Below are 57,244 nucleotides of genomic sequence, written 5' to 3'. Positions count from 1 at the left end.
ATTTGCCGAAACGATCAAGTCGGATCTGTGAAGTTGTCGATCGCCTGATCGATCGAGCTGCTGTCCTGGTGCACGGCTCGCGCCCGGTCCCGCAGGGCGCGCCGGTCGGTTGCACGTGCGATGGCGCTCAGGTCGATGCGTTGCAACAGCTTCTTCGTCACCGGTCGTTTGCTGTCCCAGAATGCCAGTGCAGCAATGAGATCCGTGGCCTCCTGGCCGGTCAACAGTGCATGGGCGACCGCGCACGCCGCTGGGTCCTCGAACGGCAGGAGATAGGTGGCATCGTCGAACACCGCAGGTCTGCCGTCGTAGGGGCCGACCAGCCTGAACTGCGGAACCTTGTGGAACCCGGAGATCGCGATCTTGTACGGAGAAAACGTGTACGGTCCGACACCGAAGATGCAAAACCGGGCGCGACTTCGGTAGATCGACGACTTTCGGCCGTCGAGAGCTGTCGCGTTGTCGGTCAGGTACTTCCACAGCTTCGGCGCGCTGTCCGCCAACTGCGAGGTGTCGTCACCGGTATGCGACTGCGGCACGACCATCCACCGCGACACCTCGGTGAGCTTGCCGCGGTAGACATCGGTGCACTTGAACAGCGGAAACAGGAACTCGCTCTCGACGTCCACCGAGGCTCCGAGTTTGGTTCGTGGACCGTCGTTCTCGGTCAGTTCCATGACGGCAGACGCGTCGTGTTTGATGCCCTGCCGCCACATCAGTGAACTGATGCCATCGAACTGCTTGCTTCGCTCGTAGGCGTCGACATCCGCGACGAGCTGTCCGTCTACCACTCCGATTCTGGTGCTGGGGTGCAGTGCATCCATGCTCGGATACACCTGCGCGGTGTGGTCGGTTGCGCCGGTTCCGAGTTCGACCACGAACCAACAGGCATCCACTCCGGCGTCGAACCACTTCTTGGCGTCGATGGGGCGCAGACTCGAACCGGTGATCGGAAGGCCGTGCCGAGCGCAGTGCAACAGGATGTTTCGCGCTACCTGGGTCTTGCAGATCATCGCAACGGTGACCGGGCGATCTGCGAACTCGGTGAGCAACTTGATCCAAATGAATTCTGCGATGTCGAAATTGGAGCTTCCGGTGATCGCATCGATTCCGCGCGCGTTCTCGGTGTTCGCACGAGCCGGTCTGTTGCTGGAGCCCAGAACCGAGAGCTGAGAATTGGTCACCCATGGTGGGTTGCCGATGACGAGAGTAGGGCCGGGCGCGGATGTCCATGCGATGTCGCGTGCAAGGTCGAAATCGAAAATCGAGGCAGTGATCACTCTGCCGAATGTCGATGCTGCCGTGGCGTACTCGGGTTGCACCTCGATTCCGACACGTTCTGCATCGGGATGGCGCTCCCCGATGGCAGACAGGAAGTTCCCGACACCGCACGTGGGTTCGAGGACGCGGGTCCACGCCCTTCGAGGCAGGGTGCTCACCAACGCACGTGCCAACTCGATCGGGGTCTGGAAGTCCCCGAACTCGTTGTTGGGCATCGGTGCCTCCGGCAGTGGTGCGGACAATTGCCTTCCGTAGCGCCGGAGCGGAGCGACCCGGAGCCACGGCACCACACCGATGCCGGAGGCACTAATGTGGACTTCGATGAAGCTTTCGCGTGCGGCCCTGCTGCTGTCAACTCTGGTGTTCATCGCTGCTCTGATCTGGGTCGCCGTCACCGCGGGGGATCGAGTTCCCGCGCACTTCGACGGATCCGGTCAGGTCGATCGCATGGAGTCGAAGCTGTCCTTCCTGCTCACGATGGGCGGCATCGGATTTGCGACGATCGGGCTGTTCGCGAGCATCGGTTGGTGGTTGCCCAAGGTTCCGGCGTCCATGGTGAATCTGCCGAGTCGAAGGATGCACGAGTACTGGACTGCCGCCGAGAATCGACCGGAGCTGAACCGGAAGATGGCCGAGGATCTCGACTGGATCGGCGCGGCAACGGCATTGCTCTTCGCCTGGATCACCGGCGTTGCGGGCGCGACCACAGGCGACTCCGTCAGCGTCTGGGTTCTCGCGGTACCGACGGCGCTGTTCGTGCTGGCCATTCTGGGATACGTGGTGTTCGTCGTCAAAGGTGGCCGGTACCGCGTTCCGAAGGACTGATTCAGGGGAGTGGTTGCAGCATCGCCAGTTTGGTGCCCGACTGCACCAGATAGCTGCCATCGGCGGCGTCGACCAGCATCTCGAAGCTCATCGATTCGTCGTCAGGAAACATCATCGACGTCGACGCAGTCCACCCGGTCTCACCGGTGGTCACGTCGACCGCCGACAGATCCGTGCCGGCCGAGGTCAGCACCAGATCACCGTCGCGCCCGATGATGCTGCCGTTCAGCCCGGCCTGCCACAGATGCTCGCCGTTTCGCAGATCGAGCGCTGTGGTGCCGTTGGATGCCTGCAGCAACCCGACGTGGCCGATGACGTACTTCAGAGTGGCGTACGTGCGGGGCTCGTTGAGTTCGTCTCCGGGAAAGTCATAGGACAAGGCGTCGTCGCGCCACAGTTGCTCACCTGTGGTGCGATCGAAGGCCGTATCGCCGAGAACGATCGGGATCGACGTGTCGGTGGGCTCGTCCAGCGAAGGCTGTTGTACGACAGGACTGTCCGACCGTGCGAGGACCGTGCCGTCCAGACGGAAGGCGACCGACCCTTTCGATTCGAACTCGTACCTTCGCAATCTTGCACCGCTGCAATGGCCAGGTCGCCTGCGGTGCGTCCCACGGCTCCGAGGCAATCCTCGAGGCTGTCCGTCTTCCAGAGTTGTCGGCCGGTCGCGGCGTCGAACGTGGAGAAACCGCCCCCGACGTCGAAGGTTCCGATGTCGTCACCGACCTTCAGTGCGGTGGCGTAGTCGTCTTCCCAACCGGCCCACGCGTGCAGCGGAACCGCCCACTCTGCGCTCGGATTCTCCAGCGTTCCGCGGTGCAGCAGAACATCGTTACCCTCGAGGTCGCCCGATGTCGTGTACACGCGATCGTTTGCGACGGTGACGGCGAAAAGATCGAGATCAGTAGGGTAGTTTCGCGATTCGCCGGTAGCCGGATCGAAGGTGACGTAGCCGGGAGTCTCACCCCAGGTGGGCTGGTGGCAGACCAGCTGTCCATCGAGCGGCTCGTCGGCGCACGCCGCTAGGTCCGGGGCCGGGGTCTTCCACAGAACCGTGCCGTCCGTGGTGTCGATTCCGACCATTACTGCCTCGTCGTTGCCGGATTCCGAGGACACCACGGCCAGTGTGAGAGCTGTACCGCCGATCACGATCGAACCGAGACCCCATGCATACATGGAACCGGTGCGTGGAGAGGCGAAGGTAGCTCCTTCGAGCCCCATGTCCGCCGCGTCGACGGCCCACGCCAACCCTGGCGCTTCGTCCGAGGAGTCGGTGATCTTCTTGATGGTCGTCGATCGGTCCTGCGCAACAACGGCTACCGCAGCACCGACCGACAGCGTCGTGACGACCGCCGCAACGACCAATTTCGTCGTCTCGTTCCATCGCGTCATGGAAGGTCCAATCCTGGTGTGTTCGCCAGGTTGTCGAGCAATGCTGGATCCGCCATCGGTCGGTCCGTCGACACCGCGATCTCGAGCCCTGACGGCGTGACGACGGAGACCGAGGCCCCCGTCCCGTACTCGTTCGGTGACAGAAGCTGGGGTTCCGCCATTGTCGTCGAATCGGATTCGATGTCAGGAGTGGCCCGAGTAACGCTGATCGTAAGTTTCCCGGCAGTGCTGTTCACCGTCTGACAGAGCCCGGAACCGAATTCACTGGTGTGCAGTGCGCCGAGGGGTGGAGTCGGTGCCAGTGCTGCCACGTCGGCTCGGCGTAAGGCGTCGTTGAGCGTTCGAGTCTCATCGCGGGAGAACGACGCCGTCGGTGAGTCGTCCCAGCCGCCGTAGCAGTCGGTGACATTGCCAGGTGTTCCGTCAGGGACGGGAGCAGTGATTCTGAGCGCAGGATCGGTGGCTATTCGGACCAAGTCGTCGAGCGTCAGTGTCAACGTGTCCGGGTCGTTCCCGCCCGAGACGGAGGCAGAGACGACAGTGTTGTCCGGGGTATACGCGGTGGCCGTCCGGGAGTAGGACCGCTGACCGTTGGTTTCGCGCCACGTATCGTCGGCGTCCAGCACCGTTCCGTCCGAAAGATTCAGTCGCTCGTCCACTTGTCCTGCCACACACGGTGGTGGTTCGGCCGAGTCTGCCGGGCCGACAGAAACACTGAGATAGTCGGACCCGCCACCCGCGGCCAGTGGGGCGGATGCATGCGCCGAGTCGAGGACGAAATCCTGAGATTCGTCCGACGCGGGTATCGGGCCGAAGTACAAGGACCTTGTCGATGAGATCTCGGCGGGAAGCGCTGCCATCAACGCCTCGGACATGAGGTGAGCTCTGGGTCCGTCGTACCAGGGGGCGGCTGGATTGTCGTACGACTCGTCGCCCATCGTGGTGATGCCGAAGTACGAGGGTTCGCTCGGAGGCTCGACGGTATCGCACCCCGGGATGCTCGCCGACATGTCGACTTCCGGGGTGACCACCACGTACTCAGGTTGCGGGGGCTCCGGAACGGGAGTCGCCGATGTTGTTGGAAGGGAAGTCAATTCGGGCTCTTCGGCTGGAGCGGTCAATCCCGCTGCGACCACGCCGAGTGCCACGATCGACGTCAGGACGAGTGTGGTCAGCAGCGCAGAATGATTGCGTTCGGTGGGCTGCGTGTCCTCGTCCATGGCCCTCGCTCCGTTCGTCACCATTGCGACGAACGTCGCGCAATATTCATACCATTCGTTTTGCTAATCGAGGTGGGTGTGGCAGGCAGACGAGATCCTCACTGCGCCCGACCGGTTCGCCGACGGAATCCAGCGGGACCCGATGGCACGCGGTCGATGCTCAGCGCGCAATGAGTCCGTCGAGGAGGAGTTCACCGACGAACGTCGCGTTGTCCTGCGGGCTGTTCTGTCGTCGGGTGAAACACCGCATCAGCAGCGTGTTGGTGATGCCTGCCGCGAGATCGACTGGGCTCGAGCTCTTTCGGAAGATGCCGGTGTCCTGCCCTCGTGCGATGACCGGTGCGATGATTGCCGGCAGGTTGAGCTTTTCCTTGATCGAGATCAGTCCCTCCGGTTCGCCGTAAGTGTCGTGTGCGACGGCGACGAGGAGAGCGTCCATGAATTCGAGTTCGTCGGAGGCGAGTTGCGCGCACCGCAGCATGTGATTCTGCAGAATCGTGAGCTCGTCGAGGCCGAGCAGTCGGTCGTCGGCCACCGACTCACGAAGACGATCGACCCGGCTCTGCAGTGCCGCAACGATGACGGACGGCTTGGTCGGAAACAGAGTCTTGCACGCTGCCCTCGGCACTCCGGCGATATCGGCGACGTCGTCCATACGCGTCATGAAGTACCCACGCTTACCGAACTCGTCGCGCGCCGCGGTGACGATCGCGGCACGCGGATCGCGAGGAAGCGGCCGCTCCTCGACCGGTGTTCCGACATCCCGCACGACGTCGTCGAGGTGCTGATGATGTCCGGACGTGTCGACGACGGCCCCGAGGAAGGCCAGCACCGCGTCGGACATCACATCGGGAGATACGGAGGAGGCGTCCACCTGACTGCGGATGCGAAAACCGTCGACGACAGCATTGACTGTCATGGCGAACGATCGGGCCGTGAAGGGACGGCGAAAGGCTCCACCGTCGGGATCGAACAGTGCCTCGAATGCCTCGAGTACGGCATCGTCTCGAACGCGGTAGCTTCCGGCGAGGGCCCCGGAAGTCGGCCCGCTGAAAACAAGATCGAGAAGAGACTCGGTGATGCTCCTCCGGTCGACGATCGCCGGGAAGTAACGCGCAACGAGCGCAGTCACCGTCGCGCGAATCGATGCACCGCTGTCCGTCATCTGGGTGCGAACAGTCTCGTGAACGTCGGTGGGTGGAGGAGTTCGAGACAAATGTTCGACGACCGTGGCGAGAAAGTCGGATTTGGTGCTGAACTTGCGGAAGAACGTTGCCGTCGACGAGTCGGCCTCGTGAACGACGTCTTCGATACGTAATCCGCGTTCGAGAATCTTCTGCGGATGGGTGACCAACAATGTGACACCCGCCTCGACGAAGTGGGCGGCGGTCGCGTCGAGCTCGGTCATAGTGGCGGACTTTACCGAGGTGAGGCCCACTGTGACGGCGCAGGTGACAGTGTTCACTGTCGGGTGAGAGCAACCTCGGTCATTCCTCGGAGTGACGCAGCGGAGCGAGTGCTGTGTCATTGGCCGTGTCAGCGCCACCGGGACAGCGGTGACGCCCGAAAACGAGGATCTTCATGACAGTGCTCGACATCCGCATCGGCGATGCCCCCGACCCACGGCTCAGCGCTCGTGAAATCGAGGTTCTCACCGCATGGCTCATCTCGGATTCCAAAGCGGAGGCATCGCGCTCGCTCTATCTCTCGATGGGAACCGTCAACACACACCTGACTCGCATCAGAGCGAAGTACACGGCAGTGGGACGAACGGCGCCGACCAAAGCGACGTTGCTGGTGCGTGCGCTGCAGGACGGGTTCATCGACATCGACGATCTGTGAGCAGTCACTGCACCTCGACGCGGCGGGACCGCACCTTCTTGACCACGAACCAGCCGATCAGCGCGACCACGATGCCGATGACGACGTACTGGAACACCGACGCGTAGCTCTCCACGTAGTGCCAGTTCTCGCCGAGGAAATAGCCGGCAAGCACGAAGATCGAGTTCCAGATCAGGCTGCCGAGGGTGGTGTACAGCAGGAATTGCAGAACCGGCATCCGGGAGACTCCGGCCGGGATGGATATGCCCGAACGGACCATCGGGATCATGCGGCCGAAGAACACCGCCGACCGTCCGTGGCGGGCGAACCAATCCTCGGCCTTGGTCAGATCGTCGGTTCCGACGAAGGGCATCCGATCGACGATGGCGTACATCCGGTCGCGCCCGAGTTTGACGCCGAGCCAGTACAGAACCAGTGCGCCGAGTACCGATCCGGCCGTCGTCCAGAACAGCGCACTCAGCAGAGTCATCCCGCCCTGGGATGCGGTGAAGCCCGCCAGCGGCAGGATGATCTCGCTCGGCAGCGGCGGGAAGAAGTTCTCGGCGGCCACCGCAATTCCTGCGCCGGGGCCACCGATGGCCTCCATCAGACTCACTGCCCATCCGGCGATCCCTCCGAGGTCGCTGTCGGCTGCGGCAAGGGAGGAGGAGGCACTCATGACTACGACAGTACGAAACTGATGGGCCTGAAATCTGCTCACCAGGCGAAATGCTCGGAGATTGAGACATATGGAACACTCGACGGTGTGAACCGAGTCTCCCGAGTAGCCCCCGCTGTTGCCGTCGCCACACTGTTTCTGAGTGCCTGCGGGTCCTCGGACTCGCCCGATCCGGCACCGGCCACGACGAGCAATTCGTCCACGCCTGCGTCGACATCTCCGAATTCGAGCTCGGCGACGGTCTACAACCTGCCCGGCAGTGGAGTGTTCCCCGAGGGCATCACGGCCGCGGACGACACGTTCTATGTGACGTCCACATCCGATGGCGCGGTGTTCCGCGGAACCGTCGGCTCCCCGGACGTCTCGGTGTTCCTGCCCGGCGGCGCGGACGGACGCACCGCGGCTGCCGGAATCGACGTGACCGACGACGACGATCGCGCCGACTACTTGGTGATCGCCGGTGGGGCCACCGGCAAGGTGTGGGTGTACGACGCCGATTCCGGCGATCTGATCGGCACGTTCACCAACGGTCTCGGCACCGATGCGACATTCCTCAACGACGTCGCCATTGCCGACAACGGTGATGCCTACATCACGGACTCACGCAGCCCGGCGTTGTACCGCATTCCCGTCGAGCAGATGACGGCCGGAACGCAGGACGCTCCGTTGGAGACGTTCGTGAGCTTCGACGGCACTCCGTTCGCGTACGGGGAGGGCTTCAACGCGAACGGCATCGTCGAGAACGACGACGAATCGGCGTTGATCGTCGTGCAGTCCAGTACCGGCAACCTCTATCGAATCGACAAGACCTCGAAAGAGGTCACCCAGGTGGACCTCGGCGGCGCGACCCTGACCAACGGCGACGGCCTCGAAATGGACGACGACACCTTGTATGTCGTCCGCAATCGTGACGGGCTCATCGCCAAGGTCGACCTCGATGACGACGGCAGAACCGGCGCAGTCACCGGTGAGATCACCGATGCATCGTTCGCCTACCCGACAACCGTTGTGGCAGTGGACGATCGACTGCTCGTGGTCAACAGTCAGTTCGACAAGCGTGGGGGAGAGCCCGTCGAGCCGTTCACCGTCAGCTCCGTTCCCGAGTAGAGCGGCTGCGCCGCAGGTGCACGGAAACTCGTAGCAGGGGTCGAGGTTCCACGCACCACGATCACTCGGCGACGATGGCGTCGATCTGACCGATCGCCGACGCCATGCCCTCCTCCATGCCCATCGCGACGAGTTCTTCGAGCTGGCTCAGGCTGTCGAATAGCGACCGGATGGTCATGCGCGTTCTGCCGTCGACGTCCTCGAGTGTTACCACGGCGTGCGTAACGGGCAGCGTCGACGACGGGTTGCCGGAATCGTCGGCGAACCCGTCGTCGAAGGACAGCGTGGTCGGAGCTGAAATATCGGTGAAAAGCCACCAGCCGGCAGCCTTTTCGCCGTCGGGACCGGACATGTAATACGACGCCTTGCCGCCCGGAACGAATTCGTGGGATACGAATGTCGCGGGCCATGTCGGCGGACCCCACCACCGTTCGAGCTTGCGGGGGTCCTCCCAGATCTGCCAGACGCGTTCGACTTTCGCGTCGAACTCCGCGACCACGGTCATGGTCAAGTTCTCTGCATCCTTGTGTGAGCTGATGAACGGCATGATTCAGCCTTTCTCGTCCTGGGAAAGAAGTTCGTCGATCCTCCCGACGCGATCTCGCCAGATTTCTTCGTATCCGTCGAGCAAGGCGCGGGCTCGGGCGATGGTCTCCAATCGAACTCGCACGATCTGCTCCCTGCCGCGCCTCTGTTTCGTGATCACCGCAGCGCGTTCGAGAACTGCGACGTGTTTCTGGACGGCGGCGAAACTCATGGCGTAGTGAGAAGCCAACTCAGAGACCGACTGCTCGCCGACAGTGACCTTCGCGACGATGTCACGACGCGTCGTGTCAGCGAATGCCTGGAAAAGGCGATCGATGCTGACGTCATCCAGCTGATCTACAACCATGTGGTTGTACGTTATTCGACGCTACAGCCTCGGTCAAGGGATGTAGATCGGTTCTTCGGGCAACATGGAGTGTGGACGGCGATCGACGTCGTCCCGGAGGGTGGAGACAACGTGCAGATTCGACCGGCCAGGATCGGCGCTCTGTTGATCGTGTTGGGTGCGCTGGTGGTGCTGGTTCTCGATCTATCCACCGCTTTGCAGACGCCCTCGCACTTGCGTCGCACGATCAGCGAATACGGACTCGGCGCGCAGCAGTGGGTGTTCTCGATCGGGGTGGTCCTGCTTGCGTTCGGCTCGGCACTCACTCTCGCGTCCGCACTTCGGCATCGACTCACCCGGCCCACATCGGCCGCGTCTATCTGCCTGACCCTGTGGACCGTGGGGCTCGTGGCCGTCGTCGCGGTGCCGAAGCAGGATTGGTCCAACGACGCGTCGCTGAGCGTCGGCGGGACGATTCACCGACTCGGTGCGGCCGTGGCGTTCGTCAGCATCCCGGTAGCCGTCTTTCTCTTCTCCCGTCCTTGGATTCGTGACGCCGTGTGGGCGGCTCGGGCCCGGATCACGCTGGGACTGAGCATGCTCTCGGTCGTGACGCTGCTGCCCATCGTTTACGCACTGGTCGCCGGTGCCACCGGCCCCCGGCCCTGGTACCGGGTGGTCACCCTCGGTTACGTGGAGCGAGTGCTCGTCGTCGCCGAAGTGATCGCGCTGATATCGCTGGCCCTGTGGGTGTGGGCGGCGGAACGTAGGAGTGTTCACTCGGTCGAGTCGCAGGAGATCAAGGCCTCGCAGCGCGTATAGGGAACCGATCGGGTGCCCGTCGCGTCCAACCTCTCAGTGACGTCTGTGTCGAGAGGTTGAACGAATGCGGGTAGTGAGTGGGAGTCGGCTCGCGGCGGTGTGTGCTTCGGCCCTGGTGTTGGCGGGTTGCACGGGCGCGACGCAGGGGAGTCCCGTCGCAAACGGGGACGCCTCGACGGAATCGACGACGGTGGGGGCCCCGGAGCCATTCGACCCCTGCACCATCCCGAAATCTGCAGTGACCGCAAGTGGGTTGGACGTCAGCACCGAGCGACCGGACTTCGCGGGCATCACGACGTACCCCGGCTGGAAGAACTGCACCTGGGACGCCTCCGGGACCAACCCCTGGTACTACCTCTCAGTCATGTCGTCCATCAACTCGATCGACGAATACTTGCGTAGCCCGCAGAACGAGCGGCAGCTTCCTATCCAGGTCGGCTCGCGTGCCGCAGTGCGCTACAACGCTGACTACCAGGGAGATCCACCGACTGGATGCGACATTGTGCTCGATGTGAGTGGAAATCTGATCATCTTCGCCTTGGACAGGATCGGATTGGAAGACGTTTTGGGGGACCCTTGCGCCGAGGTCCACAGACACGCCACCGAGCTCCAGAGCTTCCTGCCGGCCTGAGAAGAGGACTCAATGATCGACGAATCCGAACGACTCGAGAAGAACTTGACCCACTGGCGGTCGCTACGACAGCAAGCATCGGACGGCGCACTTCACGTCGAAGCGGACATGGCGCGCGAGTGCGACAACGTATGCGCCAATTACCTCGACGATTTGTACAGAATGCTCGAAATGACGCTCAGACTATCGAAGCTCGAAGCATTCGGTGAGCTGCCCTCAGCCCAGATGCTCGGGGCAAAGTTTCATCGTCTGGCAGTTGGGGAGGAGGGCTCAGCCCGCTTCGCGATTACACGGCAGATCGAGATCATCAAGACGATGCGGGAGTTCTTTCAACACTATTTCGCCAGTGTCGAGGCGACGGATACCGCGACTGCGGCCACCGTAGAGGCGCTCTCCCCGCCGAGATAGACGAAAAATCCCGACGACCCAGTTGCTCGGTCGTCGGGATCGATCGCTCGAACCACCCTGCTAGCGGGCCAGTTCCACTTCCGCTTCCTCGTCGACGAAGGGATCGCCGTTCCGCGGAGCGTTGTAGCGCTCGAGGTCGAGAATTCCCTCGCGCTTGGCAACGATGGTCGGCACCAATGCCTGACCGGTGACGTTGACTGCTGTGCGACCCATGTCCACGATCGGCTCCACTGCGAGCAGCAGACCGACGCCGGCCAACGGCAATCCGAGGGTCGACAGCGTGAGGGTGAGCATCACCGTCGCACCTGTTGTTCCCGCCGTTGCTGCAGAACCGACCACGGATACCACGATGATCAGCAGGTAGTCGGTGATGGTCAGATCGATGCCGTAGAACTGAGCGACGAACAGTGCCGCAATCGCGGGATAGATTGCCGCGCAACCGTCCATCTTGGTGGTTGCCCCGAGAGGTACCGCGAACGACGCGTACTCCCGCGGCACTCCGAGGTTACGTTCGGTGACGCGTTCGGTGAGGGGCAGGGTTCCGATCGACGAACGCGAGACGAAGCCCAGCTGGGTGGCAGGCCACACTCCCGAGTAGAAGTTGCGTACCGAAAGTCCATGTGCGCGAACGATCACCGGGTACACCACGAAGAACACCACAGCCAGACCGACGTAGATCGACACGGTGAAGACGCCGAGCGAGCCGATGGCATCCCAGCCGTAGGTCGCCACCGCGTTGCCGATGAGTGCGGCGGTGCCGATCGGTGCGAGGCGAATGATCCACCACAGAACCTTCTGCACGATGGCCAACAGCGACGCGTTGAACGCGAGGAACGGCTCGGCCTTCTTGCCGACTTTGAGCGCTGCGATACCGATGGCAGCGGCAATCACCAGCAACTGCAAGATGTTGAAGCTCAATGATGTGGTTGCGGTGCCGCTCTCGGCGACAGTGGTTTTCGCGCCGAGTGCGAGAAAGTTGTTCGGTACCAGTCCGGTGAGGAACGACCACCACGACCCGACACTCGACGGATCGCCCGCCGAATCGGCACCTGCGCTGGTACGCGAACCGGGCTGCGCGACCAACCCGATCACGATGCCGATGATGACGGCGATGAATGCCGTGATGGCGAACCACCACAGCGTCTGAATCGCCAGACGGGCGGCATTGGTGACTTCGCGCAGGTTGGCGATCGAACTGACAATTGCGGTGAACACCAGCGGGATCACCGCGACGGTGAGCAGCTTGACGTAGCTCGAACCGATCGTCGACAGAGTGCCGACCAACCAGTTCTCGTTGCCGTCTGCAGCATCGGGCATAGACCGGGCGATGAGTCCCAATACGACACCGAGGACGAGACCGGCAACGATCTGTGGACCGAACGCGGTTGCCCAGGTAGGGACACGGCGCGTTCGGGTAGCGCTGGGCGCAGACATGGATATGCCTTTCGAAAAGGAGAGGTGTCGCCGAGGATGGACGACAGAAATACTCGCCGGCCGATCGGCCGAGCGGAGGGGATGCGGTCTAGAGAACCGTCAACAGGTAGCGCTGGCTTGCAGACGCAAGTCGACGTAGCGTCGAGAGGTCAGCAGCGGATTCACTGATCGAACGGTACTCCGTGTCCGAACAGTGCAATCAAGCAGGGGCGGGCTCTGAGGGATCACTGTGGAATCGGTATGGGTGCGCCTCGGCGACGCTCGGACTTCGTATTGGTGGGTTAGCTTGAGGTTTCTTCCCACCGACGAAACGAGATCATGAGTACCGTATCGAAGCCCCGAGGATTGGCCGGGCGACTCGTTCGTGCCTTCTGCGCGGTGGTCGCAGCTCTGGTGGCCATCGTTCTGGCATCGGCCGGTTGGGTGGCATACACGACGGCGGGGAAGGTCTACGACGTCGAGGATGCGCCGGACGCACCGGTGGCCATCGTCCTCGGTGCGCAGGTGCGCGACGGCAAGCCAATGCGATTTCTCTCCGGACGTCTCGACACTGCGATTGCGTTGATGGCGGCGGGGAAGATCAAGGCAATTCTGGTTTCCGGTGATGCAGACGGTAACTCGGGCAACGAGATTCAAGCGATGACCGACTATCTGATCGAGCACGGAATCGATCCTGCGGTGATCATCGGAGACGATCACGGCATCGACACCTACGACACCTGCGCGCGGGCGAAAGAGACCTTCGGGGTGGAACGCGGACTGATCATCAGTCAACCCCTCCATGTATCGCGAGCAGTAGCGTTGTGCGAGGACATGGACCTCGACGTCGATGGGGTCACGGCGGAGTGCATCGACTGCAATACCCTTGCGGTGGTGCGCAATTACGCGCGAGAGTTGTTGGCGCGCCCCAAGGCGGTATTGGATCTGTGGTCGGGTCGCGATCCCGTGGTGGTGTCGCCGCCCGTCGATTCTCTCGCGAACGTCACGAACCGATGAGTGTGCCCGATGGTGACGTCCTGATCCCGACCGTCGTTCGAGAGTTGGCGGGACCCGAAGATGTCGAGCCGGTGTGGTCGAATGAATTGGGCGGGTTGACGTTTCGTCTCGGAGAGGCGCGGTACGTCAAATGGGCGCCGGCTGAAACCTCGATAGATCTGGAGGAGGAGGCGCGACGTCTGAAGTGGGTGATTCGGTACAGCCCGGTGCCGAAGGTTCTCGAGAGCGGTTCGGACGGCTCGGGTTCCTGGATGATGACCGAGGCCCTGCCGTGGGAGAACGCGGTAGCAGACAGCTGGTTCGCAGATCCGGCACGTGCGGTTCGCGCGGCGGCGACCGGCCTTCGGGCGTTTCACGATGCAGTCCCCGTCGCGCAATGCCCGTTCGACTGGTCGGTGCGTACCCGCGTCGGCGATCGCGGGTTGCCGGTCGATTCTCCGCCGATCGACAAGCTCGTCGTATGCCACGGCGACGCCTGCATGCCGAACACACTGATCGCAGACGACGGATCCTGGGCAGCACACGTCGACATGGGCACGATGGGCGTTGCCGACCGTTGGGCAGACCTGGCACCAGCGATCTGGAGCACCGAGTACAACTACGGCCGCGACTTCAGCGCGACGTTCCTGTCCGCGTACGGCGTCGACCTCGACCGTGAGCGCCTGGACTACTACCTGTGGTTGTGGGAATCGACCTGACACGGCGGTGATTACTACTGTGAAAGAACAGCTTTCAGGAACCGCTGCGTCCGCTCCTGCTGGGGGTTGCTGAAGATGTCCGCAGGCGGTCCCTCTTCGAGGATCTTGCCCTCGTCGAAGACGAGTACGCGATCTGCCACGTCCCGAGCGAAACCCATTTCGTGCGTCACGATGAGCATCGTGATGTCGGTGGTCTCGGCAATGGTGCGCAGCACGTCGAGCACATCGGCGACGAGTTCCGGGTCGAGTGCCGAGGTCACCTCGTCGAGCAGCAGGATGTCCGGATCCATTGCCAACGCCCGGGCGATCGCGACTCGCTGCTGCTGCCCACCGGACAGCTTGGTGGGGTGGGCATTCTCCTTGTCCGCCAACCCCACCGTCTGCAGCAACTCCCGCGCCCGCTCGGTGGCCTCGGCCTTGCTCTTGCCGAGTACGTGAATCGGAGCTTCGGTGATGTTCTGCAGCACCGTCATGTTGGGAAACAAGTTGAATTGTTGGAAGACCATGCCGATGCGGGTACGCACTTTCCGGAGGTGCTTCTCCGACGCGACGACGAGCTTGTCGCCCTTGCGCTGATGCGTCAGCGGCTCGTCCTCGATCCAGATGACACCGTCGTTGACCTTCTCGATGGTCATCAACAAACGCAGAATTGTGGTCTTGCCGGAGCCACTCGGCCCGATCAACGCGACGCGTTCGCCGCGGCGAACCTGGAAATCGAGATGATCGAGTACGACGTGGTCGCCGAACTGCTTGACCACCTTGTCGAATTTGATCATCGGCAGGGTGCCCGAATCGTCAGTAGGCAAGGGACTTCTCCAGTCTTCTGATGAGGATCGATGTCGGGTAGCTCGCCAACAGGAAGATGACGCCGGCCAACGTGATCGGCTCGAGGTATTGGAACGTGCTTGCGCCGTACTGCTGCGCCGCGGTGACCATCTCGACGACGGTGATCGCGAACAGGAACGGGGTGTCCTTGAACATCGAGATCGCATAGTTGCCCAGCGCGGGCGTGGTGCTGCGCACGGCCTGCGGGAGGACCACCGCACGCCACGTTCTGCTGCTCGGGAGCGACAAAGCGCGCGCAGCTTCCCACTGCCCTGACGGCACGGCGTCGATTCCGGCGCGGTACACCTCTGCCATGTAGGTCGAGTAGTGGATGCCGAGGACGGCAATGCCGATCTGCAATGCCGAGAACTGCGGAAGCAGGTAGTACGCGAACAACAGTTGCACGATGAGCGGTGTCAGACGGATGAACTCGGTGACCATGCGCAACGGAACGGTGACGAACTTCGGCCCCGAGTGCCGTACGACGGCGATCACGAGACCCAGTGCCGCAGCGAGGACGAATCCGAGCACGGTGGCCAGCAAGGTGACCTTGAAGCCTTCGAGCAAGAAGGGCAGGGAATCCCCTGCGCGTTCCCAACTCCAGTCGACGCTCATCGACCCACCCCCACGTTCTGATCGACACGTTCGGGTTTGAGCCGCAGTACTTCACGCATCGACGGCCCGGATCCCAAGCGGCCCTTGGCTCGCACCTCGAGCAGGTTCATGAAGAGGGTGAGGATGTAGGCGATGACGAAATAGATGACAAGTCCGACGCCGAAGGCGAACAGCGTGTCGCCGGTGGTGCGTCGTAGCTGGGTGATCTGGTACGTGAGGTCCTGCAGCAGAACGAAACTGGCAAGTGCGCTGCCTTTGAGCAGCTGAATGAGGAGATTGGTCAGCGGCGGAATCATCTGCACCCACGCCTGGGGGAACACGACGCGGTGCAGTCGTTGCCAGGGGGAGAAGTTCAGCGCCAACGCGGCTTCCCACTGCGGCTTCGCGACTGCGGCAATGGATCCGCGCACGACCTCGGCACCGTAGGCACCGTAATTGAGACCGAGCGCGAGGATTCCGCAGAACATGGGTTCGAGCTGAAAACCCAACAGCGGCAACACGTAGAACAGCCAGAACAGCTGCACGAGGAGTGAGGTGCCACGGAAGAACTCGACGACGAACCGAGCGGGGGCACGCACGTACATGTGCCGGTTTCCGGCTGCCAAGCCCAGGAGCAGTGCCAGGGCGAAGGCGAGAACGGCTCCGCCCAGGGTCAGATATACGGTCGTGAGGATGCCTTCCTGGATTCGCGGCCACGAATCCAGGAAGGTCTCGATGTTCTCGTTCACTGGCGTTCAGCCTGCAACAGCGATCAGCCCTCGCAGAGCATGGCGGTGGTCAGGTTCGGATCCGGCAGCTCCTCGGCGGTGAAGCCGAACTCCCCGACGATGTCGAGATATGCGTCGGTGTTCGAGGTGATCTTCGCGAGCTCCTCGTTGTACGCGGCCAAGAGCTCCTGATCGTCGGTGCGGAACACAGTGGCACCGGCCCCCACCTGCGGTTCCCCGTCGATCTCGGCGACGAAGGACTCGGTGACGTCCACAGGCGCGTCCGGGTTGTTGGTCTTCATCCAGTTCAGCGAGATGGCCGTCAGGGCGAAGACGTCGGCGCGACCGGAGGTGACGGCGTCCATTCCGTCCTGCGGTGCGGCGACCTGCTGGCTCGAAATGCCCAGTGCCTCTGCGTAATCGGACTCGATAGCGCCGGTCATCGTGGACAACCGGAGGCCACTGTCTGCGACCGACTGCATGTCGGTCAAACCGGCCGGGTTACCTGTCGGAACCATCAGGGCGGTCGTGTAGTTGAACTCGGGATCGCCGAAGGCGGCCTGCTCGCAGCGTTGCGGAAGGATCGACATTCCGGCGCTGACGACGTCGAATCGATTGGCCTGCAGGCCCGGGATGAGTGCGCCGAAGTCGGCATTGACACCCTCGACGGTGTCGATACCGAGGTTGCCGAAGATCTCGCGGTGCAAAGCGATTGTTGCGCCGGTCAATTCGCCGTTCTCCTCGAAGCTGTACGGCGCTTCACCGGCAACTCCGACGGTGATGGTGCCGGCATCGCGCAGTGACTGCAGGCGATCGGCACCGTCGTCGGTGTTGGTGGAGGTACATCCCGCGAGGCTGCCTGCAACGAGTGCGGCACCGGCGAGGGTAGTGAAGATCTTCTTCGTCGAGCCTGTGTTCAGCACACTGTGTGCCATGCGTGGGGCCTTCCGGTTCTTGACTGCTCGAAAACCGGACCTGCGCCGATGTGCCGGGAGCGATACGTACAACACTTCGGCCGGACCGGTTGCAGTCTTGTGTACTGCCTGGGGATTTCTTTGTCCGAACTTGAACGTAGCACGGCGATTTGCCCAATTCGGTGTGAATGACCAGCACACAGCGTTGCCGGAATTGCCGAATCGTCATAAATCGCCACCACAGAGCGCGATTTCGCGGCGACGAGAACAAAAGGGTAACGATGCGCCGTTCGATCGAGATCCGGATCGAAACACGCTGACGCTAGAGTGAGCGCGCCCGGTTCGACGACTCAGCGGACCCGTTTTTTCAGGAGAAGTGAACGCTTGAGCTGGATCCGCTTGAACGACGTCGCCAAGGGATACGACCAGAAGGTGATGTTGCGCGAGGTGTTCTTTCGTCTCGCTGACGGCGATCGCATCGGTCTGATCGGCCACAACGGCACGGGCAAGACCACCCTGCTGCAGCTTCTTCTCGGGCGTGAGACGCCCGATTCCGGAACCGTCGATGTCACCGAGGGTGCACGAATCGGGTACTTCTCGCAGTTCTCGGAACTCGACGGCGATCGCAGCATCCAAGCGGAGCTCGAATCGCTGTTCGTCGCTGTCCACGCGATCGAGGTCGAGTTGGCCGAAGTCGAGGCAGCACTCGGCGGTGATCTCGACGAGAAGCAGATGTACAAGCTCGTCGATCGGCAAGCCGAACTGCTCGACGCCATGGAGAACAGCGGCGGTTGGACCTACCATCAGCAGATCGACACTGTGCTGTCGATGCTCGGATTCAACGCCGAACGACGTGCGCTCCCCGTCGATCGCTTGTCCGGTGGTTGGCGCAACCGCGCAGCGCTGGCCAAGATTCTGATCGAGGCACCGGACGTTCTGCTGCTCGACGAGCCGACCAACTTCCTCGACGTTGCCGGAATCGCCTGGCTCGAACGGTGGCTACGCGACTTCCGCGGTGCGCTCCTCGTCGTCTCGCACGACCGCGCGTTTCTCGAGCAGGTCGTCACCAGCATCGTCGAAATCGAGAACCATCACCTGCAGACGTACGACGGAAGCTACTCGGAATACGTTCAGCAGAAGCAGTTCAGACTCAAGAACCTCGAACGTGAGTTCAGCAACGAACAGCAATTGCTGGCCTACGAGCAGGAAGCGATCAGCGATCGCAAGGAAGCGGTGAAGAACCCCAGCGGGGTGCTCAAGCGGCGGCTGGCGAACATCAAGAAGAGCAAGAGTCCGCGCCCGGTCGACACGGTGGTCACTGCGATCTACGGCGGACTGCACGTGCACGACAACCTGGCCGAGATCAGTGGAATCTCCAAAAGCTATGGCGAGCAACGACTTTTCGAGAACATCTCGTTCACCGTGCACCGCGGCGACCGCATCGCTATCACCGGACCCAACGGATGTGGAAAGACCACTCTGGTGGACATCCTCGTCGGTGCCGAGCAACCGGACGACGGCAAGATCAAATGGAAGACCAAGGCTCCGTCGTTCATCTACTACAACCAGGTGCTGGCCGATCTCGATCTCGACGACACCGTGTCGCACTCGGTCAACGCAATGCCGGGCAGTCTCGCACTCACGGCAACGAAGAAGGAAGTGCACCGCTTCCTGACGCTGCTGCAGTTCTCCGAGCTGGATCTCAAGTCGAAGATCGGAGTTCTGTCCGGAGGCCAGAAAGCGCGCGTTGCCCTGGCTCAGTGCCTACTGTTCGGCGCAGGCGTCATCGTGCTCGACGAGCCCACCAACCATCTCGACCTGCAGAGCACTCAGGTACTCGAACGCGCCTTGATGGCGTTTCCCGGTGCGGTGATTCTGGTGAGTCACGACAGGTTCTTCGTCGAGAAGGTGGCCTTTCGGCAGTTGTCGTTCGATGGCAAGGGCGGCGTCACCGAAATCGCCGGTGTGCAGATGGCGTGACCTTCCGGGCTACCCGTTGATCTTCGACGTGGACGTGCCCCACTCGGCGTCGCGCAGCTCCTTCTTTCGGATCTTGCCGGTCGATGTCTTCGGCAACTCGACAATGAATTCGACTGCGCGCGGGGCTTTGTACGACGCGATAGCCGATTTCACGTGCGACACGAGCTCTGCCTCGGAGGCGTCCGCACCCGGCACCAGCACCACGAATGCCTTCGGTCGCTCTCCCCATTTGTCGTCGGGAACTCCGATGACCGCCACGTCGGCGACGGCTGGGTGGCTGGCTAGTGCCTGTTCGACCTCTATCGTCGAGATGTTCTCGCCGCCGGAAATGACGACGTCCTTGGCGCGATCGAGCAGCTGAACGTACCCGTCGGGATGCATCACCCCGAGGTCTCCTGAATGGAACCAGCCGCCCGCGAAGGCCTGCGTCGTACCGGCTGCGTCGTCGTAGTACCCCTTCATGACGTTGTTGCCGCGCATGACGATCTCACCCATTTCGACGCCGTCGGGTTCGACGTCGATCAACGTTCCGCCTGCATCCGGCTTGTCTCGCACCACGCGCAAACGGTCGGCAGTGAGCATGCCGACTCCCTGTCGAGCCAAGCGCTGAGCCTGGTCGTCGGCGTCCAATTCGAGCCATTCCTGTTTCGCCTCGCACACCGAGTACGGACCGTAGGTCTCGGTGAGGCCGTACACGTGTACGAGCGTCGCTCCCAGCGCTCGGATCTTGCTGATGATCGTCGGACTCGGTGGAGCGCCCGCCGTGACGATGGTCAAGGGTCTGTCGAGCGAATGCGCCTCTGCGGCAGTGGCAAGAGTGGTCAGCACCGTCGGCGCGCCGGCAAGGTGATCGACACCGTTGTCGATGGCCGACCAGATAGCGTCTCCGCGCACTCCGCGGAGGCACACGTGCGTGCCCGACGCGGCCGTGACCGCCCAGGTGGTGCACCATCCGTTGCAGTGGAACATCGGCAGTGTCCACAGGTATCGGGTGTCGATGCCGAATCCCTGGTGGTGCAGTTCTCCGAGCGAATTGAGATAGGCACCGCGGTGGGTGTACATCACGCCCTTGGGTCGACCGGTGGTGCCCGAGGTGTAGTTGATCGTGATGGTCGACGTCTCGTCGTCGACCTCCCACTCCAGTGGATCGTCGGAGCCTCGCTCGAGGAAAGCATCGTATCGAGTGGTGTGCGGCAGCGTTGCGTACGTGCCGTCGGGGGCGGGTGTCTCGACGATCTCACGGACCGAATCGGCGATCGGATCTGTTCCGAGCCCGGACAGCAGCTCCGAATCACCCACCAGCAGAACCGAACCGGAGTGATCGCAGATGTAGCGAACCTCGGCGGGCGACAGTCTGGTGTTGATTGCGACCAGAACGGCACCGGCCAGCGGAACCGCGTAGTGCGCGAACAACAGCTCCGCAGAGTTGGACGCGATGTAGGCCACCCGATCTCCGTGGCCGACACCCGACGCGCGCAGTGCGTGCGCGAGCCGGGTGACGTCGGCAGCGAACTGCTCGTAGGTGAATGTCCTGGGCCCGTCCACCACGGCGGTCTTGTGGGGGTGGATCTCCGCTGCGCGTTCGAGAAAGCGAAGGGGCGTCAGGGGAGTATCGAGACCGGTCATGGCAGTCAATGTAGCGCGCACTACGAGGCCAGATCGGATTTGTCGATACGTTCGCGCCCACCGGTAAGGTCCGCGCGTTCGGCGGCGGCACGGCCGGCATGCGATCCCGCTGCATTGTCGCTGCTGAACCTGATCGTTCTCGTCGTCGGATGCCGGGCCGCGAACGCTCGGTCGACTGCGTCGGTTCGTTCCGCCATGATGGGCACCAGCGCAGAGCCGTGTTGTCGAGTGGCGGCCGCGGTGGCGCGGTCGCGTGCTTCGGTCAGTCGTTCGCCGATACGGTGGGCGTAGGCGATCAAGAAAGCGTTGCGGAAACTACGGGTCCGCGCTGCCGGCGAATCGGCCACCTCGTCGAGTGCGCGCGTCGATTGCACGAGTAGCGAGGTGTAGAGGAGCTCGCACAAATCGAGATCGACGGGCATGCCGATGATGCTGGCCAGCAAGTACTTCTTCTTCCACAGTGTCCTGGCACCATTTGCATGGCATACGCAGTGCAGCAGAAGCAGTTTGGCTTTGGAGTACGGATTGCTCACCATGATGCGTCGCGTGATGACATCGTCGATCAGGCTGCGAGGGTTCCCCACATCGAGAAGCACGCTGTCGATCGCGTAGCGCGTCATCAAATCCTGGGCTTTGGCCGATAACGCCTCGGCCTCAGCGGGGAATTGCGTCGACTCGGCCTTGGCCAGCAGCCCTCGGATTCTGCCGAGCATCTTCGAGTCCGTGGCTCGCCGGGGGCCGGTCGCTGCCGACTGTGAGGTCCACCGGGCCGGAGGGGGCAGGAGCTTCTCGAGAGGCAACAGCCATGTCGAACAACCGAGTACGAGCAAAAGGGTGTACCAGGACTGCGCCGACGATCGTCGGTTGTACGAACGCCACCGCTGAAGTCTCTCGGCTGTCTTGCCCCCGGCGGAGTCGACGTGCAGCTCGGATAGCTGATCACGCCATGAATCCGGAGCGAGGCGCTCGGCCGAGCTTCGCGCCGTGTGTGCTCCGATGGCCTCGACCATGACCACTGTGCCATCGCCTCCGGCGCACTGAAGCGTGACATGAACGAGTTCGGCGGGCTGCCAACCGTTCTCGAACGCCGTGTCGAGAGCATCGTCGAGTGTTCGAGCCGCCCGATCGAGTATCGAACCAGCCTGTTGCTCGGCCACAGCGGCCAAACGTTCCGCAATCAGCCGGACCCTGTCTTTCCCCACTGATCCGAGTTGGGCGAATCCGATTCCGCCGTCGAGCAATTCGCTCGGATCGGCATCCTGCCACGCGCTGGTCGCCCGCGTGTACTTGAAAAAACTGTCCAAATCGATACGACTCATCGTCGTCCCCTCCACGTCCCCCGGTGTGGTCACCGAACTGTTCGGTGAGACGCAGAGTAGGGGAGGGGTCCGACAAACTTTTCGAACGTGTCAGCGAGGGGCAAGCATCTGCAGCAGTTCCTCGACCGACGGCAGACCGGGGATCACGGGAAGGTTCGGAACAGAGACGGCGGCGGGCGGTGCCGTCAATTCGATTCCGCCGAGCGCGCCCAAGACGTCGTCGGTGTTGGTGCTGCTCGGTCCGTACGTGTTGGAGGCGACGACGAAATCATCGCCGATCGACGCTGACGCGACAACACTCGACCGGTCGTCGGCCCATCCCCACTTGCTCCCCGTCACGCCGGCCAACTGCTGGGTGCCCCAGTCCTGAACCATTCCGTCGCGTGCCACAGGAGCCGCGGTGTTCATCCAGGAGAGGACCGGGCTTGCGGGATCGGTGCGCTTCTTCGCCGCCAAGAATCGCACGGTGTCGGCTGTGCTCGTGGACGAGCTGCCCCAGAAACCTCCCCGCGAGGTAGAGGTGAGTCCGTACTCCGCGGCGGTCGCCGATATGGCCTGGGGGTACTTGTTGTCGAGCGTCGATGCGGCACTGTCGTCGCTGACCTGGATCATCCGCGCGGCGAGGTCGAGGTCTCTCGGCGAACCATCGCCGAAGCGGACGACGTAATCGGCCATGTAGAGCTTGACCGTCGACAGTCCCGGGCGCGCCGAATTGTCCTCAGCGCTGCCCACATAGGTCCCTGTCGGGAGATGTTCGTACGACAACGACGTCCGTGCCGAGACATCGGAGAGGTCGCCGGGTGTCGGCAAAGCCTGGGCCGGTGCCGCGCATACCAACGCCATGGCAATACCGACAATTGGGACAGCGGTTCTGGTGAAGATGCGTCGCAGGGCCGGCATCTCGTGCTCCTCGAGGTGTTGGCCCGCCGTGAGTCGGTGACCGATGACTGTAGTTACCCCGATAGTAGACGCTTCAACCTCGAGGCCGTCCGGATGAATGCGACGTTGTTGCACTCGGAGTGACCGAAAGGCACATTGATCCCAACCGGGAAGAGCGATCGGTCAGGAGCGGCGCAGCGTCGAGAGCAGTGCTTTGGAGCGTCGCAGTGGGCTTCGACTCGAGTCGGCCGGCCACGTGCTGGGCAACTCGATCGGGTCCGTCAGGCGACCGGCGTTGAAGTCGTCGACCAGGTGTCCGACGGTTTCCTGCGCGCAAGATTTGTTGGTGCCGATGAATCCCGAGGGGCCACGCTTGATCCAGCCGGTGACGTACGTGCCGATCGCCGTCGACCCACCTACTTCCTCCAGGACGCGCCCGCCGTTGTTGGGAATGATGCCGGCACGATCGTCGAACGGAACTCCGGGGAGCGCGACGCCGCGGTAGCCGATGGAGGTGAGGACAAGCCCGGCCTCGACGACGTCCACGTCGCCGGTCGGGACGCTGCGAACCACGTCCTCGCTGTCGGCGGACAGGCCCATCCGCTCGAACTCGACGCCCGTCACTCGATCGGTGCCGAGGATGCGGGTGGGGGAGAGAAGATAGCGCAGGGTGATTCGCCTGCGGCCGTCGCTGTGTTCGGGGGATTCGTCGACGTGGCGAAGCAACTGCAGCTTCTGCGCCACGGCGTGGGGAAGGTCGTCGGTGCTTGCGAGTCGGACGGTGACTGGATCGAGCGCGAGTTCGCTGCGGTCGATGGCCAGGTCGATATCGGGGACGGTCAGCAGCCCGGCAAACTCGGGAACGGTGAAGGCGGACTGCGCCACGCCGCGGCGACCGACGACGACCACCTCGCGAATGGAGCTGTGGCGCAATGCGTCCAACGCGTGCGGAGCGATGTCGGTCCGAGCGAGCGCATCCGGATTCATCGTCAGAATGCGGGCGACGTCGAGGGCAACGTTGCCGTTGCCGACGACCACCGCGCGCTCGTGCGAGAGGTCGAATGTGCGATGTGCGTGGTCGGGGTGGCCGTTGTACCAGGCGACGAAGTCGGTTGCCGAACTGCGCCCGGGCAATTCGGCACCGGGAATGCGGAGCTCACGATCCGATGAAGCCCCGACCGCGTAGATGACGGCGTGGTGGGTGTCCATCAACTCGACGTGTGTGACGTCCTTGCCGACCTCCACGCCGAGGTGGTACGTGAATCCCTCTTGCGCAGAGATGGTTTCGAATAGGCGAGATACCTGACGCGTCTTCTGATGATCGGGTGCAACGCCGAGTCGAGCGAGGCCGTGTGGTTGTGGGAGTCGGTCGTACACGTCGACGCTCACGCCCGGCTGCGTGAGCAGCTCGTCCGCGGCGTACATCGCCGATGGGCCCGATCCGACGATCGCGACCCGCAGCGGCTGACGATCCCGCGAGACCGACGCAGCAGACGTGACCGGTGCCAGGATGGGCCGAGGCGGGCGCTCCTGTTTGTAGAAATCCGCATTGATCGTCAGGAACGGCAGTTGTGCCTCTGTCAGTTTCGCCTTCGGCACAATGGCATCGACTGGGCAGGCCGAGACGCACGCGCCGCAGTCGACACACGACTGCGGGTCGATGTGCAACATCTCCGCCGTCAGGAAGTCCGGCTCGTCGGGAGTGGGATGAATGCAGTTGACAGGACACGCGTAGACGCACGATGCGTCGCTGCAACATGACTGGGTGACGACGTGGGGCATGAGGTTTCCTGACGGCTGGGGCGCGAGCTATGCGGCGAACTGGCTGGAACTGCGGTCGGGTTCGCTGCGGAAACGGGACGCTTTGCCGTCGATTCCGCACAGCTTCCACATCAGGCGAGCGGCGCGATTCATCATTCCGGTGTCGTTGGCCAGCATGCGGACGTCTCCGAAGTAGTCCTGCAGTGCGTGCTGCGACTCCGGAGTGCCCCAGAACAAGTCCTTTTTCACCTGCTTCGGGATGTCGAACTTCGTCCAGAACTTCTTCGGCGGAATGACGATGACGTCGCACAGAATGCGCATCGTGATCGGGAAGGCCAGCGAGAGCAAGAACCGTCCGGCCTTGGACATCTTGGGGACGCGGCGACGCAGCAACTGGTGTGCGAACGAGATGTGCCGCGCTTCCTCGGCGACGTGAATTGCCATGACACTCTGCATGATCGGGTGGATTTCTTCACCGGACCGCAGGACCGACTTCTGAATGTGGTCGATGGGCTCCTCGCCTGCGAGAACGCCGACGAAGAACAACTCGGGCAACAAAGTGGCGAACAGGGGGATGAACGGCGACAGCATCTTCATCGGGCGACTCATGCCGGGAGCATCGGAATCGACGCGGTTGACCATCTCCTGGAACATCAGGGTGTGGTTGCATTCTTCGATGGATTCGTGGGTGCAGTAGCGAGCCTCGGCCGAGCCGTTGGGCAGCGAGAACACGTACTGCATCATGCCGCGGATCAGAATGTTCTCGAACTGAAGACCGACCTTGGCGACATTGGCCTGACGCCACATGCCGATCTCGATCTGCTTCTCGAGCGGCAGTGCTCGGTACCAGGCGTGGCCGCCGATCGGGTCCGTCTTCGCGGGCAGTACCCAGCGAGGATCGTTCGCGGGCACCGCGAACTTCTCGGACTCCCAGTCGATATCCACGTACGGGTCGAAGTGCTTATGAACAGAACCCTCGGACAACAGGGTGAGTGTCTCGATGTATTGCTGCTCGTCCGCGGTGTCGGTATCGACCGAAACGGACGTGGTGCCTGTCGTCAGTGTCATGGCTTCTCCAAACGAGGTGCGAACATGGAGTTAATGTAACCCCAGTTAACACGAAAGGGAAGCGCGCTGAAAAACCGTGTTCGGTTTCCGTCTATTGTTCGTCCGAACGTTCGTCGGATACCTCGGCCACCTCGTCGGTCTCGAACAGTTGCAACTGGATCGCCGACGGATCGACCACCGGCGTGACCTGTTCGGGTGTGCTGCGCAGTACCTCGCGCAGCGCAGCCACGGCGCGGCCCCATTTGCCGGCTTCGCGGTCGGCCTCGTCGACGTCGCAGTGCTCGTCCCCGAGATCGGCAGCGACCGCCATGCCACGCCACGACGCCTCCTGCTCGGCGCTGATGCGCAGGTAGGAGGCGACGACATCGCGATCGGAGTCGCAACGTTCGAGGACGGTGTCGAGGTCGAGTGGCTCCGCGGATTCGGCTATCAGATCGACCAATTCGAGCAGACCGTCCGGAAAGTCCTCGGCCTCGATCGGGGGCGGCGTCGGTTCGCCGAGCGCTCCACCGAAATCCTCGGCGAATTTCTCGTCGACCTGCTCCCATACGTGACTGAGCATCCGCACTGCCCACAGCAAGTGATCGGCGACGAAGGGGGAGCCGCTCACCCGCACCTGGGCGACGATGCAGTCTTGGACCAGGTGCAGCATCACATCGGGTAGCTGCAAATTGAGATCGACCAACAACTCGGCTGCGCGGGTTCGTCCCGACACGGCGTGCACCAGCGTCGAATTGATCTCGACCACAGGCTCGGTGGGCTTGACCGACAAGTATGCGGTGCCGTTGACGAACCGCAGGGGGATGTCGCCGTCGGGGTCGTGATCCGGCGGGAAACCGAACCACGGCTCGAGCGCTCGATCGACCAGTTGCTGCAGGTGTTCCTTGCCCTTGGGCTGTACGCACATCGGAACGACAGTGATGCCGGGCTCGGGGGTGGCGACGTCGAAACTCGGTACGTCGTATCGGCCGGTGGCGCGCGAGCTCAGGAACGACGGATGCGGGAGACCCCAGATGTCACGGAACACCGCAACGGTCGTCTTGGCCAGATCGTCGGACCAGGATCGATTCCGGTCCACGTGCGGTGCAGTCGGTTCGGAATCGACCGACATGCGAAACCCCAACGCGCTGAGCGCTTCCCGCTGCTCTTCGGTGATGGCACGGCTGTGATGCAGGTGCTCGTTCGCCGGGATCTCGCAGCGAACCATATCGAGATCCCAGGCGTAGAACTGCACGCAGGCTGCGGTGTCGGGCACGCCGTCGGTGCTGTCGTATCGCGACTCGATCACCAGCGCATCGCCGTCGCGCATCGCGCTGACGTAGTCGCCGAGTCTGCGCTGGAACTGCATCCAGGCAGCGTCGACGTCGAAGTCGAACTCGAGTGAATCGCTCATGTCGGCTCCTTACCCAGATCGCGTTGGCGTAACGCACAGTCGGTGACGCTAGCGGCGACCACCGACACGGTCTCGGTGTTCGCGGGGGCCGTCACGACGACGCTGAATCCTCGACCGAGCTGTGGAGCGGGTCGTGGTGAGACTCCTCGTCGATCACACCGAACGGCAGGGCCTCGGCGACACCGTCGAGCACTGCCGGACGCAACGCGTGCGGAACGGCGAGTACTTCTTCGATCTTGACGAGGATGCCCTGCTCGATGAGGGATCGGACGCGGTGGTCGATCAACTGCGCCGTACGCAGATCCTCACCGTCGAGTTCGGCGTAGTCCTCGCCCTCGTTGTTGATGGGGAGCTCGTCCGTCATGGCGGCGAGCAGCGTCTGTACCGCGAACGTGTTCGCCAGCGAACGTGACACATCGGGGTCGTCGGCATCTCCCGACAGCTGGACGCGAACGTGTTCGGCGACCAGCTCGTGCACCGTCTCCGCGCCTCGGCCGGCCAGCGAATGCGCATTGTCGCCCGGCCTGGCGGTGTCACCGTCGATGCGAATCAATTCGGTCGCGATGGCCGTCGACCAGTAGTCGACCGCGGCACCCACCTCGAGCCGGGCGGGATCGAGCGGGGTGGAGCCGACCGCGCGCTGCAGGTCGGCGTCCTCGCCCACCGCCAACCCGTCGGCCACGCGCGCGACGATGTCGTCGAGGGCGGGTAGCAGCGGCAACGCGGAGATCGCGGCGAGTTCCTGGGCCAGCGAGACGTCGGGCAGATCGATGTCGTCGGCGTCGAGCATGTCCGGCTCGTCGCCTTGGAGGAAGTCCGAGAGATCCTCCATGCAGTGCGAGTAGTCCTCGGGAGTGCCGTCCCAGAGATCGGTCTCGTCGAGGAAGGTCAGGTACTGCAGTGACGTGAGTACCAGATTGACCGCGGTGTCCTCGGCCGTGTCGGACTCGTCCTGCAGGATGCGTTCCGCGGCGTCCACCAGCAAGTGTGCATCGGCGGGCAGCCAGGCACTGGGGGAAAAGCCGTTACGGGCTCCGGCCAGCTGGGTCAGTGTCGACGACACGAGTCGAGAGATCGCCTCCGATTGTTCCGACATCTCGCTCTCGTCGAGCCATTCGACGAAACCGTTGATCAGATCGGCGATGCGTTCGGTGACGGCACCGGTGGGGGCCGGTCGGGATTGCTGGTGGCGCCGTTGCCGGGCCTTGGTCTTTTCTGCACGTTTCTGTCCGCGGTTGGCAGGCCGCTTCGATCCCATGACTGCCAGCTTATCGGTAGGCATGTCCGGTTTCGTCGATCCGTGCCCTCAGCGAAGTAGGAACGAGCCCGCAGATGCAGGAAGAGCTGGATTCGATGCGCGACGATACAGCTCTGCGGGTCGGCCGCCGCCTGCGGTCGAGGTTGTGCCTGTCCCTTCGAGCGACCCGATGACGTGACGTCGGAACGTGTCTTTCGGCAGAGCGCGATCGAACACGATCTCGTACACCTCGCGAAGTTCGAGAAGGGTGAACTCCGCGTCCGTCAACAGTGCGGGATCGACCTCACGCGCGTAGCGATCACGGAGGTCGAGAACTGCCTCGGTCACCATGGTGCCGTGGTCGAAGGCCAGTGTCGACACCGGTGCGGAGTCGTCTATCGGCATCGATTCGGTTGTGGGAGCCAATGATCGAGCCGAGATTGCTGCGCCGTGCGCCATCGACAGGACCCAGCCGCGGTCGTCGCGGTCGGGATCGTCGAACATCCTCAGCTGGTGAAAAGTGAGATCGATCAAGTCGGCCTTCGTCCTCAAGGCGCGGTCTGCCGCGTCGGCGAGAGTCTCCGACGGTCGCAGAAAGGTGCCCGGTAGCGCGGGGCCGCGCTCCGACGGCACCACGACGACGTGCAATTGCTGTTCGCGGACGGTCAGTACCGCCACGTCGACTGCCACGGAGGGGCGCGGGTAGTCGGTCAGCGCGTTGCCGTCTCGGTCTCGCCAGGTCATGCGTTGCAGCTTAGCGCAGTAATGATCTATAGTTAGCTCAACATCGATCTAAGGGGTAGGTATGCAGTTGACTGACATTCAGCACGATCGAGCGCGGGGCGTTCTCCTCGGAACGGCAGTGGGTGACGCCTTGGGCGCGGGCTACGAGTTCGGATACCCCTCACCCGAGACGACGATCGCCATGGTCGGCGGCGGCGCATTCGATTGGGCCCCGGGGGAATGGACCGACGACACCTCGATGGCGCTCTGCGTCGCGCGTGCTCTCGAACAGGGCGGAGACATCGACGACATCGCCGAGAATTTTCGCGCGTGGTTTGCCCAGAACCCTCCGGACGTAGGAAATCAAACGCGCTCCGTGCTCGCGCAGACCACACTCAGCGGCTCAGAGATGACCGCGGCGGCAGCGTCACTGTCGGGTAGAACCGGCGGCAACGGATCGCTCATGCGTACCGCACCCGTCGCCTTGGCCTACCTCGACGATGCGGCAGGATGTCGAGCTGCTGCTGCACGGATCAGTGCCCTCACCCATTTCGACCCGCATGCCGGTGAGGCATGCCAATTGTGGACTCACGCAATTCGATACGCGGTTCTTCGCGGTACATACGGCGGGGTGCGTGAATTTCTGGCCGCCGCCGAAGCCGACGTCCGTGAGTTCTGGCAGCCCCTGCTCCACCAGGCACAGGAGGGACAGCCGTCCGACTTCCCTAACAACGGCTGGGTGGTCCACGCTCTGCAGACGGCGTGGTGGGCAATCCATCGATCTGCCGACGCGGACCGGCCTCTGCCTGCCGCTCTCGAACTGTGTGTCCGAGCCGGCGGCGATACCGACACCACGGCGGCCATAGCCGGAGGGCTCCTCGGAGCGCGCTGGGGCGCATCGGCGGTGCCGAGCGAATGGCGCGACATCGTCCACGGCTACCCAGGGTTGCGCGCCGACGATCTCGACCGAATCACCTCGAACATCATTGCAGCGAAGGGGAGTTCATGACAATCATCGACGTCGTCCAGGGCGACATCACCGACGTTGCCGCAGATGGGATCGTCAATGCCGCCAATGCACGATTGCTCGGCGGCGGGGGAGTGGACGGTGCGATCCATCGAGCCGGTGGGCCGACGATCCTCGCGGAGTGCAAGGCGCTGCGGGCCACCACCCTGCCGCACGGCCTCGACGTCGGCGCAGCCGTCGCCACCACCGCGGGCAGACTTCGCGCCGGCTGCGTCATTCACACTGTCGGCCCGCGCTTCTCCCCGCACGAGGACAGATCTGAGCTGCTGCGACTCTGCTATGCCCGAAGTCTGGCGCTGGCAGCGTCGATGAACCTGAAGTCCATCGCTTTTCCCCTGATCTCCGGCGGGTCCTACGGATGGCCGATGCACGACGCAGTCACCCAACAGGTCGTGGCAGTGAAAGCTGCCCGGCCGTCGGTCGACCTCGTCATGCTGATCGCCTACTCCCGCGAAGCCGCGAACCTGACGCGGCGGCTGGTGGGCTAGCTTTCGCAGGCTACCCCGTCGCTGTTGCCGTCGAGCTTCGGTCGGTAGCCGGGCTCACCGACGCGGATATCGGTGGCTCCCGCTTCCCTGGCAGCCGTGCAATTTTCGTAGTACACGCTCTCGGGTGCGTCGACGAACGGCGCGGGAGCGGTGTAGACGGGCTCGGGTGTGTACACCGGCTCCGGCGTGTAGACGGGCTCCGGGATGTACGCGGGCTCGGGCAGCGGGATGTATTCCGTTGTCGTCGGTATCTCGACGACGGCGGCGACTGCTTCGGTCGTCGGGGCTGCGGTGGTCGTGGTCGGGACCGGGGTGGTTGTCGACGGCGGCGCGGTGGTCTTTGTGACCGTCGGCAACGCGGGCACGGCCGCGACCGGTGCGATGGCGGTTGTGGTCTCGGGTTCGGTCGTGGTGGTCAGCCCCATCACGAACAGGGCAGGGAGGACGGCGATGGCAGGTACCGCCCAGACCTTGCGGCCCCGCGCGGGTGACGAGCGCAGGTACACGACTCCGCTGCCGACCAGCAACGCGCCGACGAGCAGCGCGCCGAACTCGAACGAGACCACTGCCCCGATCAGAAAGAAAGTACCGAAAACAATCGCGGCCCAAGCGAATACCTTCCCGAACAGGGGGCGGCGAGGCGCTCGAGCCTCGGGTGCCGGTCGCTGAAAGGGCGGCGGGTAGGCGCTGGTCATGTCGAGGGGTCCGTTCGGATCGAGAGAGGTGTCGATGTCGCGGCCGAGATGTCACCCGCGAGACCGGAAGCAACCGTCTCGTTCTATTCGAACCGGTCGGTCGCATTTCCGTTCACCATGTCGTACCGACGGGGTACCTCGTTACATCCCGTGCGAGAACGGCAACCGCTCGATCGGTAGTGCTCGCGAAAACCGCCGATCGCAGTAATAGAACTGCCGTCGGGATCGGAGACCGATACGAGCGGCATCGACGGCTCGACTCGTCGCACAGAATCTGTCGGTGGCTCGAGTAGGGTCGTCACGAGCCCGAAATCGGGCACCGATACGAGCAGGCAGGGGACAGCGACGGTGTTGACGCTTCATCGCGCCGAACGCGCCGGAACGCTCGCGGCTGCACTGGCCGACATCCTGTCCGTGCCGTTGGACGATCCGTTCGTGCCCGAGATCGTGTCGGTCCCGGCGAAGGGCGTCGAGCGGTGGCTCACACAGCGACTGTCGAGCACACTGGGCGGTTCGGATGGCGACGGCATCGCAGCCAACATCGACTTCCCGAGCCCGACGCGGTTGGTCTCGCGCGCCATTGCTGCGGTCGACGACATCGATCCCGACGACGATCCCTGGGCTCCGGGCCGGGTTCTGTGGACCGCGCTGGAGGTGATCGACGACTGTCGCACCGAAGCCTGGGCGTCGGTGTTGTTCAAGCATCTCGGTGCAGGTTCCGAGGATCACCGGGTGGGACGCCGCTGGTCGACGGCATCGCATGTGGCAGAATTGTTCCGCACCTACGGATCTCAACGTCCCCAGATGCTGCGCGACTGGTTCGACGGGCGTTTCACCGACGGCCACGGTGGCGATCTCGACGAGGACCTGCTGTGGCAACCGCGGGTGTGGGCCGCGCTGCGCGAGCGAATCGGCAGCCCGAGCCCAGCCGAGCGCCTGCCGCAGACCTGCGCCCGACTCCGGGATGCACCGGAGTCGGTGGACCTGCCGAGCAGGTTGTCGGTGTTCGGTCCGACCCGGCTGACAACCGATCAGCTCGAGATATTGAGTGCGCTGTCGCAGGCTCGCGACGTGCACATCTGGGTTCCGCATCCCAGCCCGTCGATGTGGCACACCCTCGCCGAGATCCCGGCGGTGACGCGCCGACGAGACGACACGACAGCTCTGGCCGTCGAGCACCCACTGCTGGCCGGCCTGTCGCGAGACGTGCGAGAACTCCAGGCCACCATCGCGTCGGTGGCGACGCACACCGTGCATCACGAGGGGCCGCAAGCAGCGAACACTCTGCTCGGTCGAATTCAGTCGGACATCACCGCGGATTCGTCTCCTACTCCCGAATTCGAGGACGGCACTACGTTCGCCGACGGATCGGTGCAGATTCACGCGTGTCATGGACCGGCTCGCCAGGTGGAAGTTCTGCGCGAATCGTTGCTGCATCTGTTCACCTCCGACCCGACGCTCGAACCACGCGACGTGCTGGTGATGTGCCCGGATGTCGAGACCTACGCGCCGCTGATCCGCGCGAACTTCGGGCAGACGGCGCTGGTGCATCCGGGGCACCGGCTACGGGTGCGGCTGGCCGATCGGGGCCTGCGTCGTACCAACCCTGTCCTCGACGTCATCGCCACGGTGCTGGATTTCTCGGAGGGTCGGGTGACGGCGAGCGAGCTGTTGGACTTCGCCGCCAGTGGTCCGGTGCGGGAGAAGTTCTCGTTCACCGACGACGATCTGGAGCGACTGCGCGAGTGGGTGACGAGCTCAGGTGCCCGCTGGGGTTTGACAGTTCGGCAACGAGAAGCGTACGGCCTGAACGGTTTTCGCCAGAACACCTTCAAGTCGGCGCTCGATCGAATTTTGCTTGGAGTGGCCGCGGACGAGACTCGGAACGAGTATCTCGACCTGGCGCTGCCTCTCGACGATGTCGACAGCAACGACATCACTCTCGCCGGCCGCTTCGCCGAGCTGGTGGACCGGCTCGCCTCGGTGCTCCGGGCACTTTCCGGTCCGGCATCGGTGACCGAGTGGACGCGGCAGCTGGGGCGCGCCCTCGATCTCCTCGCCGACGTGCCCACAGCCGACGAATGGCAACTGGCACAAGCACATCGCGAGATCTCCGATGCCACCGAACACGGCGGCACCGCCGAGCTGCGGCTCGCGGACGTGCGTGCCATGCTGGCCGGAAGACTGGCCGGCCGACCCACCCGAGCGAACTTTCGAACCGGCGAGCTGACCGTGTGCACCATGGTGCCGATGCGCTCGGTGCCGCACCGAGTGGTGGTGCTGCTCGGGCTCGACGACGAGGTGTTCCCCCGAGTTGGCAGTATCGACGGAGACGACATCCTCGCCCGTGATCCGGCCGTCGGCGAACGAGACACTCGCAGCGAGGATCGGCAACTGCTCCTGGACGCGGTGATGTCGGCCGAGGAGAAACTGCTGTTGTTCTACACCGGAGCAGACCCCGTCGACGGGTCGGCCAAGCCGCCCGCGATCCCGCTGCGTGAGTTGATGGACGTGCTCGAGGTGACCGCGGGCGGAAGCGTCGAACATCGGCATCCGCTGCAGCCCTTCGACCCACACAATTTCGAAGCCGAACACCCGTTCAGCTTCGACACGGTGGCCCTGGCCGGAGCCGTCTCCCAGCAGCGGACGCCCGATCCGGTGGCACCGTTTCTGCCGGACGCGCTCCCTGCTGCCGATTGCGGGGACGTCGAACTCGCCGAACTCATCGCCTTCGTCGAGAATCCGGTGCAGGCCTTTCTGCGGCAACGGCTCGGCTTCCGCGTTCCCGAGCTCGAGGACGACCTGGCGGACAGCCTGGACATCGAGCTGGATCCGTTGTCCCGGTGGAACATCGGTGATCGGATGCTCGCTGCAGTGCTCGCAGGTGGGGACATCGGAGAATTCGCCGACGCCGAGTGGCGGCGCGGAACCCTTCCGCCGTTTCATCAGGGTCGCCGTGAGATGTCCGACATCCGGCAGATCGTCGGAATCATCGCCGACGCGGCCGCTCCCTTCCACGAGGGTCCGGCCGAGACGATCGACGTCGCGGTCGATCTCGGCGACGGCCGACGCCTGACCGGCACCGTCACCGGAATCCACGGCCGCACGCTGGCACGTTCCTCGTACTCGCGACTGGCAGCCAAACACCGGCTGGCCGCGTGGGTGCGGTTGCTGGCGGTGGCGGCATCGGAGGCAGGTGACTGGAGCGCCGTCACCATCGGCCGCGCGAGCGGGATGCGCCCGCCTCGTCGCTCTCGGCTGAGCGCCCCGCCGGATCCCGTTGCCGTACTGAAAGATCTGGTGGACTTGCGTGATCGTGGAATGACGTCGCCGCTGCCGATATCGACCGGTACCGCATCGGCGTATGCAGAGAAGCGGTTCGGTGGCGGGTCCATCGAGGACGGCTACGACTCGGCCACGTGGGCTTGGCGGGGTGACTTCGGCGACGGTACCGATCGATCGTTGCGGTACGTCCACGGTTCGGCCTTGTCGTTCCAGGCACTGCTCGCTGCGGCCCCGCTGGCCGACGAGACCGAGCCCTCGAACGAGAAGAGCCGCTTCGGGATTCTCGCTCGAAAGCTGTGGGATCCGTTGCTGATCGCCGAGAACATGGGGAACGCATGACCGCCGCCCGCGGATTCGACCTGCTCGGTCCGATGCCGACCGGAACGACCGTCCTCGAAGCCAGCGCCGGGACCGGCAAGACGTACGCGATCGTGGGGTTGGCCGCGCGCTACGTCGCCGAAGGGATCGCCGAGATCTCGGACCTGCTTCTGGTGACGTTCAGTCGAGCCGCGACCCAGGAACTCCGTGATCGCACCCGAAGCAGGTTCGCGTCGATCGCCCGGGACCTGGCCGACCCGGACACCGCTCGTGAATCTGGGGATCCACTCGTGGCATTTCTGGCCGCAGTCGACGACGCAGAAGTCGACCGGCGGCGTCGACGGTTGCGTAGGGCCTTGTCGGACTTCGACGCCGGAACCATCGTCACCACCCACAGTTTCTGTCAGCGCATGCTCGACGGACTCGGCATCGCAGGCGAGCGCGAACCGGAATCGACGTTCGTCGAATCCGTCTCGGACCTACTCGAACAGGTCGTGGACGATCTGTATCTGCAGATGTTCAGCGGTGACGACGAGGCACCGGCATTCAGCAGGCGGGATGCCCAGCAGTTGGCGTTGTCGGCCGTGGGTGACCAGCAGTCGATTCTGTATCCCGACACCGAGGACTCGGACGACGACAATCGCGAGCCGGCACTGCGTGTGCGGTTCGCCCGGGAAGCGCGCCGGGAGATCGAACGTCGCAAACGCCTGCTCGGTGTGCGCGATTACAACGATCTCCTGGGACTTCTGCATTCTGTGTTGTCGGACCCCGTCCACGGTGAGGCCGCCTGCGCACGAGTGCGAGATCGATTCCGCGTCGTGTTGATCGACGAGTTCCAGGACACCGACCCCATGCAGTGGGACATTCTGCGGCGGGCGTTTCACGGCTCCACGACGCTCATCCTCGTCGGCGATCCGAAGCAGGCCATCTACGCGTTTCGCGGAGCCGAGGTACTGAGTTACCTCGACGCCGTGCAGACCGCAGACCACCTCTACGAGCTCACCGCCAACTGGCGCAGTGATTCGGGGCTGCTCGACGCCCTGCACCATCTGTACGGCGGCGCAGCCCTCGGTCACGACGACATCGTGGTGCACCCGGTCGAAGCGCGAAACCCTCTCTCGCGCATGGTCGGACATCCTCCCCTGCGGCTGCGTTACCTACCGCGAACCGGCGCTGGTCCACTGCGGCAAGGCTTTCCGGCAGTCGACCGACTCCGATACAGGGTTGCGGCAGACGTCGCGGCGGACATCGTCGAGCTGTTGTCCGGACATGCCGAGCTCGAGCGATCCGACGGCCGCCGGGTGATCGAACCGCGTGACATTGCGGTGTTGACCCGAACGACCAAGCAGGTGGCGTTGATTCGGGACGCACTCGACGCGGTAGGGGTGCCGTCCGTCGTGTCGAGCAGCACCAGTGTGTTCGGTACCGAGAGTGCCCGACACTGGCTGTGGTTGCTGCAGGCGATCGAGCAACCCCATCGCACCGATCGCGTACGTCTGGCCGCCCTGACTCCGCTGCTCGGGTGGACCGCTGCGCAACTCGACTCCGGGGCCGAGGATGCACTGTCCCAGGTCAGCAGCCGGCTGCGTGTGTATTCGGTGCTGTTCGACGAGGCCGGGTTCGCGGCAGTCTTCGAGCGGGTGTCGGCCCAGTCCGGACTCGACGCCCGGTTGCTCGCGGTCGAAGCCGGTGAACGCACGATGACCGATCTGCGGCACATCGCCCAATTGCTCAATCGCGCCGCGGTATCCGAGTCCTACGGAATCACCGCCCTCACTCGCTGGCTGACCGACCGAATCAAGGAACCGGCAGCGGGCGGGTCGACCGACCGCAGTCGTCGACTCGACAGTGATTCCGCCGCAGTGCAGATCATGACGACACACGGCAGCAAAGGGCTCGAATTTCCGGTCGTCTATCTGCCCTACGCGTGGGACACGTTGTACTTCAGCAAGCCGTCGACGCTGTTGCTGCACGAGAACGGCACGCGAATCCGAGACGTCGGCGGACCGTCCGGAACGGGCTACGCGGCCAGGAAGATCCTCAACGACCAGGAGGAAGCAGGCGAGGAACTGCGACTGCTCTACGTCGGTCTCACCCGCGCCGAGAGTCGGATCGTGCTGTGGTGGGCCCCGGGCCGAAACACCGCGACGTCCTCGCTGCACCGCATGCTGTTCGGACGCATCCCCGGAATTGCTCTGCCGGAGCCGTCGTACAAGGTTCTCGACGACGCGACGACGGCGAACCGGCTCCAATCCTGGGTCGGCTCGGCAGCAGGCCTCATCTCGGTCGAACCGGTGGGGCCCGGCGAGCCGTCCACCGCACACTGGATTCGTCCCGAGCAACCGCAACTCGACGTCGCTGCCGCACGATTCGATCGAACCCTCGACCTGCTGTGGCGTCGGACGTCGTACTCCGCGTTGACAGCTCACGCTCACGACGCCGCGCCCGCCCAGCCCGAGGTAGGAGTGACCAGCGAGACCGAGAATCCCGAGAAGACGGACGAGCCCGCCGACACGGCCGTGGGCAGCGAATACCCGGGAAGCGAGCACATCGACGAACAGCTGGACGGAATCGCGTCACCGATGAACGGCATGCCTGCCGGCGCGGCGTTCGGAACGCTCGTCCACGAGGCACTCGAACACGTCGACACGTCCGCACCCGATCTGCTGGCGGAACTCGAGCGTCGCTGCGCTGCGGCGGTGGCGTCGCGAATGGCGGAGGTCGATCCGGCGGCGTTGGCCCAAGCCCTTCTACCGGTGATGCAGACACCGTTGGGATTCGGGACGCTGGCCGACGTAGCGCCGCCCGACCATCTGGCCGAGCTCGACTTCGAGCTGCCCTTGGCCGGCGGAGACGATCCGGTGGCGAACACGGTCACGTTGAAGTCCGTCGCGCGCCTGTTGCGTCATCACCTCGATCCGGCGGACGTGCTCGCGTCCTACGCGGATCTGCTCGACGGTCTCGAGTCGACACCACTTCGCGGCTTTCTCACCGGAAGTATCGACTCGGTTCTGCGAGTGGCAGGACCGCGGTACGTCGTGGTGGACTACAAGACGAATCGAATCGCCAGAGGCGATCTGACCACCGGCCATTTCACGCGCGAGAAGATGGCCGAGGAAATGATCCGCTCGCACTATCCGCTGCAGGCCATTCTGTATGCCGTTGCGCTGCATCGATATCTGCGCTGGCGTCAATCGAACTACGACCCGCAACTGCACCTCGGCGGAATCCGATACCTGTTCGTGCGGGGCATGGTCGGACCGCAGACCCCCGCCGGGTGTGGGGTGTTCGACTGGGATCCGCCGGCCGCACTGGTGATCGAGCTGTCGGACCTGCTCGCCGGGAAGGTGACTCGATGACCGGCGTCTCGATTGCGCTGCGCGGTAGTGGAATCCTGCGCACCTTCAACGATGTGGGTGTGCTGTCGGCATCCGATGTGCACGTGGCGCTGCGCCTCGGTGCCCTGGCCGGTGAGTCGTCGGAGAACGTACTGCTCGCCACTGCTCTGACCGTGCGTTCGGTGCGATCGGGCTCGGTGTGCCTGGATCTGCGACGACTGCGGGACGTCACCGTCGACGAGGATTCGGACGTCGATCCGAGCGCACTTCCGTGGCCGGAGCTCGACGACGTGCTCCGAGCACTGAGGGTGAGCCCACTGGTGGTCGGCAGCCCGAATGGACCGTTGCGGCCGCTGAAACTGGTCGACACCGATCAGGGTGAGCTGCTGTACCTGGACCGATATCACCTGCAGGAGAGCACCGTTCGAGATCTGCTCGACGCGCGTTCGCAATCCCATCCCGCCGCCGATGCCGTCGAGATCGGCGACGCGCTGGCCACGCTGTTCGTGGACGAATCGGGCGCGCCGACGGCCGCTCCCGATCGACAGCGAATAGCGGCAGCTCTGGCGGCGACCCAATGGACCACGGTCATCGCCGGCGGACCTGGAACCGGAAAGACCCACACCGTAGCGAGAATTCTGGCGCTCCTCGTCCGCGAACACGGAAGCGATCTGCGCATCGGGCTCGCCGCACCCACCGGCAAGGCCGCAGCCCGGTTGCAGGAGTCCGTGTCCGAACAAGCCGGACTCCTCGGGCTTCCAGCAGATCTGAAAGCGATGACGCTGCACCGACTTCTGGGATGGAAGCCCGGCAGCAAGACGAGGTTTCGGCACGACGCCGAGAACCGGCTGCCGTACGACGTCATCGTCGTCGACGAAACCTCGATGGTGTCGCTGACGATGATGTGTCGGCTGCTCGAAGCCGTGCGTCCGGAGTCTCGGTTGATTCTCGTCGGCGACCCGGATCAGCTGACGTCGGTCGACGCGGGCGCGGTGCTGGCAGATCTGGTGGCCAGGCCGGTGACCGGAATCGAGAACCCGGTTCTTGCGCAGCTCGTCGACGCGGACTTCGCCGCCGCCGAGGATCCCGCGGAAGCCGCTCTGAGCCCGTTCGAGCGAGACCGACTGCGCGGCGGCGTCGTTCGGCTCAGTCGCGGCCGACGGTTCGGCGGAGCCATCGCTCGCTTGGCCGTGGCCGTGCGAGACGGCCGGGGCGACGACGTGATGGCGCTGCTCGAGTCCGGCGCGGAGGAGATTTCGTTCCAGAGCCCCGACGACGTCGACGCCCTGCGCTCCGACGTGATCGACACCGCAGCCGAGGTCACCGCCGCTGCAGTACGCGGAGATGCCACCGCAGCACTGCTCGGGCTCGAGAAACATCGCCTACTGTGCGCGCACCGCGAGGGTCGATGGGGGGTCTCGCGGTGGGACCGGCAGGCGATGGAGTGGGTAGGGGAAGGAAGCGGAACGTTTCTCGATCCGTCACTTTGGTATCCCGGTCAGCCGTTGTTGGTGACGGCCAACGACCACGAGGCCAGGATCTACAACGGGGACACCGGCGTTGTGGTGTTGGGAGACAACGGAACTCCGATGGCAGCGTTCGCCCGAGGTCGTGGCCACGTGTTGATCCACCCGAATGTGCTCTCCTCGGTACACACCGTGTACGCAATGACGATCCACCGCAGCCAAGGCAGTCAGTACGACACGGTCTCGGTTCTGTTGCCCGCCGAGGCGTCGACACTGTTGACCCGAGAGCTGTTGTACACCGCCATCACCCGCGCGCGATCGCACGTACGGGTGATCGGTACCGAAGAGGCCATCCGAGCGGGCGTCGAACGTCAGGTGCTACGAGCGAGCGGCCTGCGCCGAAAGATCCTGTAGTTCGTCGGATCCTCGTCGTCACCGGCACGCGTGTCGGTCTGCCCTCGTCACCGCGTCCATGCTGTGTGCGACCAGGAGCCAGGTGCGGGCAAGGTTCTTCCAGACCGCGACCGAGTTCCCCCCACTCGCGTCGTCGGGGCGAGCGCGAACAGCGGCCGATCGATGCAGCGACAATGCCCGCGCTTTCAACGCGTCGAGATCGCCGTCGGCGCACACCGATCGAACGGTGTGCGCGTCGACGCGCCGACCGATCAACTGGCACAGCGTCTGAAGTGACCTCAGCTCGGCAGGAACGTCGTCGGATGTCTCCGAGGGACTCTCGGTCGCTGCGCCGGTCGTGCGACCGACGGACCCGCATTGCAGGTCGACCGGCCCCGACGATGCTCCGTCGGCCGCCACGCTCCATACGCTCAGGAACGACGGATGTGGGACGTTCCAGATCTCGCGGAACGCGCGCGTGATCATCTCCGCGACGAGCGCAGCATCGGCTCGGGTGTCGGTTCGCGTGAGATCGATGATCGACCCGTCTGCGACCGGCTTGCCTCGATCCAGCCAACCGCAATCGAGGAGCTGCACATCCATTGCCGTTGCGTCCGGGGCATCCGGGTACAGCAGGGACGGCAGCGCTGCCACCGACACCAGCACGCTGCTGTCCGTCGCCGCCACGTCGATGTACGGGCGTAACCCACGCTCGCCGGGGCTCGCCTGAGCGGCGGACACCGTGATGTAGTCGCGCCGCGGCAAGGCCCGAAGACGAGCATGCAGGTTTTCGGTGAACGTGGCCCACGCGAGCGCGGTGGTGGAATCGAAATGGCCGTTCTGCAGTGCGGTCACGGTGCGAACCCTCTTCTCGGACGAGAACTGATGCCTGTACCCGAGACCGTAGCGAGGGGGTCCGACAAGAAACCGAGTCAGTACACGTCGCGTAGGTAGCGCTTCGATTGCTTGAGCTCGTTGACGTAGTCCTCGGCGGCGTCGGGGGAGCGGCCACCGTGTTCGGCGACGATCTCGTGCAATGCCTCGTCGACGCCTTTGGCCATGCGAGCCGCATCGCCGCAGACATAGAGCTGAGCGCCGGCTTCGAGCCACCCGTAGAGCTGCTTTCCCGCCTCACGCATGCGGTGTTGGACGTAGATCTTCTGAGTCTGGTCGCGAGAGAAGGCCAGATCGAGTCGCGTCAGCAGACCGCTGCGCTCGAAATCGGCGAGTTCGCCCTCGTAGAGGAAGTCGCTCGCTCGATGCTGATCGCCGAAGAACAGCCAGTTCTCACCTGCAGCGCCGCGGGCGCGACGTTCGTGCAGAAACGCGCGGAACGGGGCCACTCCGGTTCCCGGCCCGATCATGATGATCGGGGTGTCGTCGGACGGGAGGCGGAACGACTTGTTGGCGGACAGGAACACTCCCGCCTGATGTCCGTCCCCGATGCGATCGGCCAGATACGTCGAGCAGACGCCGCCTCGATCACGCTCGGCCGACCGGTATCGAACCGTGGACACGGTCAGATGAACGGTGCCCTCGTGCGCGATCGGCGACGAGGAAATCGAGTAGACCCGGTGTTGCAGAGGACGCAGCAAACCGAGAAATTCGGCCGGATCGAACGTCCCCGACCGATCGAGATCGAGAACGTCCACGACATCGCGACCCCAGGTCCAGGCGTCGTACGATGCGCGGTCGCCGTTCTGCAGAACGTGATCGAGCTCGGCGTCACCGGCCCGTTCGGCGACGGCCTCGATCAGATCCATGGATGGGATGCCGATTTCGTACTCCGTCGTCAGCGCCTGTGCGAGGGTGATCTCGCCGGATTTCGTGTGGACGGCCGTGTCTGCCGGCACTCCGAGGCGGTCGACGACGGCGGAGACCAGTGCTGCGTCGTTGACGGGTTTGACGCCGAAACCGTCGCCGGCCTCGTAGGCGATGCCACTCTCGCCCAGCGCGATCTCGAAGTGTCGAACTTCTTTTGCGGATGTGGGACCGGACAGGCGATTGTTGCTCAGAACCTGCGCGCGGTAGGGATTCTTCCGATTCCACGGTGAGCGCTTCGATGCGGTCTTGGTGGCGCCGAGATCGCCGATTCGAGCGTCGATGTCCTGTACCTGCCTTGCAATTGTCGTCACGATGCGTCGAGCGAAAGGTCGACTGTTCGAAGACTAATCGTGCGCAGTCACTCGCGGTGCAGGACCTCTATTCCGTCGACGGAGAAGACGACGTCGTATCCGCTCGCCAGCGCCCGGCTGATCGCCTGACTATCACCGGTCTCGTCCGTCGGCCAACCCGCCGGCCGTTCGCGGTTCACGACGATCCAATCCGGGACTGTCGAATCGGTCGTGCGCTGCGGAAAGACCGACACGTCGTGGTCGGCGACGAGTTGGGCCACCAGATTGTTCGACGCCGCAACTCGATCATCGGCAGGAATCCACTCGGAGATTTCTCGGACGGTCTCGGCTTGCGGATCGATCGTCCATTCCTGGGCGTGCACCACGCGTGACATGGGCAGGAACGGCAATGCGACGACCGCGAACGCGGCTACGAACGCGACGATGTAGTGCCGGCCGCGTTCGCTGAGCTGACCGTGCCGGTGGCTGCGCGTGAACGCGTCGAGCAGGGCGACGAACACGATGACCATGAGGATCGCGTTGTAGTGATAGATCGGCTTCCAGAAGTTCGTGTTGTCACTGAGAAAACGCCATGCCACCGTCGGGACCGCGATCAGCAGTAGCGGAGAGCGCAGAGCGAAGAAGCCGGTGATCGCAAGCAGCAGAAACGCCGTGGCCGCCCGCGAATCGCCGGCAACCAGACCGTGCGCTGTATCGGCGATGCCTTCGCCCAGTGGAGGCAGTTTCGAGCCTTGGTCGTACGAGTTGTCGGAGCTCAGGGCCGGGACGATCACCTTGACCGCGAGCACCATCCAGGTCAGTCCCGAGACGGCCGTCAGCGCCCCCAGGATGCGGGTTCGTCCTGTCGTCCACAGCGCCACCAACGCCCCGACGACGATCACTGTCAGACCCATGTCCTCTTTCACGAAGACCAGCGGCAGTGCCCAGGCCAAGGCCGGCAGCCAGCGCTGCCGAACCAGCGCGACCATGGACATGGCGAGCAGCGGCATTGCGAAGGCCACCTCGTGAAAATCGAAGTTCAGCGCAGCCTGGACTCCCCAGGACAGTCCGAACGCCGCGGCGATCACGATGCCGACGATCGTGCCGAACTTCTGTACCGCCAGTCGGCTGATCGGAATCACGGCGAGTGCGAACAAGACCGCTTGCGCGATCAGCAGCGTCTCCGCGTGTGGGAACAGCCGATAGACAGGCCCCAACAACGCGGTGATGGGCGAGAAGTGATCGCCGAGCGTGTTGTAGCCGGTGCCGAGCAGATCGGACGTCGGCGCGCGAAACTGCGAGTACGACGCGATCTGCTGAACGAATATGCCCAGGTCGAATCCGGAGGTGCGGAGCTGGCGATGGCCGAGGACGGACATCACCGCGTACAGGGTCGCCAGCACGGCGAACGAGACGGCAGGCACCAACGTCTCGGCGGAGCGGAGTCGTGCGCGCCGGTCTGTGGTCCCTGTTTCGTCGGTGGCTGTTCTGTCGGTCGCTGTGTCGACACTGTCGGCATCGGTGGCGACCGTGGAGTTCTCGGTAGTGGTCACGAGAAGGCATGTCTACCGGACCGACGTGAGATGTTCCTGAGAACCGCCGGTCAGCGCTTGCGTTTCTTCGCAGGCTTGCGTCGGGGCGGCTGCGAGGTGAGGTGGTAGTAGAGCGCGTCCTCGGAGTCCTCGACCACCACATCGATGAAGTCGCCGACCTCGAGGTAGTCGTTGACGGCAATTCTGTCGGTCGAGCCGATGACTGCTTTCACCGATCGGGCGGGAACGAGGCCTCTACGGCCGTCCGGTCCCACGGCGAGTGCATAATGTGGGCCGGTGCGAGTGACCCTGGCGCTGATGAAGTCCGGATCTTTCGGAATCGGGTCGGCCGCGAGCACGCCGCCGTCCTTGGACGCGGCCGTCAACGAGTCGAGCTGCGCGGCCAGATCGTCGGCCATCGCATCCACCTGATCGAGCAGGTGGGCCATGTGCGCGGCGTAGTCGGTGTGCTTCTTGGTCGGCTTGAGTGCCTCACCGGGCTTGTACATGTCCTCGTGGGTCAGCTCGCCCCAGGCGTCCTGCAGGCGCGTCTTGACCTGGACTTCCACCTTCACATCGAGATCGCCCTGGTGAGTGGCAACTCGAACGACCAGAACGGCGTGATACGCGCGGTAGCCGCTCGGCTTGGGAAAAGCGACGTAGTCGGTGGGTGGTTGCGCGAACCGAACGGAACATTCCGGGTCGTTGCACGCACGCTCGAGCGCGGCAACGAACGTCAGCTGATCGCGCGGGGTCTTGCACAGCACCTTGACTCCGACGAGATCGGGCAACGCCTCGGCGACGGCATCGGCGTCGGTCGGTTCGGTGATACGGCCCTCGGAGAGATAGCGGCGCAGTTTGTCGGCCGATCTGCCCGGGTCCTTGATGCGTGCCGTCTGCGCGTTCAATCGGTCTCGATCGACGTCCTCGAGAATCTCGTCGGCGATGGTCTCGAGGAAATTCTGCGCGGTGACGAGAGCAGCTTCCCACGCTCGACGACGCTGCAGGTACAGCTCTTCGACCAAGTCGTCGATACTCGTTGCCGATGTCACGATGCCGAGGTTAACGCAGAAGTGTCGCCGAACCTTTCGGCGGCGCGCATTCGAGCTGTGGTGCGACTGTGTCCGGTTTACGCTCTACCGCATGACCGTGGCCTCGGAACAGAAGGACGACTTCGTCGAGCAGTTCGATCCCTTTCGCCGTGAGTTGCTCGCACACTGCTATCGCATGACCGGGTCGATCCACGACGCCGAGGACCTGTTGCAGGAGACGTACATTCGCGCGTGGCGGGGGTACGCCAAGTACGAGGGCCGATCGTCCCTGCGCACCTGGCTGTACCGGATCGCAACCAATACCTGCCTCACCGCTCTCGACGGTCGGGCGAAGCGTCCTTTGCCGACGGGTTTGGGGGCACCGAGTTCAGGTCCCACCGACGAACTGGTACAGAACAACGAGATTCCGTGGCTCGAGCCGATCGCCGATTGCGAACTGGCGGATGCGAGCGATCCCGCCTCGATCGTGGTGGCGAAAGAATCCGTACGGCTCGCCTTCGTCGCCTCGCTGCAACATCTGTCGTCTCGGCAACGCGCGGTGCTGCTGATGCGCGAAGTGTTGCAGTGGAAAGCGTCGGAGGTTGCCGAAGCTCTCGCCACGACGACGACCGCAGTCAACAGCCTCCTGCAGCGAGCACGGGAGCGTCTCGACGAGATCGCGCCCGAGCTCGACAACGTCGAGCCCATCGAATCCGCGGAACTACAGAAACTTCTCACCCAGTACGTGGAGTGTTTCGAGAGCTACGACATCGATCGACTGGTCACGCTGTTCACCTCGGACGCAGTATGGGAAATGCCGCCGTTCGTCGGGTGGTATCAGGGCGGCGAGACGATCGGATCTCTCATCCGGAACAACTGCCCCGCAAACGGAGCAGGCGACATGCGGATGGTGGCCACCTCGGCCAACGGTCAACCTGCGTACGGGCTGTACATGCTGGCAGAGGACGGTGTGCACCGGGCCTTCCAGCTGCATGTTCTCGATGTCGATGCCAGAGGGGTCGGGCACGTGGCCTGCTTCTTCGATCTGACTCTGTTCGATCGATTCGGTTTGCCCGACCGCCTCTAGGGCGACAAGGTAGGTCAGCCCTGCGGCACGGCCGACGGATCCATCCACATCACTTCCCACACGTGATTGTCGAGATCTCGGAACGCCCGGCCGTACATGAACCCGTGGTCCTGGGGTTCCATCCATTTCGATCCACCCGCGGCGATCGCCGCGTCGGTGAGCGAATCGACCTCCTCGCGACTGTCGGCAGAGACGCACATCAGCACCTCCCGGGCCGAGCCCGCGTCGCAGATCGAGTCCGAGATGAAGTCCTCGAATCGAGAGCTGGACAGGAACATCACGGTTGCTTGATCGCTGACGACCATCGAGGCACAGTTCTCGTCGCTGAAAACATCGTTGAACTCGAATCCGAGACCCTCGAAGAATGCGCGGGTGGCGACGACGTCGCGGACGGGCATGTTGGCGAACAACAAACGGGACATGGGTACGCACCTTTTCCGGAAGAACTTGCTGCTTCGGGCCGTCGAACAACGGTCTTGCTCGTACTGACAGCGATCGATCCGAAAAGTCATCGGGTTGTGGATGTGCCGACACGACGCGACCCCGCCGAGCGGGTGCTCGACGGGGTCGCGGACTGCGAAGCTGAAGGGGGCGTGTAGTTATCGCGTGATCTGCGCGAGGCGTGACAGCATGCGCGTGAAGACGTGGCCGTCGTTGCCGAGGTCTGCGTAGGGGTCGGCTGCCTGGTCCGACTCGGTGGCGCCGGACGTTGCCGCAGCAAGCGTGTGCGCCAGGCGGGTACGACGCTCGATGGCGTCGAGGATGGTGCCGTCGAGCATTGAAACTTCGTCGAAGAGCTGGTCGACGTCAGCTGTCGCGATGTCGGCACTGTCGGTGCCAATTGCGAGCGAATCGATCTGAACAGTCACATCGTCTCCTTTTGTTCGCGTCCTGAGGTGTGAGTCGTTCGGTCGGCCGGAACCGTTACAGCTCGACCCGTGTAAAAACGATGTTTCGTCGCCCAGACCAAGATGCCCACTGGACGGGCCTGGGCCAACCTCTTCGGGGTGTGATGCTGCATACAGTCCGGTCGGTTCCCCCCACCTGCGGGTTCTCGGGGGGAAAGGCTCGAAGGATTCTTCTCGCGTTGTTCGGGTACCTACGGAAGCGAACGACGGCAACTTTCGAGGAGTGAACGATGCGTTACGACTACCTGATCATCGGCGGGGGAATGGTTGCGGACAGCGCTGCTCGCGGGATCCGCGAGCAGGACGCGTCAGGCTCCATCGGCGTACTCGGCGCAGACCCCGACGCGCCGTACACCCGCCCGGCGCTGTCGAAGAAGCTGTGGACCGATCCGGATTTCGGCCGCGATCAGGTCTCGCTGGACACGGCCTCCGACACCGGTGCGGAGGTGCACACCGGAACTCGAGTCGCCTCGGTGGACCGCTCGAACTCGTCGGTCACCACCGAATCCGGAGAACGCCACGAGTACGGCAAACTCCTCCTGGCAACGGGTGCAACGCCGACCCGGATCGAACTGTCTCCCAGCCCCCGCGTGGTGTACTTCCGCACTTTCGCCGACTACCGAGCGCTGCGCGAGCTCACGAAGACCGCCGATCACATCGCTGTGGTCGGGGGCGGATACATCGGCACCGAAATTGCAGCTGCGTTGTCTCTTCAGGATGTGAAGGTCACACTGGTCACCTCGGATGCCGTACTCGGAGGACACATGTTTCCGCCGACCCTGGCTGCCGGCTTCGACAAGGGTTTCTCCGGCCACGGCGTCACTGTGCGCCGGGGAACGAAGGTCGTGTCAGGGGCCGAGGCGTCGGCGCGCGTGCAACTTCAACTCGACGACGGTTCGACCGTGGAGGCGGACGGAGTCGTGTTCGGACTCGGTGTGCGACCCGAAACAGAGCTGGCCGAATCTGCGGGGCTGGCAGTCGACGACGGAGTGATCGTCGACGAGTTCCTCCGGACCGAGGACGAACACGTCTACGCCGCAGGTGATGTGGCGAACTACCCCGACGCCGTTCTCGGTCGCCGACGCATCGAGCATGTCGACAACGCGACCGAAATGGGCAAGGCCGCAGGACGCAATATGGCCGGTGCCGCAGATCCCTACACGTACACCCCGTACTTCTATTCCGACGTGTACGACGACGGATATCAGGCGATCGGCACGGTGTCCACGACGCTGAATGTCATCGAGGACTGGAAGACGGTCGGCAAGGAAGGCGTCGTGTACTACCTCGACGACGATGCCGTCGTCCAGGGCGTCCTGATGTGGAACGTCTGGGAGGGGCTCGACGTGGCGCGCACGTTGCTGGCCGAGAAGAAGCCGCAGACCGAGCAATCGTTGAGCGGACTGATCTGAACTTCTGGAACACTCGAAAGTGAGCGGACCAGCGTCGGTTGGACGTGACCTAGGAGAGATGATGTCCGAGTTCGATGGCAGTGGGTCGGCCGAGCAGCGTGCCCGATTCGACGACGAGGTTCACAGCCGCTGCGCCCGCTGCCGGTTGCCCGGACATTCCGAACCGCTGTCCGACGCGGCGGCGGTCGCCATCGCGGCCGGGCGCGTGGACGAGGCCACCCGAGCTGTGCTCATCAATCGATGGTATGCCGGACGCTTGCTGCCGTCGATCGGGGGATTCGGCGCGCTCCGTAATTTGGTGGACGAACGCGATCGGTGGCTCGCCAAAGACACGACGAGCAAGCCCGGATCGGCTCTGGTGAACAAACTTCGAGCTGCCGAGTTGAGCAAACGCGTCAATCACCACCGCACCACCGTGGTGATGTCCAATCGGCACTACGCCACCGGAGTACGCGCGGCGCGAAAAGAGCGCCGAGAAGGTGTGCACCTCGATCTGGACCAACGGGATGCGATCTTCGATGCGTTGACGAGGACGCCTGCGCCGGAGAAGTTCGGCCCGATCGCCGAGCGAGGCCTGTCGCTGGTGGACGCGGCCACGGATCGGGTCAGCACGCTGGCGCGGAAAACACCGGTGGCCGACAGGGTCGAGTGGGCAACAGGACTGGTGGATCAGTTCGTGGATCGAAAAGACGACCGCTTCGTCGATCGCTACGACACTCTGTTGTTCCTCGCGGGTACTTCGTTCGATCGGGTGCGTCGGTCGCCGGCATGGCAGTCGACGTATTTCGAGATCCAACGCAACCAGTTGGACCTGTTCGTCGAACTCACCGAAATCGCGGTCGATGCCGCGTCGCTGCGCACGGTAGCGACCGAGCTGAATCGGATCGGCGAGACGATGGTCGACGAGGAGACCGCAGCGCAGGTCGAATCCCGTCGTGGCGCACTGGAAGTGGTGTGGAAGCAGTTGACCGGACGGGTGGCTGCGCTGGTTCGACTCGCGAATGTGGTCGAGTCCTCGGAGACCGAGGCGCGCACGTCGGACGCGATGGCCCGAGCGCACAGCTTGGACGATCGGATCGATGACCTCGTCGGGCGGTCGGGGAGCCGGGAAATGTCTGCCGAGAACACACATTTCGTCGGTGATCAAGTGCGGACGCAGTGGCGCGACTGAGTGCCGCCGAGGGCACATAGCCGCGCCACTGGCTCTAGGCGATGATTGCGAACAGGATTCCCGCGACGGCGAAGCTGACCACGGACAGAATCGTCTCGAGGACCGTCCACGTTTGCAGCGTCTGCTTGACGGTCAGGTTGAAGAATTTCGCGATGATCCAGAAGCCGCCGTCGTTGACGTGGCTGGCGATGATCGAGCCCGCTGCGATCGACATGGCGATCAGCGCGACGGCCGGAGCCGAGTAGTCCTGGGCTGCCACCAGGGGGCCGACTATGCCGCCGGTCGTCACGATGGCCACGGTTGCCGAGCCCTGAGCCACGCGCAGCGCACAGCTGATGATGTACGCCAGGACGATGATCGGAAGACCTGCGGCCGCCATGGTGTCGGCCAGGGCTGTGCCGATTCCCGTGGCGGAGATGACCTTTCCGAAGAACGCGCCTGCGCCGACCACCAGCAGCAACATGCCCACCGGACGCAGCGACTCACCGGTCAGTGTGCTCAATTGCTGGACGGTGGATCCGCGTCGGATTCCCAACACGTAGAACGCGATCAGTACTGCGATGAGCAGCGCTACGGCCGGCGTGCCGAAGAACGTGAGCACTTCGAGTAGGTTGCCGGGATCGAGCAGAATGCTGCCGAACGTGGCGCCGAGGATCAGGACCAGCGGAACGGCGATGATCGCTCCGATCGTGCCCACCGACGGTGGCGTCGTGACGACCGGGCGCTTGGTCGCGACCGTGCCTGCTCCTCCACCCTCGGTGGTGCTCGCATCGTTTCCGTCGTTGATGAAGTCCTCGGGGACGTCGACGATGATGCGTTTGCCGATCCAGTTGCCCCACACCAGGCCGGCGGCGATGAATCCTGGTATTCCGCAGATGAATCCGAACAGGATGAGCCACCCCAGGTTCACCTCGAGCAGACCACCGAGGGCGACCGGTCCCGGGTGCGGTGGCAAGAAGGCGTGCGTCATGGACAACCCTGCCAGCATCGGCAGCGCATAGAGCACCAACGACTTTCCGCCTTGGCGCGCCGCCACGTACACCAGCGGTGCCAATACGAAGATGCCGATGTCGAAGAACACCGGAATGCCGAAGATCAAGCCCAGCAGTCCCATTGCGATGGGTGCTCCGCGTTCTCCGAAGACGCCCAGTAGCTTGGCGGTCAGTGCCTGCGCGCCACCGGACTTTTCGAGAATCGCGCCGAGGACAGTGCCCAGTCCGATGATCACTGCGATGTGGCCGAGGATGCCCCCGAACCCGGTTTCGAGAAGCGATTCGTTGCTCTTGATGGCGGTGCCGACTATCTCGTTGACGGGCAAGCCGGCAGCCAGAGCCAAGCCGAGGCCGACGATGAGAAGTGCGATGAACGGTTCGAGCTTGACCTTGATGATGACGATGAGCAGTACCGCAATTGCGATGCCGCACAATACGAGTAGGCCTGGCGTTGAGGTTCGCAGCCAGTCGACGACAGAATTCATGACGAGCCTTCCTTGATGTCTGCACTGATAGCCGCCACGAACGCCTGCGCTCGCACGGTGATGTCGTCCCACTGGCCGGCCGCAACCGACGCCGGTGGAACCACATCGGTGCCTGCGGTCACTGCGACGGCACCGGATGCCAGGAACTGAGCGGCATTTCCTGCGTTGACCCCGCCGGACGGAACGAGTTTCACGTCGGGGAAGGGGCCGAGCAGATCCTTGAAATACGCGGGCCCGACGGTGCGAGCCGGAAATATCTTCACGGCATCCGCTCCGAGATCGAGGGCAGTCATCACCTCCGACGGGCTGAGCGCGCCCATCATCAGCGGGATCCCGGCGTCGGTCACGATCGTGGCAACGTCGGGCCGCAGCCCGGGGGTCACCACGAAGCATGCTCCCGCGTCGATCGCCGACCGTGCCTGATCGGCGGTCAGGACGGTGCCGGCACCGACGACCGCACCCGCGTTCGATGCCGCGCGGAGCAGTGCCAGGACGCCGGGCGTGGTGAAGGTCAATTCTAGGGCCCGAATCCCGCCGCGCGAGAGCGCATTCGCCAACGCAGCAGGATCGGAGATGTGCGGCGCACGGACCACCGACAGTGCGCGGTCCTCCAGAATGGTGGTCAGTGCATTCACGATGTCTGCTTTCCGGTGGGATTCATCCGCAGGGCACGGCCTGCCAGAGAGTGCGTGGGACGGCGATCGTCGATAGCGAAGGCACCGTTGACCATCACGTGGCTGATGCCGTCGGCCTGTTGCTTCGGATTCTCGAACGTGGCGGTATCGCGCACGGTTGCCGGGTCGAACAGGACGAGGTCGGCTGCGTGCCCTTCGGCGATCGTGCCGCGGGCGCGCAGGCGGAGGCGCGCAGCGGGACGACCGGTCAGGTGATTGATGCAGTCTTCGAGCGAGAGCAACTGCTCGTCCCGAACGTAGTGACCCAGGTAGCGGGGGAACGTTCCCCAGGCGCGGGGGTGGGGCTTCTCGCCGACAAGGATCGCGTCGCTGCCGCCCATATGACGTGGATGCGCCATGATCTCGCGCACGTTCTCCTCGTGTCCGACATGCTGGAGGATGGTGGTGGCCAGCGCGTCTCGGCAAAGGAAGTCGAAGAACACGTCCACCGGTGACCGACCCGCCTCGGCCGCGATCTCGGACATCGTGCGACCGACATAGCGATCGAGCTCCGGATTCGCCACACCGCTGAGCTGGATGGTCTCCCACTCGACGGTCACGCCATGGCAGCCGTCGGACCCGTCGACGTCGACATCCTGTGCGATGCGTCGACGCATGTCCGGATCGTCGAGGCTTTCGAGCGCGCGATCCGGGCCACCCGACATCGCCCAACTCGGTAGCAGCGCAGACAAAGTGGTGGCTCCGGGCAGATACGGATACGTGTCGAGGGTGACGTCGCATCCGTCCGCGATCGCAGAATCGACGCGGTCCAAGAACTCTCGTGCCCGGCCCCGATTGACGCCGAAGTTCATCGTCGCGTGAGTCAGATGCAGCGCACATCCCGTCTCCCTGGAGAGATCGAGCATCTCCTGGTACGCGTCGAGTGCGCCCGCGCCGTACGACCGAGTGTGCGGCGCGTAGAACCCACCGAAGTCGGCGACGACCTCGCACAGCGCGCGTAATTCGCCTGTGTCCGCGTACATTCCGGGCGTGTACGTCAAACCGCTCGACATTCCGACGGCACCCTCGTGCAAGCCCTGCGCCAACAACTCCTGCATGTGGGCGATCTCGGACGGCGTCGCCGGTCGCTGATCAGGGCCCACCGCGAGGTACCGCAGTGTTCCCTGGGGAACGAGATAGGCAGCGTTCGGGGTGATCCCCTCGTCGAGGCGAGCGAGGTACTCGGAAACCGAGCGCCACGAGAAGTCGAGGTCGACGGGATTGCCGTTCCATCCGGCGATCTGACGCCGCACCACATCGAGCGTCGCGTCGTCGATCGGAGCGTAGGCGATGCCGTCCTGGCCGATGACCTCGGTGGTGACGCCCTGACTGATCTTCGGGAAGTGGTCGGGATCGGTCAGTAGACGCAGATCGGAATGGGCGTGCATGTCGATGAAACCGGGGGACAGGACCTGCCCAGGTGTCGCATCGACGATTCTGTCGGCACCGAGAACGGCGCCGGGTTCGGCGATCGAGGCGATGATTCCGTCGCGTACGAGAACGTCACGACGCAGTCGCGGAGACCCGGTGCCGTCGATGACGTCGGCACCTCGAAAGAGGATATCGGACATGGGGTTTCGACTCTCTAGAAGAATGTGTGCACGAGATCGACGACGCGAGGATCGTCGCTGTCGGCATCGTCGACGACGGGAATGAGACGCCACTTGTCGAAAGCGGTGCACGGGTGAGACAGGCCCAAGCGCACCACCGATCCCACCGGCAGTGCCCCGCTGTCCTCGGCCGGTAGGCGAAGGAACGCATGCTGATCGTTCAGTGCAGTGATGTCGGCACCGGAGTCGAGAGTCTCGGTTCCCCGAACCGATTGGGGGACAGGCAGTCCTTCGTCGAACGGGAAGTCCCGCTTTCCTGCATCGAGCAGTGCGAGACCGGGTTCCGGCCTGGAGACCGTCCGAGCCCATCCGTGCATCGCCGACATCAGCGGCGCGTCGGTGCGGGCGGGAGTGAGTGGTGAGATCTGCGAGTAGAAGCCGTCGTCGTGCACCACGTAGGCACCCGAGCGCAGCACTACGTCGGTAGGTACTCCCTCTTCGTTGGTGAGAGAGTGCAACCGCTCGACCACGAGGTCCTGGTAGGCGCTGCCGCCGGCGGTCACGATCGCGTGCTCGCCGTACAACCCCTCGGCATCGAGCGCGCGATGGAGGGCGGCCACGTTGTCCAGATAGGTCCGAACCGCCGCGAGGCCGCTGTCGGTCCGGTCGTGGCTCAGTGCGCCCTCGTAGCCGCCGACCCCGGCCAGAGTCAGCCGCGGCGACGACGCGATCGCACGTGCCACCGAGATCGCTTCTTCTGCGGTCCGCGCGCCGGTTCGGCCGTGCGGGCCACCGAGTTCGACGACGACCGCGACCGGCCGCTCTCCTTGCGTCGAGAGGATGCGGTGCATCTCGTGCACCGTTGCGACGCTGTCGGCCCAGCAGTAGAACTCGAATGTCGGATGCGAATCCAGCTCGGCCGCAATCCACGTCAACGCAACAGGGTCGATCTCGGCATTGGCAAGAACGATGCGTTCGACCCCGAATGCGCGTGCTGCCTGAACTTGCCATCCGGTTGCGAGGGTGATGGCCCAGCTTCCCGCGTCGAGCTGCTGCTTCCACAGTTGAGGGGCCATCGACGTCTTCCCGTGGGGTGCGAGCAGCACTCCCGCGCGCGCAGTCCACTCGGCCATGACCGAGATGTTCGACGCGATGCGTGCCCGGTCGAGAGTGAGGACGGGCGTCGTGAACTCGGAGAGCCGCGGCGACGTGGCGAGAAAGCTCTCGATGGTGTGCCCCCATGACCTGGGTGGCAATGCCTTGTACTCGGGTCCGAGCACTCGTCGGCTGAGTGCCTCGACGGCATCGGTGTCGATCACGATCGTCTCCTCGGTCTCGGAAAACCCGCAACTGCGTTGCGTATTTTGCAACGCTGGTTGCGCAGTGTGTTTATGCTTTGTAGTCTGCAACGAAAGTCAGCATTCCCGCAAGAGTTCGAGGAGATCGACGTGAAAGCACCACGAGCGGTGTGTGTGGGCGAAGGCCTCGTCGTTCTGGTTGCCGAGCCGGGCCCATTGGAGAAATCGAACACGTTCCACCGCACAGCCGGAGGCGCAGAAGCCAACGTGGCCAGGGTGTTCGGTCAATTGGGCGTCGATGCGTCGTGGATCTCTCGAGTGGGAGATGACGGATTCGGCCGGTATCTGGTCGGTCAATTGATCGCGGCAGGTGTCGACACCTCCGGTGTGACGCTCGACCACGAGCGACCCACTGGCATGTACGTGAAGCAACGCGGATCGGGTTCCGGCGACCGCCACGACCTCGCATGCCGAGACAGTGCGATGACCTACTTCCGTGCCGGCTCGGCTGCGAGTGCTCTGTCGCCCACAGACATCGACGGGAGTGCGGCGAACCTCGTTGCCGGTGCCGACCTGATCCACTTCACCGGAATCACCGTGGCCATCTCCGATACCGCCGCCGATCTGACGAGATACTTGATGGATCTGCCCACTCTCGTCAGCTTCGATCTGAACTATCGGCCGGCGCTGTGGAAATCTCGGCCGGACACAGCCACAGATGTTCTCGGTGAACATGTTCGAGGAAGCGATGTGGTGTTCATGGGTGCCGACGAAGCTGCGCTGGTGTTCGGCACATCCGATCCCGCCGAGCTGCGCGAAATGTTTCCGCAACCACACCACCTGGTGATCAAGAACGACGCGCACACCGTGACGGCATTCGAGGGAACCTCTCGGGTCGACGTACCGGCGCTGAAGCTCGACGTAATCGAGAAGATCGGTGCCGGAGACGCGTTCGCGGGCGGATATCTGACCGGATTGCTGTTGGGCAGGAGTTCCGTCGAGCGCGTTCGGTTCGGTCACCTGTGCGCGGCGGGTGCCTTGACCGGCCACGACGACATCGCCTCGGTGCTTCCCCTGGCGGTGCTGTCGAAACTGGCCGAACTGGCCGATGCCGATTGGGCGAGGCTGGACTACGCGGCCACAGCCGCGCGTCACTCGGAGGTGTCGAAATGAGTCAGAGTCTGGCGCGGGCGATGACACTTCTCGGCTTGCTCGGCGACGGACCGCAGTCGCTCGACGAGCTGGCGTCGGTCCTCGAGGTCCACAAGACGACCGTGCTGCGGCTGCTTCGCACGATGGAAGCCGACAGATTCGTCCAGCACGACGCGGATCACCGATATCAGCTCGGATCCAGGCTGTTCGAGCTCGCCAACCATGCGCTCGAACAGCGGGATGTTCGGAGCATTGCCCGGCCGCACTTGTCCGAACTGAACGCGATCACCGGCCAAACCGTCCACCTCGCCACCTACGAGGCCGGCGTCGTCATCTACATCGACAAGTTCGACGCCCAGCAAAGCGTGCGGATGTATTCGCGAATCGGAAAGCCTGCGCCGCTCCACTGCACAGCTGTGGGGAAGGTCCTCATCTCGGCGCGGCCGGAGGCGGAGCGTGTGCAGATTGCACGCAACATCACCTACACGCCGTTCACCGAAAGAACCATCACGACGGCCGAGCGTTACCTTCGCGAGCTCGACCTCGTGCGCGAGCAGGGGTTCGCCGAAGACCGCGAGGAGCACGAGTCCTTCGTCAACTGCATCGGATGCGCAGTGCGCAACGGAACCGGTGATGTGGTGGCAGCGGTATCGATGTCCGTGCCCGACATGGTGCTCGATCATCAGCAGGTGCTTGCCACGCTCCCCGAAGTGCAGCACGCCGCGGCGGCGATCTCCGCAGGATTGGGATGGCACCCGCAAGAAGCCCAGGACCACAGAACACAGAACCAGAACTCGAAGGAAGGAACACAATGAGCGAGAAGATCGAAATCCGCACCACAGGTGCGCCCGCACCCGCCCACACATTTTCCCAAGGAGTCCGGAAGGGGCCGTTCGTTCAGGTCTCGGGGCAGGGGCCGGTCGACCCGGCCACCAGTGAATACCTGTATCCAGGCGATGTAGCCGCGCAGACGACCCGCACACTCGAGAACGTCAAAGCGATCGTCGAGGCCAGCGGTGCGACATTCGACGACGTCGTCATGCTGAGGGTGTATCTGACCAAGCGTGAGGACTTCTCGACCATGAACGACGCCTACGGCCAGTTCGTGTCGGCACATACGTCGGGGGACGTTCTACCGAGCCGCACCACAGTGTTCACAGGACTGCCCAGGGAAGAGATGTTGGTAGAAATCGATGCTGTAGCGATCGTCTGATCAAGGCATGCGGCAGATGTTCACACGAAAATTACATCTGACCAGGCGATTTGCGTAAGCGTTGGTCTTCGCGTAACTTTTGTCGAGTCAGAGCGACACGGACACCGACCCGGTCTTCACGGACTGGGACAACGAGGTTGTACGGAGTATGCACTGAACAACCCAGGCAAGGCTCGAAAGTGATGAGTCATGTCTGGGGTTCGAGCGTGTAAGCCCCGAAGTTACCGTGCAAACGGTAGTGACGGTGGGTGCGTGTTCTTTGAGAACTCAACAGTGTGTCGATGAATGTCAGTGCCGAATGTTTTTGGCGCTCATGCCTTTTGGGGTATGAGTGTGACATCTTCTTGCTTCATTCTTCCCGTCTGAGGTGAGAAGGTTTTGTT

The 57,244-nt window shown here is 63.7% G+C and carries 52 protein-coding genes and 1 pseudogene (1 of these 53 cut by a window edge); 21 read left to right on the top strand and 32 right to left on the bottom strand.

Annotated features, from left to right (window positions below; genetic code table 11):
• Window positions 1-31, top strand: the final stretch of a protein-coding gene (locus QM590_RS14480) for an ArsR/SmtB family transcription factor (protein ID WP_068046973.1). Its footprint begins 287 nt before the window's first position; 31 of the gene's 318 nt are visible here — the last part of the coding sequence; its start codon lies beyond the left edge, outside the window; it ends in the stop codon at window positions 29-31.
• Here QM590_RS14480 and QM590_RS14475 read toward each other — a convergent pair.
• Window positions 15-1,523 (bottom strand): SAM-dependent methyltransferase, encoded by a 1,509-nt coding sequence (locus tag QM590_RS14475; RefSeq protein ID WP_269595420.1) that lies wholly within the window; start codon window positions 1,521-1,523, stop codon window positions 15-17. The genes QM590_RS14480 and QM590_RS14475 overlap by 17 nt on opposite strands.
• Window positions 1,524-1,602: 79 nt before the next feature.
• On the opposite strand from QM590_RS14475, the gene QM590_RS14470 reads away from it, so the two are divergent.
• Window positions 1,603-2,106: a DUF1648 domain-containing protein gene (locus tag QM590_RS14470; RefSeq protein WP_269595421.1), complete on the top strand. Its 504-nt coding sequence runs from the start codon at window positions 1,603-1,605 to the stop codon at window positions 2,104-2,106.
• 1 nt (window position 2,107) lies between these two features.
• Here the strand turns inward: QM590_RS14470 and QM590_RS14465 are convergent, their stop codons facing one another.
• From QM590_RS14465 to QM590_RS14450, 4 genes are all read right to left on the bottom strand, one after another.
• Window positions 2,108-2,485 (bottom strand): outer membrane protein assembly factor BamB family protein, encoded by a 378-nt coding sequence (locus QM590_RS14465; protein ID WP_269595422.1) that lies wholly within the window; start codon window positions 2,483-2,485, stop codon window positions 2,108-2,110.
• A complete protein-coding gene (locus tag QM590_RS14460) occupies window positions 2,428-3,498 on the bottom strand; it encodes a hypothetical protein (RefSeq protein ID WP_269595423.1) in 1,071 nt (356 codons plus the stop codon). The genes QM590_RS14465 and QM590_RS14460 overlap by 58 nt, the downstream gene beginning before the upstream one ends.
• Window positions 3,495-4,718 (bottom strand): hypothetical protein, encoded by a 1,224-nt coding sequence (locus QM590_RS14455; protein ID WP_269595424.1) that lies wholly within the window; start codon window positions 4,716-4,718, stop codon window positions 3,495-3,497. The genes QM590_RS14460 and QM590_RS14455 overlap by 4 nt, the downstream gene beginning before the upstream one ends.
• 160 nt (window positions 4,719-4,878) lie before the next feature.
• On the bottom strand, window positions 4,879-6,126 hold the full coding sequence (locus QM590_RS14450; RefSeq protein ID WP_269595425.1) for a TetR family transcriptional regulator C-terminal domain-containing protein: 1,248 nt from the start codon (window positions 6,124-6,126) through the stop codon (window positions 4,879-4,881).
• A 173-nt stretch (window positions 6,127-6,299) separates the two neighbouring features.
• On the opposite strand from QM590_RS14450, the gene QM590_RS14445 reads away from it, so the two are divergent.
• Window positions 6,300-6,560 carry a LuxR C-terminal-related transcriptional regulator gene (locus QM590_RS14445; RefSeq protein ID WP_068046957.1) on the top strand — a complete coding sequence of 87 codons (261 nt, stop codon included), beginning with the start codon at window positions 6,300-6,302 and terminating at the stop codon, window positions 6,558-6,560.
• Between the two features lie 4 nt (window positions 6,561-6,564).
• On the opposite strand, the gene QM590_RS14440 is transcribed toward QM590_RS14445, so the two are convergent.
• A complete protein-coding gene (locus tag QM590_RS14440; RefSeq protein ID WP_094639994.1) occupies window positions 6,565-7,218 on the bottom strand; it encodes a DedA family protein in 654 nt (217 codons plus the stop codon).
• Window positions 7,219-7,305: 87 nt separating this feature from the next.
• Between QM590_RS14440 and QM590_RS14435 the strand changes: the two genes are divergently transcribed.
• The gene (locus tag QM590_RS14435) at window positions 7,306-8,325 is read left to right on the top strand and encodes an SMP-30/gluconolactonase/LRE family protein (RefSeq protein WP_269595426.1); all 1,020 of its coding nucleotides are present in this window, start codon (window positions 7,306-7,308) and stop codon (window positions 8,323-8,325) included.
• A 61-nt stretch (window positions 8,326-8,386) separates the two neighbouring features.
• On the opposite strand, the gene QM590_RS14430 is transcribed toward QM590_RS14435, so the two are convergent.
• Both QM590_RS14430 and QM590_RS14425 read right to left on the bottom strand, forming a co-directional pair.
• A complete protein-coding gene (locus QM590_RS14430) occupies window positions 8,387-8,872 on the bottom strand; it encodes an SRPBCC family protein (RefSeq protein ID WP_269595427.1) in 486 nt (161 codons plus the stop codon).
• A gap of 3 nt (window positions 8,873-8,875) precedes the next feature.
• Entirely contained in the window at window positions 8,876-9,217 is a 342-nt protein-coding gene (locus QM590_RS14425) for an ArsR/SmtB family transcription factor (protein ID WP_269595428.1), read from the bottom strand.
• Between the two features lie 111 nt (window positions 9,218-9,328).
• Here QM590_RS14425 and QM590_RS14420 point away from each other — a divergent pair, with 111 nt between their 5' ends.
• The 3 genes from QM590_RS14420 (at window position 9,329) to QM590_RS14410 (ending at window position 11,057) form a co-directional block, all read left to right on the top strand.
• Window positions 9,329-10,018, top strand: coding sequence for a DUF998 domain-containing protein (locus QM590_RS14420; RefSeq protein ID WP_269595429.1), 690 nt, complete (start codon window positions 9,329-9,331; stop codon window positions 10,016-10,018).
• 64 nt (window positions 10,019-10,082) lie between these two features.
• Complete coding sequence (locus QM590_RS14415) at window positions 10,083-10,649, top strand: DUF3558 domain-containing protein (RefSeq protein ID WP_269595430.1); 567 nt, start codon at window positions 10,083-10,085, stop codon at window positions 10,647-10,649.
• Between the two features lie 12 nt (window positions 10,650-10,661).
• Window positions 10,662-11,057 (top strand): hypothetical protein, encoded by a 396-nt coding sequence (locus QM590_RS14410; RefSeq protein WP_269595431.1) that lies wholly within the window; start codon window positions 10,662-10,664, stop codon window positions 11,055-11,057.
• A 60-nt stretch (window positions 11,058-11,117) separates the two neighbouring features.
• Here QM590_RS14410 and QM590_RS14405 read toward each other — a convergent pair whose 3' ends face one another.
• The gene (locus QM590_RS14405; RefSeq protein WP_269595432.1) at window positions 11,118-12,491 is read right to left on the bottom strand and encodes a dicarboxylate/amino acid:cation symporter; all 1,374 of its coding nucleotides are present in this window, start codon (window positions 12,489-12,491) and stop codon (window positions 11,118-11,120) included.
• Window positions 12,492-12,809: 318 nt separating this feature from the next.
• On the opposite strand from QM590_RS14405, the gene QM590_RS14400 reads away from it, so the two are divergent.
• The gene (locus QM590_RS14400; RefSeq protein WP_269595433.1) at window positions 12,810-13,487 is read left to right on the top strand and encodes a SanA/YdcF family protein; all 678 of its coding nucleotides are present in this window, start codon (window positions 12,810-12,812) and stop codon (window positions 13,485-13,487) included.
• Window positions 13,484-14,185 (top strand): aminoglycoside 3'-phosphotransferase, encoded by a 702-nt coding sequence (locus QM590_RS14395; protein ID WP_269595434.1) that lies wholly within the window; start codon window positions 13,484-13,486, stop codon window positions 14,183-14,185. Before QM590_RS14400 ends, QM590_RS14395 begins: the two co-directional genes overlap by 4 nt.
• Before the next feature lie 14 nt (window positions 14,186-14,199).
• Here the strand turns inward: QM590_RS14395 and ehuA are convergent, their stop codons facing one another.
• From ehuA to QM590_RS14375, 4 genes are read right to left on the bottom strand one after another with little or no spacing between them, the layout of a single operon-like run.
• Window positions 14,200-14,961: an ectoine/hydroxyectoine ABC transporter ATP-binding protein EhuA gene (ehuA, locus tag QM590_RS14390; RefSeq protein WP_269595467.1), complete on the bottom strand. Its 762-nt coding sequence runs from the start codon at window positions 14,959-14,961 to the stop codon at window positions 14,200-14,202.
• 19 nt (window positions 14,962-14,980) lie between these two features.
• Window positions 14,981-15,625: an ectoine/hydroxyectoine ABC transporter permease subunit EhuD gene (ehuD, locus tag QM590_RS14385; RefSeq protein ID WP_269595435.1), complete on the bottom strand. Its 645-nt coding sequence runs from the start codon at window positions 15,623-15,625 to the stop codon at window positions 14,981-14,983.
• A complete protein-coding gene (ehuC, locus tag QM590_RS14380; RefSeq protein WP_269595436.1) occupies window positions 15,622-16,353 on the bottom strand; it encodes an ectoine/hydroxyectoine ABC transporter permease subunit EhuC in 732 nt (243 codons plus the stop codon). Before ehuC ends, ehuD begins: the two co-directional genes overlap by 4 nt.
• A 23-nt stretch (window positions 16,354-16,376) precedes the next feature.
• Entirely contained in the window at window positions 16,377-17,267 is an 891-nt protein-coding gene (locus QM590_RS14375; protein WP_269595437.1) for a transporter substrate-binding domain-containing protein, read from the bottom strand.
• A 363-nt stretch (window positions 17,268-17,630) separates the two neighbouring features.
• On the opposite strand from QM590_RS14375, the gene QM590_RS14370 reads away from it, so the two are divergent.
• Window positions 17,631-19,226 carry an ABC-F family ATP-binding cassette domain-containing protein gene (locus QM590_RS14370; protein ID WP_269595438.1) on the top strand — a complete coding sequence of 532 codons (1,596 nt, stop codon included), beginning with the start codon at window positions 17,631-17,633 and terminating at the stop codon, window positions 19,224-19,226.
• Window positions 19,227-19,235: 9 nt separating this feature from the next.
• On the opposite strand, the gene QM590_RS14365 is transcribed toward QM590_RS14370, so the two are convergent.
• The 8 genes from QM590_RS14365 to QM590_RS14330 all read right to left on the bottom strand — a co-directional run bounded on the left by QM590_RS14365 (window position 19,236) and on the right by QM590_RS14330 (window position 29,253).
• Window positions 19,236-20,852, bottom strand: a complete 1,617-nt coding sequence (locus QM590_RS14365) for an AMP-binding protein (protein WP_269595439.1) — start codon at window positions 20,850-20,852, stop codon at window positions 19,236-19,238.
• A 20-nt stretch (window positions 20,853-20,872) separates the two neighbouring features.
• Window positions 20,873-22,171 (bottom strand): DUF2786 domain-containing protein, encoded by a 1,299-nt coding sequence (locus QM590_RS14360; protein WP_269595440.1) that lies wholly within the window; start codon window positions 22,169-22,171, stop codon window positions 20,873-20,875.
• A gap of 90 nt (window positions 22,172-22,261) precedes the next feature.
• Window positions 22,262-23,071 (bottom strand): hypothetical protein, encoded by an 810-nt coding sequence (locus tag QM590_RS14355; RefSeq protein WP_269595441.1) that lies wholly within the window; start codon window positions 23,069-23,071, stop codon window positions 22,262-22,264.
• Window positions 23,072-23,233: 162 nt separating this feature from the next.
• Window positions 23,234-24,832, bottom strand: a complete 1,599-nt coding sequence (locus tag QM590_RS14350; protein ID WP_269595442.1) for an FAD-dependent oxidoreductase — start codon at window positions 24,830-24,832, stop codon at window positions 23,234-23,236.
• 27 nt (window positions 24,833-24,859) lie between these two features.
• Window positions 24,860-25,879 carry an AurF N-oxygenase family protein gene (locus QM590_RS14345; RefSeq protein WP_269595443.1) on the bottom strand — a complete coding sequence of 340 codons (1,020 nt, stop codon included), beginning with the start codon at window positions 25,877-25,879 and terminating at the stop codon, window positions 24,860-24,862.
• Window positions 25,880-25,970: 91 nt separating this feature from the next.
• A complete protein-coding gene (locus QM590_RS14340; RefSeq protein WP_269595444.1) occupies window positions 25,971-27,272 on the bottom strand; it encodes a T3SS (YopN, CesT) and YbjN peptide-binding chaperone 1 in 1,302 nt (433 codons plus the stop codon).
• 91 nt (window positions 27,273-27,363) lie between these two features.
• Window positions 27,364-28,554: a hypothetical protein gene (locus QM590_RS14335; RefSeq protein ID WP_283279197.1), complete on the bottom strand. Its 1,191-nt coding sequence runs from the start codon at window positions 28,552-28,554 to the stop codon at window positions 27,364-27,366.
• A gap of 24 nt (window positions 28,555-28,578) precedes the next feature.
• Window positions 28,579-29,253 carry an NrtR DNA-binding winged helix domain-containing protein gene (locus QM590_RS14330; protein WP_094688299.1) on the bottom strand — a complete coding sequence of 225 codons (675 nt, stop codon included), beginning with the start codon at window positions 29,251-29,253 and terminating at the stop codon, window positions 28,579-28,581.
• Window positions 29,254-29,314: 61 nt separating this feature from the next.
• On the opposite strand from QM590_RS14330, the gene QM590_RS14325 reads away from it, so the two are divergent.
• Window positions 29,315-30,241 carry an ADP-ribosylglycohydrolase family protein gene (locus tag QM590_RS14325; protein ID WP_269595446.1) on the top strand — a complete coding sequence of 309 codons (927 nt, stop codon included), beginning with the start codon at window positions 29,315-29,317 and terminating at the stop codon, window positions 30,239-30,241.
• The gene (locus QM590_RS14320; RefSeq protein ID WP_269595447.1) at window positions 30,238-30,747 is read left to right on the top strand and encodes an O-acetyl-ADP-ribose deacetylase; all 510 of its coding nucleotides are present in this window, start codon (window positions 30,238-30,240) and stop codon (window positions 30,745-30,747) included. Before QM590_RS14325 ends, QM590_RS14320 begins: the two co-directional genes overlap by 4 nt.
• Here QM590_RS14320 and QM590_RS14315 read toward each other — a convergent pair.
• Window positions 30,744-31,313, bottom strand: a complete 570-nt coding sequence (locus QM590_RS14315) for an excalibur calcium-binding domain-containing protein (protein ID WP_269595448.1) — start codon at window positions 31,311-31,313, stop codon at window positions 30,744-30,746. The two genes, QM590_RS14320 and QM590_RS14315, sit on opposite strands and share 4 nt — an antisense overlap.
• Before the next feature lie 477 nt (window positions 31,314-31,790).
• Here QM590_RS14315 and recC point away from each other — a divergent pair, with 477 nt between their 5' ends.
• From recC to recD, 3 genes are read left to right on the top strand one after another with little or no spacing between them, the layout of a single operon-like run.
• Window positions 31,791-35,066 carry an exodeoxyribonuclease V subunit gamma gene (gene recC, locus QM590_RS14310; protein ID WP_269595449.1) on the top strand — a complete coding sequence of 1,092 codons (3,276 nt, stop codon included), beginning with the start codon at window positions 31,791-31,793 and terminating at the stop codon, window positions 35,064-35,066.
• Entirely contained in the window at window positions 35,063-38,404 is a 3,342-nt protein-coding gene (locus tag QM590_RS14305) for a UvrD-helicase domain-containing protein (RefSeq protein WP_269595450.1), read from the top strand. The genes recC and QM590_RS14305 overlap by 4 nt, the downstream gene beginning before the upstream one ends.
• Window positions 38,401-40,263 (top strand): exodeoxyribonuclease V subunit alpha, encoded by a 1,863-nt coding sequence (recD, locus tag QM590_RS14300; protein WP_269595451.1) that lies wholly within the window; start codon window positions 38,401-38,403, stop codon window positions 40,261-40,263. Before QM590_RS14305 ends, recD begins: the two co-directional genes overlap by 4 nt.
• Window positions 40,264-40,281: 18 nt before the next feature.
• Here the strand turns inward: recD and QM590_RS14295 are convergent, their stop codons facing one another.
• The 4 genes and pseudogenes from QM590_RS14295 to QM590_RS14280 all read right to left on the bottom strand — a co-directional run bounded on the left by QM590_RS14295 (window position 40,282) and on the right by QM590_RS14280 (window position 44,940).
• Window positions 40,282-41,097, bottom strand: coding sequence for a TY-Chap domain-containing protein (locus QM590_RS14295; RefSeq protein ID WP_269595452.1), 816 nt, complete (start codon window positions 41,095-41,097; stop codon window positions 40,282-40,284).
• Window positions 41,098-41,174: 77 nt separating this feature from the next.
• A pseudogene (locus QM590_RS14290) lies at window positions 41,175-42,314 on the bottom strand (sulfite reductase subunit alpha); the annotation flags it as partial.
• A 110-nt stretch (window positions 42,315-42,424) separates the two neighbouring features.
• Window positions 42,425-43,909: a DUF2079 domain-containing protein gene (locus tag QM590_RS14285; protein ID WP_269595454.1), complete on the bottom strand. Its 1,485-nt coding sequence runs from the start codon at window positions 43,907-43,909 to the stop codon at window positions 42,425-42,427.
• Window positions 43,910-43,959: 50 nt separating this feature from the next.
• On the bottom strand, window positions 43,960-44,940 hold the full coding sequence (locus tag QM590_RS14280) for a GTP pyrophosphokinase (RefSeq protein ID WP_269595455.1): 981 nt from the start codon (window positions 44,938-44,940) through the stop codon (window positions 43,960-43,962).
• A gap of 91 nt (window positions 44,941-45,031) precedes the next feature.
• Between QM590_RS14280 and QM590_RS14275 the strand changes: the two genes are divergently transcribed.
• Window positions 45,032-46,006 carry a sigma-70 family RNA polymerase sigma factor gene (locus QM590_RS14275; RefSeq protein ID WP_149407768.1) on the top strand — a complete coding sequence of 325 codons (975 nt, stop codon included), beginning with the start codon at window positions 45,032-45,034 and terminating at the stop codon, window positions 46,004-46,006.
• Between the two features lie 14 nt (window positions 46,007-46,020).
• On the opposite strand, the gene QM590_RS14270 is transcribed toward QM590_RS14275, so the two are convergent.
• Both QM590_RS14270 and QM590_RS14265 read right to left on the bottom strand, forming a co-directional pair.
• On the bottom strand, window positions 46,021-46,428 hold the full coding sequence (locus tag QM590_RS14270; protein WP_269595456.1) for a VOC family protein: 408 nt from the start codon (window positions 46,426-46,428) through the stop codon (window positions 46,021-46,023).
• A 177-nt stretch (window positions 46,429-46,605) separates the two neighbouring features.
• Window positions 46,606-46,875, bottom strand: a complete 270-nt coding sequence (locus QM590_RS14265) for a hypothetical protein (RefSeq protein WP_269595457.1) — start codon at window positions 46,873-46,875, stop codon at window positions 46,606-46,608.
• A gap of 269 nt (window positions 46,876-47,144) precedes the next feature.
• Between QM590_RS14265 and QM590_RS14260 the strand changes: the two genes are divergently transcribed.
• Entirely contained in the window at window positions 47,145-48,326 is a 1,182-nt protein-coding gene (locus tag QM590_RS14260; RefSeq protein WP_269595458.1) for an NAD(P)/FAD-dependent oxidoreductase, read from the top strand.
• Between the two features lie 61 nt (window positions 48,327-48,387).
• Window positions 48,388-49,497, top strand: coding sequence for a hypothetical protein (locus tag QM590_RS14255; protein ID WP_269595459.1), 1,110 nt, complete (start codon window positions 48,388-48,390; stop codon window positions 49,495-49,497).
• Window positions 49,498-49,531: 34 nt separating this feature from the next.
• Here the strand turns inward: QM590_RS14255 and QM590_RS14250 are convergent, their stop codons facing one another.
• Genes QM590_RS14250 through QM590_RS14235 form a run of 4 tightly spaced genes read right to left on the bottom strand, consistent with a single transcriptional unit; the run spans window position 49,532 to window position 54,517 of the window.
• Window positions 49,532-50,974 (bottom strand): GntP family permease, encoded by a 1,443-nt coding sequence (locus tag QM590_RS14250; RefSeq protein ID WP_269595460.1) that lies wholly within the window; start codon window positions 50,972-50,974, stop codon window positions 49,532-49,534.
• A complete protein-coding gene (locus QM590_RS14245) occupies window positions 50,971-51,609 on the bottom strand; it encodes a bifunctional 4-hydroxy-2-oxoglutarate aldolase/2-dehydro-3-deoxy-phosphogluconate aldolase (RefSeq protein WP_269595461.1) in 639 nt (212 codons plus the stop codon). The genes QM590_RS14250 and QM590_RS14245 overlap by 4 nt, the downstream gene beginning before the upstream one ends.
• Entirely contained in the window at window positions 51,606-53,219 is a 1,614-nt protein-coding gene (locus tag QM590_RS14240; RefSeq protein ID WP_269595462.1) for an N-acyl-D-amino-acid deacylase family protein, read from the bottom strand. The genes QM590_RS14245 and QM590_RS14240 overlap by 4 nt, the downstream gene beginning before the upstream one ends.
• Before the next feature lie 14 nt (window positions 53,220-53,233).
• Window positions 53,234-54,517 carry a type III PLP-dependent enzyme domain-containing protein gene (locus tag QM590_RS14235; protein ID WP_269595463.1) on the bottom strand — a complete coding sequence of 428 codons (1,284 nt, stop codon included), beginning with the start codon at window positions 54,515-54,517 and terminating at the stop codon, window positions 53,234-53,236.
• A gap of 129 nt (window positions 54,518-54,646) precedes the next feature.
• On the opposite strand from QM590_RS14235, the gene QM590_RS14230 reads away from it, so the two are divergent.
• The 3 genes from QM590_RS14230 to QM590_RS14220 are packed head-to-tail and all read left to right on the top strand — an operon-like array spanning window position 54,647 to window position 56,861.
• Window positions 54,647-55,669, top strand: coding sequence for a sugar kinase (locus QM590_RS14230; RefSeq protein ID WP_269595464.1), 1,023 nt, complete (start codon window positions 54,647-54,649; stop codon window positions 55,667-55,669).
• Window positions 55,666-56,463 carry an IclR family transcriptional regulator gene (locus QM590_RS14225; RefSeq protein ID WP_269595465.1) on the top strand — a complete coding sequence of 266 codons (798 nt, stop codon included), beginning with the start codon at window positions 55,666-55,668 and terminating at the stop codon, window positions 56,461-56,463. Before QM590_RS14230 ends, QM590_RS14225 begins: the two co-directional genes overlap by 4 nt.
• Window positions 56,460-56,861 (top strand): RidA family protein, encoded by a 402-nt coding sequence (locus QM590_RS14220; protein WP_068050854.1) that lies wholly within the window; start codon window positions 56,460-56,462, stop codon window positions 56,859-56,861. The genes QM590_RS14225 and QM590_RS14220 overlap by 4 nt, the downstream gene beginning before the upstream one ends.
• The last annotated feature ends 383 nt before the right edge of the window (window positions 56,862-57,244 follow it).

The sequence above is a fragment of the Rhodococcus sp. IEGM 1372 genome, from assembly GCF_030056835.1.
Taxonomy (GTDB): domain Bacteria; phylum Actinomycetota; class Actinomycetes; order Mycobacteriales; family Mycobacteriaceae; genus Rhodococcoides.
This window is presented reverse-complemented; position numbering and strand designations above follow the sequence as displayed.

What these genes read in the sequence shown, in the direction of transcription:
- QM590_RS14365 (WP_269595439.1), bottom strand. Translation starts at nt 20,852, where the DNA reads ATGACCGGTCTCGATACTCCCCTGACGCCCCTTCGCTTTCTCGAACGC.
- QM590_RS14220 (WP_068050854.1), top strand. Translation starts at nt 56,460, where the DNA reads ATGAGCGAGAAGATCGAAATCCGCACCACAGGTGCGCCCGCACCCGCC.
- ehuD (WP_269595435.1), bottom strand. Translation starts at nt 15,625, where the DNA reads ATGAGCGTCGACTGGAGTTGGGAACGCGCAGGGGATTCCCTGCCCTTC.
- QM590_RS14400 (WP_269595433.1), top strand. Translation starts at nt 12,810, where the DNA reads ATGAGTACCGTATCGAAGCCCCGAGGATTGGCCGGGCGACTCGTTCGT.
- QM590_RS14275 (WP_149407768.1), top strand. Translation starts at nt 45,032, where the DNA reads ATGACCGTGGCCTCGGAACAGAAGGACGACTTCGTCGAGCAGTTCGAT.
- QM590_RS14340 (WP_269595444.1), bottom strand. Translation starts at nt 27,272, where the DNA reads ATGAGCGATTCACTCGAGTTCGACTTCGACGTCGACGCTGCCTGGATG.
- QM590_RS14335 (WP_283279197.1), bottom strand. Translation starts at nt 28,554, where the DNA reads ATGCCTACCGATAAGCTGGCAGTCATGGGATCGAAGCGGCCTGCCAAC.
- QM590_RS14450 (WP_269595425.1), bottom strand. Translation starts at nt 6,126, where the DNA reads ATGACCGAGCTCGACGCGACCGCCGCCCACTTCGTCGAGGCGGGTGTC.
- QM590_RS14345 (WP_269595443.1), bottom strand. Translation starts at nt 25,879, where the DNA reads ATGACACTGACGACAGGCACCACGTCCGTTTCGGTCGATACCGACACC.
- QM590_RS14375 (WP_269595437.1), bottom strand. Translation starts at nt 17,267, where the DNA reads ATGGCACACAGTGTGCTGAACACAGGCTCGACGAAGAAGATCTTCACT.
- QM590_RS14425 (WP_269595428.1), bottom strand. Translation starts at nt 9,217, where the DNA reads ATGGTTGTAGATCAGCTGGATGACGTCAGCATCGATCGCCTTTTCCAG.
- QM590_RS14430 (WP_269595427.1), bottom strand. Translation starts at nt 8,872, where the DNA reads ATGCCGTTCATCAGCTCACACAAGGATGCAGAGAACTTGACCATGACC.
- QM590_RS14355 (WP_269595441.1), bottom strand. Translation starts at nt 23,071, where the DNA reads ATGCCGGCCCTGCGACGCATCTTCACCAGAACCGCTGTCCCAATTGTC.
- QM590_RS14410 (WP_269595431.1), top strand. Translation starts at nt 10,662, where the DNA reads ATGATCGACGAATCCGAACGACTCGAGAAGAACTTGACCCACTGGCGG.
- QM590_RS14360 (WP_269595440.1), bottom strand. Translation starts at nt 22,171, where the DNA reads ATGAGTCGTATCGATTTGGACAGTTTTTTCAAGTACACGCGGGCGACC.
- QM590_RS14350 (WP_269595442.1), bottom strand. Translation starts at nt 24,832, where the DNA reads ATGCCCCACGTCGTCACCCAGTCATGTTGCAGCGACGCATCGTGCGTC.
- QM590_RS14270 (WP_269595456.1), bottom strand. Translation starts at nt 46,428, where the DNA reads ATGTCCCGTTTGTTGTTCGCCAACATGCCCGTCCGCGACGTCGTCGCC.
- QM590_RS14330 (WP_094688299.1), bottom strand. Translation starts at nt 29,253, where the DNA reads ATGACCTGGCGAGACCGAGACGGCAACGCGCTGACCGACTACCCGCGC.
- QM590_RS14470 (WP_269595421.1), top strand. Translation starts at nt 1,603, where the DNA reads ATGAAGCTTTCGCGTGCGGCCCTGCTGCTGTCAACTCTGGTGTTCATC.
- QM590_RS14325 (WP_269595446.1), top strand. Translation starts at nt 29,315, where the DNA reads ATGCAGTTGACTGACATTCAGCACGATCGAGCGCGGGGCGTTCTCCTC.
- QM590_RS14395 (WP_269595434.1), top strand. Translation starts at nt 13,484, where the DNA reads ATGAGTGTGCCCGATGGTGACGTCCTGATCCCGACCGTCGTTCGAGAG.
- QM590_RS14460 (WP_269595423.1), bottom strand. Translation starts at nt 3,498, where the DNA reads ATGACGCGATGGAACGAGACGACGAAATTGGTCGTTGCGGCGGTCGTC.
- QM590_RS14445 (WP_068046957.1), top strand. Translation starts at nt 6,300, where the DNA reads ATGACAGTGCTCGACATCCGCATCGGCGATGCCCCCGACCCACGGCTC.
- QM590_RS14415 (WP_269595430.1), top strand. Translation starts at nt 10,083, where the DNA reads ATGCGGGTAGTGAGTGGGAGTCGGCTCGCGGCGGTGTGTGCTTCGGCC.
- QM590_RS14455 (WP_269595424.1), bottom strand. Translation starts at nt 4,718, where the DNA reads ATGGACGAGGACACGCAGCCCACCGAACGCAATCATTCTGCGCTGCTG.
- recD (WP_269595451.1), top strand. Translation starts at nt 38,401, where the DNA reads ATGACCGGCGTCTCGATTGCGCTGCGCGGTAGTGGAATCCTGCGCACC.
- QM590_RS14320 (WP_269595447.1), top strand. Translation starts at nt 30,238, where the DNA reads ATGACAATCATCGACGTCGTCCAGGGCGACATCACCGACGTTGCCGCA.
- QM590_RS14255 (WP_269595459.1), top strand. Translation starts at nt 48,388, where the DNA reads ATGTCCGAGTTCGATGGCAGTGGGTCGGCCGAGCAGCGTGCCCGATTC.
- QM590_RS14405 (WP_269595432.1), bottom strand. Translation starts at nt 12,491, where the DNA reads ATGTCTGCGCCCAGCGCTACCCGAACGCGCCGTGTCCCTACCTGGGCA.
- QM590_RS14225 (WP_269595465.1), top strand. Translation starts at nt 55,666, where the DNA reads ATGAGTCAGAGTCTGGCGCGGGCGATGACACTTCTCGGCTTGCTCGGC.
- QM590_RS14440 (WP_094639994.1), bottom strand. Translation starts at nt 7,218, where the DNA reads ATGAGTGCCTCCTCCTCCCTTGCCGCAGCCGACAGCGACCTCGGAGGG.
- QM590_RS14260 (WP_269595458.1), top strand. Translation starts at nt 47,145, where the DNA reads ATGCGTTACGACTACCTGATCATCGGCGGGGGAATGGTTGCGGACAGC.
- QM590_RS14240 (WP_269595462.1), bottom strand. Translation starts at nt 53,219, where the DNA reads ATGTCCGATATCCTCTTTCGAGGTGCCGACGTCATCGACGGCACCGGG.
- QM590_RS14305 (WP_269595450.1), top strand. Translation starts at nt 35,063, where the DNA reads ATGACCGCCGCCCGCGGATTCGACCTGCTCGGTCCGATGCCGACCGGA.
- QM590_RS14250 (WP_269595460.1), bottom strand. Translation starts at nt 50,974, where the DNA reads ATGAATTCTGTCGTCGACTGGCTGCGAACCTCAACGCCAGGCCTACTC.
- ehuA (WP_269595467.1), bottom strand. Translation starts at nt 14,961, where the DNA reads ATGATCAAATTCGACAAGGTGGTCAAGCAGTTCGGCGACCACGTCGTA.